Annotated in this window: 46 protein-coding genes, 1 tRNA gene and 2 pseudogenes (1 of these 49 running past the window's edge); 21 read left to right on the plus strand and 28 right to left on the minus strand. The window is 45.7% G+C overall.

The features are described 5' to 3' along the window. Positions 1-273 precede the first annotated feature (273 nt). Complete coding sequence (locus tag ACEW9J_RS09895; protein ID WP_373545063.1) at positions 274-684, minus strand: hypothetical protein; 411 nt, start codon at positions 682-684, stop codon at positions 274-276. Positions 685-790: 106 nt separating this feature from the next. Here ACEW9J_RS09895 and ACEW9J_RS09900 point away from each other — a divergent pair, with 106 nt between their 5' ends. The 3 genes from ACEW9J_RS09900 to ACEW9J_RS09910 all read left to right on the plus strand — a co-directional run bounded on the left by ACEW9J_RS09900 (position 791) and on the right by ACEW9J_RS09910 (position 5,234). Then, the gene (locus ACEW9J_RS09900; RefSeq protein ID WP_373545064.1) at positions 791-1,993 is read left to right on the plus strand and encodes a class I SAM-dependent methyltransferase; all 1,203 of its coding nucleotides are present in this window, start codon (positions 791-793) and stop codon (positions 1,991-1,993) included. Between the two features lie 67 nt (positions 1,994-2,060). Continuing rightward, entirely contained in the window at positions 2,061-2,303 is a 243-nt protein-coding gene (locus ACEW9J_RS09905) for a 2Fe-2S iron-sulfur cluster-binding protein (protein ID WP_373544958.1), read from the plus strand. Between the two features lie 375 nt (positions 2,304-2,678). Continuing rightward, positions 2,679-5,234 (plus strand): sigma 54-interacting transcriptional regulator, encoded by a 2,556-nt coding sequence (locus ACEW9J_RS09910; RefSeq protein ID WP_373544959.1) that lies wholly within the window; start codon positions 2,679-2,681, stop codon positions 5,232-5,234. 59 nt (positions 5,235-5,293) lie between these two features. On the opposite strand, the pseudogene ACEW9J_RS09915 reads toward ACEW9J_RS09910, so the two are convergent. The 5 genes and pseudogenes from ACEW9J_RS09915 to ACEW9J_RS09935 form a co-directional block, all read right to left on the minus strand. Further along, positions 5,294-5,434 (minus strand): annotated as a pseudogene (locus ACEW9J_RS09915) (guanylyltransferase); the annotation flags it as partial. After that, positions 5,424-5,873: an AAA family ATPase gene (locus tag ACEW9J_RS09920; RefSeq protein ID WP_373544960.1), complete on the minus strand. Its 450-nt coding sequence runs from the start codon at positions 5,871-5,873 to the stop codon at positions 5,424-5,426. The gene ACEW9J_RS09920 and the pseudogene ACEW9J_RS09915, both read right to left, overlap by 11 nt. A 12-nt stretch (positions 5,874-5,885) precedes the next feature. Further along, a complete protein-coding gene (locus tag ACEW9J_RS09925) occupies positions 5,886-6,137 on the minus strand; it encodes a succinoglycan biosynthesis protein exoi (protein ID WP_373544961.1) in 252 nt (83 codons plus the stop codon). Between the two features lie 125 nt (positions 6,138-6,262). After that, on the minus strand, positions 6,263-8,575 hold the full coding sequence (gene glgB, locus ACEW9J_RS09930; RefSeq protein WP_373544962.1) for a 1,4-alpha-glucan branching enzyme: 2,313 nt from the start codon (positions 8,573-8,575) through the stop codon (positions 6,263-6,265). Between the two features lie 203 nt (positions 8,576-8,778). After that, complete coding sequence (locus ACEW9J_RS09935; RefSeq protein ID WP_373544963.1) at positions 8,779-9,369, minus strand: Npun_F5749 family FMN-dependent PPOX-type flavoprotein; 591 nt, start codon at positions 9,367-9,369, stop codon at positions 8,779-8,781. 241 nt (positions 9,370-9,610) lie between these two features. Between ACEW9J_RS09935 and nrdJ the strand changes: the two genes are divergently transcribed. The 3 genes from nrdJ (at position 9,611) to ACEW9J_RS09950 (ending at position 16,799) form a co-directional block, all read left to right on the plus strand. Further along, positions 9,611-13,063 carry a ribonucleoside-triphosphate reductase, adenosylcobalamin-dependent gene (gene nrdJ / locus ACEW9J_RS09940; RefSeq protein WP_373544964.1) on the plus strand — a complete coding sequence of 1,151 codons (3,453 nt, stop codon included), beginning with the start codon at positions 9,611-9,613 and terminating at the stop codon, positions 13,061-13,063. Between the two features lie 386 nt (positions 13,064-13,449). Next, positions 13,450-13,932 (plus strand): DUF1499 domain-containing protein, encoded by a 483-nt coding sequence (locus ACEW9J_RS09945; protein WP_373544965.1) that lies wholly within the window; start codon positions 13,450-13,452, stop codon positions 13,930-13,932. A 44-nt stretch (positions 13,933-13,976) separates the two neighbouring features. Then, the gene (locus tag ACEW9J_RS09950; RefSeq protein ID WP_373544966.1) at positions 13,977-16,799 is read left to right on the plus strand and encodes a M16 family metallopeptidase; all 2,823 of its coding nucleotides are present in this window, start codon (positions 13,977-13,979) and stop codon (positions 16,797-16,799) included. A gap of 152 nt (positions 16,800-16,951) precedes the next feature. On the opposite strand, the gene ACEW9J_RS09955 is transcribed toward ACEW9J_RS09950, so the two are convergent. The 4 genes from ACEW9J_RS09955 to ACEW9J_RS09970 all read right to left on the minus strand — a co-directional run bounded on the left by ACEW9J_RS09955 (position 16,952) and on the right by ACEW9J_RS09970 (position 20,927). Further along, positions 16,952-17,911 (minus strand): YegS/Rv2252/BmrU family lipid kinase, encoded by a 960-nt coding sequence (locus ACEW9J_RS09955; RefSeq protein WP_373544967.1) that lies wholly within the window; start codon positions 17,909-17,911, stop codon positions 16,952-16,954. Further along, positions 17,895-18,605, minus strand: a complete 711-nt coding sequence (locus ACEW9J_RS09960; RefSeq protein ID WP_373544968.1) for a DUF1003 domain-containing protein — start codon at positions 18,603-18,605, stop codon at positions 17,895-17,897. The genes ACEW9J_RS09955 and ACEW9J_RS09960 overlap by 17 nt, the downstream gene beginning before the upstream one ends. 74 nt (positions 18,606-18,679) lie before the next feature. Next, entirely contained in the window at positions 18,680-19,228 is a 549-nt protein-coding gene (locus tag ACEW9J_RS09965; protein WP_373544969.1) for a DUF1003 domain-containing protein, read from the minus strand. Between the two features lie 223 nt (positions 19,229-19,451). Beyond that, on the minus strand, positions 19,452-20,927 hold the full coding sequence (locus tag ACEW9J_RS09970) for an alpha-amylase (RefSeq protein ID WP_373544970.1): 1,476 nt from the start codon (positions 20,925-20,927) through the stop codon (positions 19,452-19,454). 408 nt (positions 20,928-21,335) lie between these two features. Here ACEW9J_RS09970 and ACEW9J_RS09975 point away from each other — a divergent pair, with 408 nt between their 5' ends. Beyond that, entirely contained in the window at positions 21,336-23,186 is a 1,851-nt protein-coding gene (locus ACEW9J_RS09975; protein ID WP_373544971.1) for a DUF4114 domain-containing protein, read from the plus strand. A gap of 310 nt (positions 23,187-23,496) precedes the next feature. After that, on the plus strand, positions 23,497-23,769 hold the full coding sequence (locus ACEW9J_RS09980; RefSeq protein WP_373544972.1) for a hypothetical protein: 273 nt from the start codon (positions 23,497-23,499) through the stop codon (positions 23,767-23,769). A 373-nt stretch (positions 23,770-24,142) separates the two neighbouring features. Here the strand turns inward: ACEW9J_RS09980 and ACEW9J_RS09985 are convergent. The 3 genes and pseudogenes from ACEW9J_RS09985 to ACEW9J_RS09995 form a co-directional block, all read right to left on the minus strand. Beyond that, a pseudogene (locus ACEW9J_RS09985) lies at positions 24,143-25,212 on the minus strand (ISKra4 family transposase). A 78-nt stretch (positions 25,213-25,290) separates the two neighbouring features. Then, positions 25,291-25,629 carry a transposase gene (locus ACEW9J_RS09990; RefSeq protein WP_373545065.1) on the minus strand — a complete coding sequence of 113 codons (339 nt, stop codon included), beginning with the start codon at positions 25,627-25,629 and terminating at the stop codon, positions 25,291-25,293. After that, entirely contained in the window at positions 25,622-26,311 is a 690-nt protein-coding gene (locus ACEW9J_RS09995; protein ID WP_373544973.1) for a helix-turn-helix domain-containing protein, read from the minus strand. Before ACEW9J_RS09995 ends, ACEW9J_RS09990 begins: the two co-directional genes overlap by 8 nt. A 443-nt stretch (positions 26,312-26,754) precedes the next feature. On the opposite strand from ACEW9J_RS09995, the gene moeB reads away from it, so the two are divergent. From moeB to ACEW9J_RS10010, 3 genes are all read left to right on the plus strand, one after another. After that, positions 26,755-27,927 carry a molybdopterin-synthase adenylyltransferase MoeB gene (moeB, locus tag ACEW9J_RS10000; RefSeq protein ID WP_373544974.1) on the plus strand — a complete coding sequence of 391 codons (1,173 nt, stop codon included), beginning with the start codon at positions 26,755-26,757 and terminating at the stop codon, positions 27,925-27,927. 480 nt (positions 27,928-28,407) lie between these two features. Further along, positions 28,408-28,614, plus strand: coding sequence for a DUF2839 domain-containing protein (locus tag ACEW9J_RS10005; protein WP_373544975.1), 207 nt, complete (start codon positions 28,408-28,410; stop codon positions 28,612-28,614). 121 nt (positions 28,615-28,735) lie between these two features. Next, positions 28,736-29,227, plus strand: a complete 492-nt coding sequence (locus tag ACEW9J_RS10010) for a 2TM domain-containing protein (protein ID WP_373544976.1) — start codon at positions 28,736-28,738, stop codon at positions 29,225-29,227. Between the two features lie 154 nt (positions 29,228-29,381). Here the strand turns inward: ACEW9J_RS10010 and bchI are convergent, their stop codons facing one another. Beyond that, entirely contained in the window at positions 29,382-30,461 is a 1,080-nt protein-coding gene (gene bchI, locus ACEW9J_RS10015) for a magnesium chelatase ATPase subunit I (protein ID WP_373544977.1), read from the minus strand. 306 nt (positions 30,462-30,767) lie between these two features. On the opposite strand from bchI, the gene ACEW9J_RS10020 reads away from it, so the two are divergent. Both ACEW9J_RS10020 and mscL read left to right on the plus strand, forming a co-directional pair. After that, positions 30,768-31,628 (plus strand): hypothetical protein, encoded by an 861-nt coding sequence (locus ACEW9J_RS10020; RefSeq protein WP_373544978.1) that lies wholly within the window; start codon positions 30,768-30,770, stop codon positions 31,626-31,628. A 373-nt stretch (positions 31,629-32,001) separates the two neighbouring features. Then, positions 32,002-32,439 carry a large conductance mechanosensitive channel protein MscL gene (gene mscL, locus ACEW9J_RS10025; RefSeq protein ID WP_373544979.1) on the plus strand — a complete coding sequence of 146 codons (438 nt, stop codon included), beginning with the start codon at positions 32,002-32,004 and terminating at the stop codon, positions 32,437-32,439. A 168-nt stretch (positions 32,440-32,607) separates the two neighbouring features. On the opposite strand, the gene ACEW9J_RS10030 is transcribed toward mscL, so the two are convergent. Continuing rightward, positions 32,608-33,846: an aminotransferase class I/II-fold pyridoxal phosphate-dependent enzyme gene (locus ACEW9J_RS10030; RefSeq protein ID WP_373544980.1), complete on the minus strand. Its 1,239-nt coding sequence runs from the start codon at positions 33,844-33,846 to the stop codon at positions 32,608-32,610. 81 nt (positions 33,847-33,927) lie between these two features. Here ACEW9J_RS10030 and ACEW9J_RS10035 point away from each other — a divergent pair, with 81 nt between their 5' ends. Beyond that, positions 33,928-34,755, plus strand: coding sequence for an acyl-CoA desaturase (locus ACEW9J_RS10035; RefSeq protein WP_373544981.1), 828 nt, complete (start codon positions 33,928-33,930; stop codon positions 34,753-34,755). A gap of 195 nt (positions 34,756-34,950) precedes the next feature. After that, positions 34,951-35,021: transfer RNA gene (locus ACEW9J_RS10040), tRNA-Gly, on the plus strand. Between the two features lie 62 nt (positions 35,022-35,083). On the opposite strand, the gene ACEW9J_RS10045 is transcribed toward ACEW9J_RS10040, so the two are convergent. From ACEW9J_RS10045 to ACEW9J_RS10055, 3 genes are all read right to left on the minus strand, one after another. Further along, positions 35,084-35,917 (minus strand): tetratricopeptide repeat protein, encoded by an 834-nt coding sequence (locus ACEW9J_RS10045; protein ID WP_373544982.1) that lies wholly within the window; start codon positions 35,915-35,917, stop codon positions 35,084-35,086. Positions 35,918-36,020: 103 nt separating this feature from the next. Further along, on the minus strand, positions 36,021-38,114 hold the full coding sequence (locus ACEW9J_RS10050) for a DUF4335 domain-containing protein (protein WP_373544983.1): 2,094 nt from the start codon (positions 38,112-38,114) through the stop codon (positions 36,021-36,023). A gap of 58 nt (positions 38,115-38,172) precedes the next feature. Further along, entirely contained in the window at positions 38,173-38,736 is a 564-nt protein-coding gene (locus tag ACEW9J_RS10055; RefSeq protein WP_373544984.1) for a DUF3038 domain-containing protein, read from the minus strand. A 419-nt stretch (positions 38,737-39,155) separates the two neighbouring features. On the opposite strand from ACEW9J_RS10055, the gene ACEW9J_RS10060 reads away from it, so the two are divergent. The 3 genes from ACEW9J_RS10060 to ACEW9J_RS10070 all read left to right on the plus strand — a co-directional run bounded on the left by ACEW9J_RS10060 (position 39,156) and on the right by ACEW9J_RS10070 (position 43,007). Then, positions 39,156-39,731, plus strand: coding sequence for a carbonic anhydrase (locus tag ACEW9J_RS10060; protein WP_373544985.1), 576 nt, complete (start codon positions 39,156-39,158; stop codon positions 39,729-39,731). Between the two features lie 180 nt (positions 39,732-39,911). Next, positions 39,912-41,759 (plus strand): ATP-dependent zinc metalloprotease FtsH, encoded by a 1,848-nt coding sequence (ftsH, locus tag ACEW9J_RS10065; protein ID WP_373544986.1) that lies wholly within the window; start codon positions 39,912-39,914, stop codon positions 41,757-41,759. A gap of 336 nt (positions 41,760-42,095) precedes the next feature. Continuing rightward, entirely contained in the window at positions 42,096-43,007 is a 912-nt protein-coding gene (locus tag ACEW9J_RS10070) for a hypothetical protein (RefSeq protein WP_373544987.1), read from the plus strand. Between the two features lie 71 nt (positions 43,008-43,078). On the opposite strand, the gene ACEW9J_RS10075 is transcribed toward ACEW9J_RS10070, so the two are convergent. The 9 genes from ACEW9J_RS10075 to lipA all read right to left on the minus strand — a co-directional run bounded on the left by ACEW9J_RS10075 (position 43,079) and on the right by lipA (position 53,169). Continuing rightward, entirely contained in the window at positions 43,079-44,284 is a 1,206-nt protein-coding gene (locus tag ACEW9J_RS10075) for a nucleotidyltransferase family protein (RefSeq protein ID WP_373544988.1), read from the minus strand. A 64-nt stretch (positions 44,285-44,348) separates the two neighbouring features. Continuing rightward, the gene (locus tag ACEW9J_RS10080; RefSeq protein ID WP_373544989.1) at positions 44,349-46,139 is read right to left on the minus strand and encodes an ABC transporter ATP-binding protein; all 1,791 of its coding nucleotides are present in this window, start codon (positions 46,137-46,139) and stop codon (positions 44,349-44,351) included. A 175-nt stretch (positions 46,140-46,314) separates the two neighbouring features. Continuing rightward, positions 46,315-47,481, minus strand: a complete 1,167-nt coding sequence (locus ACEW9J_RS10085; protein ID WP_373544990.1) for a 50S ribosomal protein L11 methyltransferase — start codon at positions 47,479-47,481, stop codon at positions 46,315-46,317. A 39-nt stretch (positions 47,482-47,520) separates the two neighbouring features. Continuing rightward, positions 47,521-48,609: a hypothetical protein gene (locus tag ACEW9J_RS10090; protein WP_373544991.1), complete on the minus strand. Its 1,089-nt coding sequence runs from the start codon at positions 48,607-48,609 to the stop codon at positions 47,521-47,523. Between the two features lie 15 nt (positions 48,610-48,624). Further along, a complete protein-coding gene (locus tag ACEW9J_RS10095; protein ID WP_373544992.1) occupies positions 48,625-48,756 on the minus strand; it encodes a hypothetical protein in 132 nt (43 codons plus the stop codon). 59 nt (positions 48,757-48,815) lie between these two features. Next, positions 48,816-50,678 (minus strand): asparagine synthetase B, encoded by a 1,863-nt coding sequence (locus tag ACEW9J_RS10100; RefSeq protein ID WP_373544993.1) that lies wholly within the window; start codon positions 50,676-50,678, stop codon positions 48,816-48,818. Then, a complete protein-coding gene (locus tag ACEW9J_RS10105; RefSeq protein ID WP_373544994.1) occupies positions 50,675-51,163 on the minus strand; it encodes a lasso peptide biosynthesis B2 protein in 489 nt (162 codons plus the stop codon). The genes ACEW9J_RS10100 and ACEW9J_RS10105 overlap by 4 nt, the downstream gene beginning before the upstream one ends. After that, a complete protein-coding gene (locus tag ACEW9J_RS10110; protein ID WP_373544995.1) occupies positions 51,135-51,416 on the minus strand; it encodes a PqqD family protein in 282 nt (93 codons plus the stop codon). Before ACEW9J_RS10110 ends, ACEW9J_RS10105 begins: the two co-directional genes overlap by 29 nt. Before the next feature lie 847 nt (positions 51,417-52,263). Then, positions 52,264-53,169 carry a lipoyl synthase gene (gene lipA / locus ACEW9J_RS10115; RefSeq protein WP_373544996.1) on the minus strand — a complete coding sequence of 302 codons (906 nt, stop codon included), beginning with the start codon at positions 53,167-53,169 and terminating at the stop codon, positions 52,264-52,266. A gap of 243 nt (positions 53,170-53,412) precedes the next feature. Here lipA and ACEW9J_RS10120 point away from each other — a divergent pair, with 243 nt between their 5' ends. Beyond that, on the plus strand, positions 53,413-54,150 hold the full coding sequence (locus ACEW9J_RS10120) for a response regulator (protein WP_373544997.1): 738 nt from the start codon (positions 53,413-53,415) through the stop codon (positions 54,148-54,150). A gap of 94 nt (positions 54,151-54,244) precedes the next feature. Here ACEW9J_RS10120 and recR read toward each other — a convergent pair whose 3' ends face one another. Beyond that, complete coding sequence (gene recR / locus ACEW9J_RS10125) at positions 54,245-54,844, minus strand: recombination mediator RecR (protein ID WP_373545066.1); 600 nt, start codon at positions 54,842-54,844, stop codon at positions 54,245-54,247. A gap of 346 nt (positions 54,845-55,190) precedes the next feature. Here recR and ACEW9J_RS10130 point away from each other — a divergent pair, with 346 nt between their 5' ends. Continuing rightward, the gene (locus ACEW9J_RS10130; RefSeq protein ID WP_373544998.1) at positions 55,191-56,030 is read left to right on the plus strand and encodes a peptidoglycan-binding protein; all 840 of its coding nucleotides are present in this window, start codon (positions 55,191-55,193) and stop codon (positions 56,028-56,030) included. Positions 56,031-56,192: 162 nt separating this feature from the next. Next, positions 56,193-57,671: the 5' portion of a biosynthetic arginine decarboxylase gene (speA, locus tag ACEW9J_RS10135; RefSeq protein ID WP_373544999.1), read on the plus strand. 534 nt of this gene lie beyond the right edge of the window; the window shows 1,479 of its 2,013 coding nt (coding positions 1-1,479); its start codon is at positions 56,193-56,195; the stop codon falls past the right edge of the window.

Below are 57,671 nucleotides of genomic sequence, written 5' to 3' on the forward strand. Positions count from 1 at the left end.
AAAACTGTGGGCATTCAGAACTCTGAAAAATACAATGAGTAATATTTTGAGCGATCGCTTTACCCACAGTTTTAGTCCGGTCACGCCAGTAGGGTGGGCATTGCCCACCATCTAGATTTCATGTGTCATTAAGATAATAAATAAGTATTTAAGTACAAATAGTTATTAGATCGATATTATCTGAAACCTCTATGGTGGATTGGTCGGGGAACCCGACCAGCCGCAGTGCCCACCCTACTTTCTAAAGCTAAAACCTAAAACCTAAAACCTAACTCAAGGTTTCGGTTTGATTTCACTAATTTTGGTTTCGATATCAATTAAGGTATCTAACACAATTCTTTTCGCATAGAGCTTCCAGCCCCATTTTTGGATGGCGATGGCAGCGGCTGTTCCACCTACCGCAGCAATATAATCCAGAGGCTGATTCAGGGAAATTGCAAATAACAATCCCAATCCCGCAATTCCCCAAAATGGGAGTGCAACAGTTTGGCGTTGAGTTTCGACTAATTTAATGATTCCGCCTGTGGGTAATTCTTGCTCCAGAGTGGCTTTGACTGCTTTCTGCTCCGCCAGATTTACCGACAACCCGATTTTACGGCGCAATTTCTCGATCTTCCGCGCATCACTGCTGTATTGAGTGAGTTCGTCTTCCGCCATCAATACCAGCCGTTCGTACTGTCCCACAGATTTATCTAGCCACACGCATATTCATCGATGATTATAGCTGAAGACATTGGGGATTGAGCTAAAATGACGATCGAGTCAGATATTTCAAGTAGCGATCGAGATGATGGAATCCAGCCCCGCCCAGATTAGTCAAGCCGTTCAAAATCTCTACGATACCTATCCTTTTCCACCAGAACCGCTGCTGGACGAACCGCCCCCAGGTTTTAACTGGCGGTGGCAATGGGATGCGGCTTACAATTTTTGTACCGGACAGATGCCAGCGCGTCGAGATATTCGGATTCTCGATGCTGGGTGCGGTACGGGCGTGAGTACTGACAGTCTGGTGCATCTCAATCCCCAGGCGCAGGTAACGGCGATCGATCTCAGTCCAGGCGCGTTGAAAGTTGCGAAAGAACGGTGTGCGCGATCGGGTGCAACTCGCGTAGAATTTCATCATCTGAGTCTGTTCGATGTTGCCCAGCTACCAGGGGAATATGACCTAATCAACTCGGTGGGCGTGCTGCACCATACTCCCGACCCAATTCGGGGAATTCAAGCCTTGGCGGGCAAATTAGCCCCTGGTGGGTTGATGCACATTTTTGTCTATGGCGAGTTGGGGCGGTGGGAGATCGAATTGATGCAAAAAGCGATCGGGATGTTGCAGGGCGACAAACGTGGTGACTATCAAGATGGTGTCAAAATCGGTCGTTCTCTATTTGCGTCGCTCCCTGCAAATAATCGCCTCGTGAAGCGGGAACAAGAACGCTGGGCGATGGAAAACCACAAGGATGAATGTTTCGCAGATATGTACGTTCATCCCCAGGAAATTGACTATAATATTGAGACATTATTTGAACTAATCGATGCTTCTGGTTTAGAGTTTGTCGGTTTTTCCAATCCTGAATTTTGGAGTCTAGAGCGACTTTTAGGTAAGGCACCTGAAGCACTCGAACGCGCCCAAAAGTTAGATATTCGTCAACAATATCGGCTGATCGAACTACTCGATACTGATATCGCTCACTATGAGTTTTTCCTCGCGAAACCACCACTTCCAACGCCAATCGATTGGTCGCAAGATGAGATCTCGATCGCAGCAATTCCTTATCGTCACCCTTGTATTGAAGGTTGGGAAAGTCAGAATGTATTTAATTGCGATTGGAAATTGGTTAATCTCTCTGATGCTGAGTTCGCTTTTGTGCAAGCTTGCGACAAGAATCAACAGCAGCAATTAACGGTTAGTGAGATTTTGGAAAAAGTCGAACTGTCGATCGAGAATGTTCGATCGCTCTTGGCTGATAAATTGATAATGCTTAAAGTTAAAAACTAGTGTAGTAGATACCAGACTTCCTTGAGAAGTCTGGTATCTAAACAACCCCATCGACTAACAAATAGATATGTCTGTAACCGTTCATTTTTTGCCGGATAAAGTTACTGTTACCGCCGAACCTGGCGAACCATTGCTCAACGTAGCAGAACGGGCGGGAGTAAATATTCCAACTGGTTGTTTGATGGGTTCTTGTTATGCGTGTGAGGTGGAAATAGAAGGGCGAGAAAACCCCGTGCGGGCTTGTTTGGCGAGTATCCCCATCGGTGAATCAGTGCTGATCGTTCACCGTTATGACGATCCGATTTGGTAAACTATTTATATTTGCTTCGTTTTAATACCGCCAACGATTGTGTCTTGAAAAGGTGCTCTACTTGGGCAAAGCCCAAGTAGAGCACTTTCCGCAAATCGTGGCTCATGATGCAAAGTCCGCCTTCGCGGACTAACTAATGAGTCCGCGAAGGCGGACTTTGCATCATGAGCAGAGACTTTAGTCTCTAGGCTCTGCTTAACCCAAACTCACGTTACTTTACGATCGAATCGATCGAATCGATCGAATTAAAAGTCATCTAAGTAGTAGGGTAGGGGCACACGAATTACTTCTACCCTATATTGCGATCGATGTCCGATCGAGTAGCGTCCCCTTTTTTGCTGATAGACTGATGCCTAGTCGATAAGTATCTCCCCAATGTCTACCGAAACATTAGCAAACTGGTTAGAATCATCTACAGAGCTAGGCATGTTACCTCGCGATCTCCTAGAGTCGATCGCGTGTGAATTGGAGGTACTATCTGTACCAGCAGGTTGTCGAGTTACCCTCGAAAATGCCCCAGTCACTAATCTCTACATTTTAGAGTCAGGGCAAGCAGAGCGTTATCATCGCCAACAATCGGGGTTAATGTGGGCGACTAGTTTATTGCCAGGTGCGGTGGTAAATTTATCTGCATTACAACGATCGCAACCGATGGATAGCCGGATTGTAACGCTTTCAGCGTGTCAGTTTCAGACGATTACTACCGATCGATGGCAAGCATTAGTTACCAAGTATCCCCAGATTACGATCGCTTATGCCCAAAGATTGGCAGATAAATTAGCACAACTCGAAGGTGAAATCGCTTACGAGCAAGAGAGACAGACAGCTCTACGCGCTTATCTAGTTCCCCAAGCCAAGCGGGGGATTGTCGGGAGTAGTCGCTATGCTGTCAAATTGCGTCAACAAATTCGCACTGCGGCTGGTGACGATCGATCGGTGTTGATTTCGGGCGAGCCAGGGCTGGAAAAAGATAACATTGCGGCTTTGATTCACTTTTGCTCTCAGCGTCGTCAGCAGCCGATTGTGATGCTCAAAAGTGCCCGAATTACTGCTACTGGTGCGGAATTATTTGGGCGCGTGGGTGGGAAGCCAGGGCTTCTCGAATGGTTGGGTGAAGGGACATTGATTTTAAATGATGTTCAGGAATTGCCGCGTGAATTATTACCGCAGATCGAGCAATTATTAACTACAGGCACATATACCCAAATCGCTCGTGAAGGCGAAACACCCCTACCTCGACGTAGTAATGCTCGGCTGATTTTAGTCTCAGAGGGCACTCAACCTACCTTTAGGAAGGCGATCGAACATCAGATCAAAGTGCCAGGATTGCGGGTGCGGAAAGCCGATTTAGAGGCACAGGTAAATTACTATATCAATATTATTTGTCGCAAAAAGCAGGTTGCTAAACCCCAAGTTACACCGGAGGCAATTCGTCGCTTACAAGCTTATGATTTCCCAGGTAATTTAAGGGAATTACAGGGAATGGTCGATCGAGCATTGGTACAGTTACAGGGTGGTAATCTGTTGACAGAGGAAGTATTCTGGGCACAGTCGCCCAAGAAACAATTATTTCGCCTAAATTTATTAAATGCTTATCCCTGGTTGCGACGGTTTTTAAATACTGATTGGTATCCCGATCGAATTAATTATGGTTTTACTGTCTGGGTATTTCCGATCGTCGTAGCGATTCTATTTCTCGCGCCCCAAGATCGTCAACATAACTTCGCGCTCAATCTATTTTGGGCATGGTGGTGGCCGTTAATTTTATTATTATTCCCAGTAATTGGCAGATTGTGGTGTGCTTTTTGTCCCTTTATGATTTATGGAGAAATCGCGCAGCAGCTTTCACTCAAATTCTTTCCAAGAACGCTCCAAAAGTGGCCGCGTGAGACGGCTCAAAAATGGGGCGGATGGTTTTTGTTTGGTTTATTTGTGCTGATATTTCTTTGGGAAGAACTGTGGAATCTGGAAAATACGGCTTACCTATCTAGTTTGTTGTTACTGCTAATTACGGCTGGAGCAGTAATATTTTCACTAATTTTTGAGCGGCGGTTTTGGTGTCGTTATTTATGTCCGATCGGAGGTATGAATGGATTATTTGCCAAACTGTCGATCGTTGAATTACGCGCCCAGCAGGGCACCTGTGCAGCAGAATGTACGACTTACCACTGTTATAAAGGTGGAGTAGGTTTTGGGGAAGGAGCGACTACCAATGGCTGTCCGATTTATTCCCACCCAGCCCAATTAACAGACAATAAAGATTGTGTATTGTGTATGACTTGTCTCAAAGCTTGTCCCCATCGATCGGTAGAATTAAATCTCCGCCCGCCAGGAATCGAACTTTGGACGACACATATCCCTCATGCTTATGAAGTAGCTCTATTATTTTTACTATTAGGTGGAGTTTATCTCCATCGTTTACCAGAAATTAATTATTTACTGGGATTACAACTAGACTTAACCCAATTCTTCCCACACTTAGGACTCTCGATCGCAGCGATTGTAGTTCCAGCGATCGTGCCCTTATTTGCCTATGGAATTATGCAGGGAATATATCGATTAGGAAAATTAGAGTTTGTCACATTCAAAATTCCTAAGCCGCTACCATTTATCACTCTAGCTTATGGCTATTTACCATTAGTATTAGGTGGCAATTTAGCTCACTATTTTAAGATGGGTTTAGAAGAAGGTGGACAAATTATTCCGATTACCTTTGCTACCTTCGGACAAATTAGCGACAACCTACCTAGCTTTATTGCCGATCCGTCAGTGATTGCTTTTCTTCAAGGCATAACCTTAATTCTGGCATTATTAGTGACAATTTTCCTAACTCAAAAAATTGCTAAACGATCGATTCGGTCGCTTGTTCCGCAACATTTAGCTAGTGTCTGTCTAGTCGTAACATTGTGGATCTCGATCGTTGGCAATTGAACACTTGACAGTTGACAGTTGACAGCGATCTATTTGCCGTTTAGCTACTTATTGTCTCAATCAAATTTAAATACCTCTTTAGTTAGGCGAGTAAAACTGCGCCCATCGACTCTAGCTACCATAAATATTCCTGGTAGAACATAGAGATCGTTGGTGGTTTCAAATACCCGCATTTGCGTATCTAATTCATCAAACTTCATCCGACCATTTCTCCACTGCGAATTGCATTTCTGGTAATAATTTTACGTAATATAGCTCGTCGAAGCCTTCAGCATAATTAGGTAACTCTAGTCTTTTGGCTGTACCGCCAATTCCTTTATCGGGAATCTGTTGAGCTAGCGGACGCTGTTGATTTCTGGCGATCGCATCTCGGATTCGCGATTCAAAATAGTAGCCGATCATCTTAAATTTGTGCTGTTTAGCTGGCTCGATATATCGCTGTCGATCTAGTTTTGTCGGATTGGTATTGTCGATAACTAAAGGCTGTTGAATCTCTAAACACGTCTCAAACATGCGCTGTTCGCGATGTCTAGTTTTGAGCATATCTAAATTTATCCGCACGTGAGTTAGTCCAAATTTGTGATGATAAAAAGTGGATTTGCCACAGGCTTGAATACCGATAAATATTATTGCTTGCATTCTATCTCTAGCTTATTTTGGTGCTTTTTTCCAACCACTAGCAATCGCTTCTGACTCTGTGCAAAACCATCTCTCTCCTGTTCTAGAAATTTTTGTTATTTCATAATCTTCCATCCCTGGAATATGATACAGCTTTTCATTGTTGCTCCAAGATATATTGCCTTTGATATTACAACCTGGCTTAGGGATTATATTTTGTGAAAGAAGACGATTGGAAAATAGGGCAATGCCGCCTACAACTATCATCGGGATTAATGCTTTCATACCATAGTTCGATTATTGGTACTAGTATGCCCAGATCGCGATCGAAAGATACATATCTTCCATAAAAATATGGTAGAGGCAATTCATGGAATGCCTCTACCATAAATATTGATACTTGTCGATAATTATGTACCCTCGATCGATTGATTATCTCTCCACTCATAGGCGGCGGCGGTGCGGTCGCGATCGATCTTGAGGATTAGTACGCCCAGGGGTGGAATACAGATATCTAGCGAATATTTGCGGTTGTGACTCGACCATTCATCAGCCCATTTACCGCCGAGGTTGCCCATATTACTCCCGCCATATTTCCGTGCGTCGCTATTGAATAACTCGCGATAGAAACCGTGTTCGGGTACGCCAACCCGATAGTGAGAATGGGGCTGCGGTGTGAAATTGCAGATGACTATTACACACTCATCGGTGTCTTTGTCGCGGCGGATAAAGGACACCACACTATGACGAGTATCTGTACAGTCGATCCACTCAAATCCAGCCTCCTCAAAGTCTTGAGTATAGAGCGCGGGTTCGTGACGGTAGACATAATTGAGATCCGTCATGAATTGACTCATCTGTTGGTGCGGGGGATGTTGCAATAGTCGCCATTCCAGATCCGACCAGACATTCCACTCGCTCCATTGGGCAAACTCCATCCCCATGAAGAGAGTTTTCTTGCCAGGGTGGCTAAACATATAGGCATAGAGACAGCGCATATTCGCGAGTTTCTGCCATTCATCCCCAGGCATTTTGCCGATGATATTTTTCTTACCGTGGACTACCTCATCGTGAGATAGAGCGAGCATGAAGTTTTCGGTATGGTTGTACCACATACTAAAGGTAAGATTATTCTGGTGAAACTGGCGGAACCAGGGGTCCATCGCAAAATAATCAAGCATATCGTGCATCCAACCCATGTTCCATTTGAGGTTGAAGCCCAAACCACCCAGATATGTGGGTGCAGATACCATCGGCCAAGAAGTGGATTCTTCGGCGATGGATAATGCACCTGGAAAATAGCTGAAAATTAGATGATTGGTTTGACGCAAAAAGTCGGCAGCTTCAATATTTTCCCTGCCGCCGTAATCATTTGTCACCCATTCACCTTCTTCCCGACAATAATCTAGATACAGCATCGAACTGACTGCATCCACCCGAATCCCGTCGATGTGGTATTTATCAAACCAAAATAGGGCATTAGCATAGAGGAAATTTCTGACCTCATTGCGCCCATAATTAAAGATTAAGGTGCCCCACTCCTTGTGTTCGCCTCGGCGCGGATCTTCATGTTCGTAGAGATGAGTACCATCAAAGAAGGGTAAACCATGCCCATCTCTAGGAAAATGTCCAGGTACCCAATCGAGCAGTACGCCGATATTTTCTTGGTGACAGCGATCGATAAAATACATAAAATCTTCTGGGGAACCATGTCGCGATGTCGGCGCATAGTAGCCCGTTACCTGATAGCCCCAAGAACCATCAAATGGATGCTCGGAGATCGGTAATAGTTCGATATGTGTGAACCCTAAATTTTGGACATAGGGAATTAATTTGTCGGCTAATTCTCGATAGGTGAGAAACCGTGCGCCTGGATTGTAGTCAGAAACCGTGACAACGGGCGAGGCGGTGCCGTCGGGTAATTGCGCTGGTTCGCTGGCTGCTGCATGTAACCACGAACCCAGATGACACTCATAGACAGAGATCGGCTGACTCAGTGTATCTGTGTGACGGCGACGATCGATCCATTCATCATCTTGCCATTGATGGATGGTCAGATCGGCGACGATCGAGGCAGTTTTGGGACGTGCTTCTTGATAAAATCCGTAAGGGTCGGTTTTCTCGTAAGGATCGCCAGCTTGATTTTTGATTTCATACTTATAAGATGTGCCAACAGTGAGTTCGGGAATAAATAACTCCCAAATCCCATTCTCCCGCCTTGCCATCTGGTGCTTGCGCCCATCCCAGTTGTTGAAATCCCCAATTACCGAAGTATTCCGCGCATTTGGTGCCCAAACAGCAAAATAGATCCCCTTAATCCCTTCAATCTCGATCGGGTGTGCGCCCAATTTTTCATAGATTCGATGGTGATTCCCTTCGGCAAATAAATGAATATCAAAGTTACTAATGAGGGGAGAAGTAAAGGCATACGGATCGTAAATCACCCGCTCGTGCCCACCTTCAACAATCTTGAGTTGGTAGTTACTCAATTCGGGTAGATCGATCGTGCAGCTAAAAAAGTGTGGATGATGTACCGAGTGCATCGGATATTCTTGCCGTGCTGCGGGCAGCACCACCGCAATCGACTCGGCATTGGGAACGTAGCTACGCACTACCCAAACTTTTCGCCCATTTTCCTCAACTTGATGAGGGCCTAAAATCTCAAAGGGACTGGGATGTTGATTTCCTACAATCTGGTCGATCTGTTCTGAGGCAAGAGTCATGAATATTAACCCAGGTTAAAGCAAAAAAGCTGATTAAATTATTGATAATTACATGAACTGACTACCACTACCAAATGATAGATTTTTATACTGTTATTTTACAGATTTGAGTTCCGAAGTTTTGACCGATCGCTGACTAAACAGCCAATAAACTGCCATCATTGTAGCTTATCGGAGGATAGGGACTAAATAAACTACAGCGTTCAGGGATTAATCGATCGCGTTTGCCATTCCCCATCCAGCAATTCATACAAATAACAACTCTGTGGTTCGCCTCGCAACTCCAAGTGTGTGACAGTGACAGCTTCGAGTAACAATAAACAAAAAGTATCTAACGGCTGATTTGGATCGGGCTGTGGTGGATTAAATGCTGCTGGATCTTCGCTCCTATCCGCCCCAGGAGTCTCCCAAGCAAACTGAACGCGCCCAGCATCAGACATCTGCTGCCACGCCTCTTGACGAGCCTTGTGGTGGCTGGTGATGGTGTCTGCTGCGATTAGTGTCAGTGTTCCACTCAGCCGAAACTGCTCCCGCGTCTTGGGAAAATACCAACATACTTCCGCCCAGGGTGAAGCACCTGCTAATAAATTCATGGCTTTTGTCGATCGAATATCCGTTACGAATTTGAGCTGGCTCAAGGGTTCTAGCCAGCCGCGAAATACCATCGTCCGATTTTCAGGACGGTGACTGGCATCCACTGTCGCCAATTGGACATAGCGGGCATAGGCGAGACTGCGGTTGCGATGCAACGCCCGTGCGATCGGAGATCGCCACGGTGGGAGAGGATGATTCACAATTGGTAGTTAGATTCGATCGGGAGTGAGTATTTAGTCCGAAAATTGGGATTAATTAAGATTAGCTAGGACTTACGTACCTAGCCACTAGGTTTACAAACTTATTTTAATCGTAGATCCGCCATTAGAGGGCGATCGAAACTCTGGAAGTAACGTATATCAATGGTTTTGACAACGTTGATTTATCTTACTTACATGCTTTATATTACTAATTCTGTTCAAAATTAAGCATAGCTCACTCATGGTTAGAGAACTTAACCGAGTTCGTCACGGATCTGGATCGGATGAGGAGAATTCACTCCCAACTCAGCCCCAATTGGACTTTCCAGCCAGCGCACCTACGGCAAATCCTGTCTTCTTCAGAACTTATAGTCGCTTCACCGCTAGCGGACGCGAGACATGGCAACAAGTCTGCACCCGCACCCTCAAAGGTCTGGTCAAGCTGGGTAAATTAACCGACGCAGAGGCTGATATCATCGATCGGATGCAGCGTCAGGTAAAGGCGATGCCCTCTGGACGTTGGTTGTGGGTCGGTGGTAGCGAATGGCTAGAACAACCCCAAAATTTCTCTGGTGCTTACAACTGTACTAGTACCAATGTCTGTGACTGGGCGGCTTTTGCCCTGATGATGGATTTGGCGATGATGGGTTGTGGTACGGGCGCGATCTTGGAACCCGATCTGATTGGCAATTTACCAATTATTAAAAATCAATTAAACGTTGCAATTATCAGTGAAATTGGGAAAATTCCGATCGCGAGTCGTCAGGAATTAAGTACTGTTGAAATTGCTGGGGACAGAGCCACAATTAAGGTGGGCGATAGTCGTCAAGGCTGGGTAAATTCCTACAAGATTTTATTAGAATTATCTAGTGACGATCGCTTCAATGGTGAAGTAGAAGTCAGCATCGATCTGAGCAATGTCCGTCCCGCTGGCGAACCCCTCAAAGGCTTCGGCGGTGTCGCAAATCCTGTCAGACTGCTAGAACTCTACAAACGTTGTGGTGATATTTTAAATAAAGCGATCGGTAGGCAATTAAACTCAGTAGAATGTTGTCTATTGATTGATGAAGCAGCAGTAACTATTGTTGCTGGTAACATCAGAAGGTCAGCCGGAATGCGCCAATTTAATTCAGATGATATATTAGGCGCAACTGCTAAAGATAATCTATGGCAACAGGACGAAAACGGTAACTGGAGGATTGACCCAGAACGCGATGCTTTGCGGATGAGTAACCACACCAGAGTTTTTCATCATAAACCTACTTTAGAAGAGTGTGTTGCCGCAGTTCAGAAGCAATATTATTCAGGCGAAGGTGCAATTCAATGGGCGGGTGAAGCTGTCGCTAGGTCTAACGCAGATTTATTGACAACACCAGTATTAAAAGCTGATTTTCTGAAAGTCTACGAACAAGGAACAGCAAAAGAATGGTTACAAAATAATCATCCAAATTTGGATGAAAAGGAAGTAAATCATCGATTATCTAGGTTTGGTCTGAATCCATGTGTTACAGCAGACACTTGGGTACATACTGATGCGGGTGCCAAGCGAGTCAAAGATCTGATTGGTATTCAGCATGGTACTTACATCAATGGTGAATTATTTAGTACAACTAAAGATGGATTTTTCTATTCTGGTACAAAGCCAGTAGTAAAATTACAGACAAAAGAAGGTTATCAACTCCGGTTGACAGCCAATCACCAAGTCCTAAAAGTCACATCTCAAACTCAAAAAAGTCAATATACTAAATGGGTTGAAGCTGGCTCATTAGAACCTGGCGATCGAGTATTAATTCACAATCATCGCAATCTATTAGCTTGGGATGGTGCAGGTACTGCGGAAACAGGTTGGTTGTTAGGTAGCCTAGTTGGAGATGGTTGCTTCTCTATCTATGAAGCTAATTATTCATCACAAGCTAAACTACGTTTCTGGGGTGACACTCAAGTAGAGATGCAAGAATATGCACTCAATTTAGTTAAATCTAATGTAGTGTGTGCCGATAGCCTGACAGGTATTTATAATCAACACAATAAATACTATGAGGTTAGCTCTGCTGGATTGAGAAAATTGGCAGCAGAGTTTGATATTTGTCACGGGCACAAGACAGTTACACCCAAAGTTGAATCAGCTAGCTATGAATTCTACTGTGGGTTCTTGCGTGGTTTATTTGATGCTGATGGTAGTGTTCAAGGGACACAGCAAAAAGGAATTAGCGTTCGTTTAGCTCAAAGTAACTTGGAGTTACTAGAAGCCGTGCAGCGGATGTTATTAAGACTTGGAATTGCATCTACTATTTACCAAAATCGTCGCGATGCTGGGATGAGAATGTTGCCTGATTCTCATCGAGAATTGGCTGAGTATTACTGCCAAGCTCAACATGAACTGGTAATTGCCAATGATAATTTAGCTACCTTCCAAAGCTTAGTTGGTTTTCAAGAGCCAATGAAAGCTGAACGATTAGATACCTTAATTTCCAATTATCGACGAAATCTCAATCGCGAGCGTTTTACTGCTACTATTTTAGCAATCTTGCCCGATGGCGAAGAAGCTGTCTATGATTGTACAGTTCCTGGGCCATCTCGATTTGATGCGAATGGATTTGTCGCTCATAATTGTGGTGAGATCCTCGGTACTAACTTCCACTGTAATCTGTCTGAAGTACATTTGAATCAATTAGACCCAAATAACCATAAAGAACAAAAAGAAACGTTTATTGCTAGTGCATTATCAGTCGCGGCATTGCTCAATCATCAATTCCAAGAACCACGCTATCAATATAGTCGGGAATTAGACCCGATCGTTGGGGTATCGTTTACTGGTTTGTTTGACTTCTTCGTTCATGCGTTTGGTGCCGAATGGCTCCAATGGTGGGCGGAAGGTCGTCCGGCGACTGCGGCGGGGATTGCTTACAAGCAAAAAGAACATGAATATCTGAACACTTGGCGCGAAATTGTCGAAGCAACCGTATGGGAATATTGCGACAGACATAACATCAAACGTCCCAATCGTTGCACCACAGTCCAACCATCGGGTACCAAATCTCTCCTAACTGGTGCCTCTCCTGGCTGGCACGCCCCTAAAGCGCAACGTTTCATTCGCCGGATCACTTTCCGTAAGGATGACCCTGTAGCCCTAGCCTGTATCGATTATGGGTATAGCGTGATTCCGTCTCAGTCTGACAAGGATGAAAATGGCAATCTGCTCGATGATGCCTTCGATCCGCGCTGTACTGAGTGGTTGATCGAGATTCCGGTGGCTGTCTCTTGGGCGGATATTCCAGGTGCCGATACGATCGAAATCGCTCAATTTAGTGCTTTGTCGCAGATGGACTTCTACATGGGAGTTCAGCAGCATTATGTCCGACATAATACCAGCGCGACGATCGAATTGCGCGAACATGAAGTCGATGCGCTGGGTAAGCGGATTTTTGAGGCAATCAGAGATGATGAGGGTTACATCTCTGCTGCGCTCCTCGCGCGGTTTGACGACCACCAAACTTTCCCTCGGTTGCCCTTTGAACCGATCGACAAGGCTACTTTTGATGAGATGATGATTGGCGTAATCCAGCGTCGCCAAACAGAGGAATTTCATATAGCACTGAGTCGGTACGATCTGGGCAATGCCACTGAAGAGATCGGCCCTGCTGGTTGTGATTCCGACAAGTGTCTATTACCAGAAGCAAAGCCAAATAGTTAGATTAGTTAATAGCTAATAGTTAGCAGGTTGCTAGCTAAGATCGAAGCCCCTCAATTTAAGTTGAGGGGCTTTTTCTATTCGAGATAAGTGTATATCGATCGCATATCTTATTGACCAGGTACCTTTGAGGAAAAAAATGTCACGCTGCTGATGGGTAATCGCAAAGCACTTGATAAAATTGCGGCAAAGCTTGGGGTTAAATAGTTTTAACTCTCTAACAACCCGATCGCATCTACCGTCCTCGCACACCCAATCCCCAAAGATTAGCCCATAAAAAATTTCACCCTCACTCTAGCAGTGAATAGTTTTTGATTAATCCCTCCTGACTCGATCGAGCCTAGGGGGATTTTCGCTCTAATATGGAGAGAGTAGACGTAACCAAAAAGATGACCATAGCCACATCGAAACAAATTAGTAGATATGTCGTCATCGCGATCGGCTTATTACTTGCTTTTTTACTTTGGAGTAACCATATGTTTGCAGGTCAACCACCAACAAATATCGGCATTAATAATGGTAAATTAACTGCTTGTCCTAACACCCCAAATTGTGTAAATAGTCAAGCACCAGTCACAGATAAAGAACATGCAATCGCCTCACTTCCATTGAGTGGAGATCTTTCTAGTGCGATGGCAAATTTGAAGCAGGTGGTTCAAGCAATGCCTCGGACTAAGATAGTTAATGAAACTAACAATTATCTATATGTAGAATTTGCTAGTAAATTAATGGGCTTTGTCGATGATGTTGAGTTTTATCTTGATAATGACACTCAAACTATTCAGGTGCGATCTGCTTCTCGAATAGGTGAATCCGATCTGGGCGTAAATCGCCAACGGATTGAAGATATTCGCACTCAATTAGCTAACTAATCGGCGACTTGCTAGTGCATCAATTGCAAATATTCAGGATAAATATGTTCAAAGTTAGAGATTTTTGGGTGGTGTGGCGACGATATCGGTTTGGGATGTTGTTATTTAGTGTGTGCTTGAGCGCGGTATTAGCATCCCCACAGACAGCGATGTCTACTCAGCCAGCGGTGGTGACAGCCATCAGCTCAGAGATTGCCCAAACGCCTGCACAGCCTAGCAAAACCCCGACAGTACTTGCGGCTCCAGCCACGTTAACGGCAAATGTCAAAAAGACAGTTTTAGAAAATGGTTTGACCATTTTAACTAAAGAAGTCCGGAGTGCACCTGTGGTGACAGTCCAGGTATGGTACAAAATTGGTTCGCGAGATGAAGCTCCTGGAGTGAATGGCATCGCTCACCAATTGGAGCATATGTTATTCAAAGGTACTAAAGATCGTCCCGTCCAATTTGGGCGATTGTTCTCAGCTTTAGGTAGTAGTTTTAATGCCTTTACTAGTTACGATCAGACAGCTTATTTTGGGACGGTTGAGAAAAACAAACTTAGCAGTCTGTTGACATTAGAAGCCGATCGAATGCAGAATTCGACGATCGATACTGAGAAACTTACTGGCGAAAAACGGGTCGTGATTTCCGAACTCCAAGGCTATGAAAATAGCCCTAGTTATCGACTCGATCGAGCTGTAAAACGCGCCGCTTTTCCGAATACTCCCTACGGTTTGACTGTCGGCGGTACCAAAGCAGATGTCGAAAAATTTACAGTCGAGCAAGTCAGGTCTTATTATGATTCTTACTATGCACCAAATAACGCCACATTAGTAGTTGTGGGTGATTTTGATACAGCTAGTCTGATGTCTAAAGTTCAGCAGACATTTGGGAAAGTACCGCGTCGGGAACTCAAAGTCGTTCAACCTGCAACTACGGCTGCAACTGCACCGACTCGTCGGATTACGCTCAAAGAGCCAGGTAGTACCCAAATCGCGAGCGAGGTTTATCCCTTACCTCAAGCTACCGATCCCGACGTACCCGCGATCGATGTGATGAATTATATCCTCACTGAAGGGCGCAGTTCGCGGATGTATCAATCGATCGTCGAAACAGGGATCGCGACTAGTATCGATGGTGGTGCAGCCAACCTTGCCGCAGGTGGTTGGTACGAGATTTCGTCAATCGTCGAAGTCGGCAAATCCGTCCCCAAACTAGAAGCCGCCATCGCGACAGAGATTAAATTGCTCCAAACAAAAGGAGTCACATCCGGCGAGATTTCCCGCGCCAAAGCTCAACTCAAAGCTGGCTATCTCCTGGGCAATCGCGATATCAATAGTCAAGCCAGACAACTAGGGAACGATCAAACCACTACTGGAGATTATCAATTTACCGATAAATATCTGGCGGGAGTCGAACGTGTCACCGCCGCAGATGTCCAACGGGTAGCCAAAAAATATCTTCAAGCAGATCTCAAAACTGTCGGCAACTTTCAACCTACCCAAATCACCGGAAAATCTGCACCAGCAGCTAAAGACGGCAAAACAGCCGAGAATTTCAGCACAGGTGCCCCAGTAGACCCTGCTGAACTCGCAAAATATCTCCCCCCACTAGATCCAGATACCACCAGTCAAACTCAAGCTCTGCCCCAAGAGGTGAAGCTCAAGAATGGATTGCGGGTATTTTTGCTGCCCGATACCAGTACGCCGACAGTAACATTGACTGGGAGTATCCAAGCCGGAACAGAATTCGACAATCCTCAAAAAGCTGGATTGGCAACTCTGACAGCCGCAAACATCATGAGTGGGACAAAAACTCAGACAGCTCTAGCAATCGCCAAAACACTCGAAAGTCGTGGTGCTGGGCTAGGTTTTGGTGCGAGTCGGGAAGGTGTCAGCCTCGGTGGTAATGCGCTGTCTAAAGATTTGCCCATCCTCCTCCAAACCTTGGGTGATGTAGTCCAAAATGCTAACTTCCCTCAAGACAAATTTGCCCTCAGCCGTCAACGCTCTTTGACTAGCCTGAAACTAGAATTGGATAGCCCCAATAGTGTGGCGCGGCGCAAGTTCCAGCAGACGATTTATCCCAAAGGGCACCCCTTCACCGTCTTTCCTACAGCCGAAACGCTGACAGGATTGAAAGCGGCGGATCTGCAAGCTTTTTATCGTCAACACTATCTACCGAGCAACACGATTTTAGCGATCGTCGGTGACTTTAAGGTAGCAGATGTCCAACGCTTACTAGAAACTAACTTGGGCAAATGGTCAACTACCGCCCAGACAGTTAAACTCAACTATCCAGTAGTCGAACTACCTGCCAAACAGATCCTACTTAGTCCCTCACTCCCAGGGAAAACCCAAGCAATTACCCTACTGGGCAATAAGGCGATCGATCGCAAAGATCCGCGCTATTATTCAGCCTTAGTTTTAAATCAAATCCTCGGTGGCGATACCCTTTCCAGCCGTCTCGGTACCGAAATTCGCGACAGACAGGGTTTAACCTACGGGATCTACAGTAGCTTTGCTGCTGGTAAACGCCAGGGCACATTTATCATCTCGATGCAGACTTCACCAGAAGATGCTCCCAAAGCCACTCAAAGCACGATCGCGTTGTTGAAAGACTTGCAAGCCAAAGGCGTAACTGCCGCCGAAGTTGCCAACTCCAAGCGCAGCATTTCCAGTAACTACACCGTCGAACTCGCCTCTCCTGACGAAATCGCCGGAGCTACCCTCGGTAATGCTGTCTACGGTTTAAATCCTAATGAAATTAGCGAATTTCCCAAGAAAATTCAAGCTGTGACATTAGAACAAGTCAACCAAGTTGCCAAAGAATTGATTCAACCCGATCGATTAGTGGTAATTACCGCCGGGCCACCCAAAAAGTAATCGGCTAAAAGTAGGGGCAATTCATCAGTTGTCCCTACTTTTTTTTGATTTTGATGCTGTCACCCTCAACCGTTCTTCGATCTCCGTAACATTGTGAAAGCCAACCGCGATCGCGATACCATCTTCAACAAAAACGGGGCGATCGAGATTCCCTAATCTTTCATCTCAACTTTGAGATTTGGCAAGCCCTCCAACTTTTCCAGCGGCTGCACCTCCTCCACTTGGGGCGCAAATACAGTCAAACCACCAGGAATACACTCGACTTCCACAGGGGTATTACCAATTACCTCACCATCCAATACCACCTTCTGGGGCGGGTTGGTCGTTACTTTAAATCGCTTCGCTCGCAAGAAACCGACATCCTCTCGATCGGAGGCTTCACCGCGTAGTGTGGAACTGAGCAAATCGAAGGCAGTAGCGATCGCGATTAGAGGTGTAGCAGGTGCGACGATCGTCAGATCGAGCATTCCATCATCAAATACTACTCCCGCCGACCCTTGAGCCAAAATTGACGTAGCTGGAGCAGCATTGGCAATGGTGATCGCCGCTGCAGAGACCGCGACAATTTTGTCTTCCAGCTCGATTTCGACCTCAAACTGGTTAAACTTGCCCACTTGCTTGAGTCCAGCGAGGACATAAGCCAGCATCCCCAGCCGATTTTTGGCATCCCGATCGGCTAAATTCACCGTTTCAGCTTCAAACCCAATTCCAGCCAACAACACCATCGGCAAACCATTACACCAAGCCATATCGACTACCTTGGTATTACCTGCCAAGATAGCTTCACAAGCCTCAGGAATCGTGGTGGGTAGATCCAGGGCATTGGCAAAAGCATTGGCAGTACCGCGTGAAATGATGCCCAGTGGGATCTTAGAACTCATCAGAGCAGCCGCCACAGCGGAGAGCGTACCATCACCCCCAGAGGCAATAATCGCCTCAGCACCGCGATCGATCGCCGCTTTCGCTAGTTCTCCAGGTTCGCAGTCGGCTGTAGTGATGACTACATCTAGGTCGATTTCTGGACTGAGTAGAGATTCGATCGTGGCGAGATCTGCTTCGGGATTACCTTGTCCGGCAACAGGGTTAAAAATTAGACTAATTTTGCGTTTCATCGAGTAGATCCTCCAGCGGTGAAATGGGTGATGGTTCGGAAATTTTTTGAATTACTTCCAAAATTACTTGGGGGTCAGTTGCTTGTTTCATCAATTCGGCCTCAACATCGTTACGATTTTTGACATTGGGCAAATCGGTACGCAGTTCTTCTACTAATGAAATCAACTTAGCGATCTTTTGTTCCGTAATTAGATTAAGTTGGAGCACCAGATGCGATCGCTCTTCGTTGACCTTTTCCTGGCGATTTTCGGATACCAAGACTCCCGTCGATATAAATAATGCAGCCAAATCCAACCACTCTGCGCGCAGATCGATCTGCGGAAAACTAGCTGGCAATATACCGAGATCGACTAAATGACCGCAGATTTCCCAAATCGTGAAAAATAAGATTTGGAAATACAGAAATTGCGGTTTACCAAATACACTGACAACTTTGTCGAGTATGCGTTGCGAGATCGGTACATTTTGCTCAGAGCGTTCTAAATAGTTAGTAATTGTTTCGATATTTCTGAGTACTTGTTCGGGCACAGCCGCGTCGGATTCGACTGACTCTTCAAGCAATTCGGTGACAACAGCTTGCTGAACTTTCACTCCTAAAATATCGCGACTGACTGAATCTTGGTGCATTTTTGCGGTCATTGTGGCTGGTGGCGATCGAAGATTAACTAATTCACAATAAATATCTAGATTCAAGTGCTAACTATTTTTGTTTCTAGCTCCGAGTCAGGAGATTGTTCGGAAACATGTTGGATCACCTCCAAAATTGTTTAGGGGTCACTGGCTTGTTGCATCACTTGGGCCTCCACATCATAGCGATTTTTGACATTGGGTAAATCGATACGCAGTTCTTCGAGCAAGGCGATCGATTTGGCGATCTTTTGCTCAGTGACGAGGTTGAGCTGCAACATCAGATGCGATCGCTCTTCAGCCACTTTTTCCTGATGAGCTTGGGCGATCAGTACCTCAGTGGTGATGAGTAAAGACGCCACTTCTAGCCCATGCAGATGCAAATCGAACAGCGGGAAATTCTTGGCAATTAGATTTCGCTCCGCTAGATTGGTGCAGCCGATCCACACAGCAAAAAATCCGATTTGTAAGTAGAGAAATCCAGGACGAGCTAGAAAAGCCGCAATTTTGTTTAAGATCCGGTGGTCGGCGGCGATCTTTTGCTGATTTTGAGTGTGATACTTATCGATCGTTTCTACATTTTTGATGATATGTTCGGGGCGAACTTCGGATTCGATCGGCATATTTCGCTGCTGTTGTCGATCGGCTGTGCCCAAACTAGTATCTAGATTATTTGGATTGGTTTTCATTTATATTAATTTTATATAAGTAGTTAGACATAATTAATTACACAAGATTTTGCTTGAACATCTTCTAAGTAAAAGATTTGAGAATTGCCAGTGTGTAATTAATTCTGTACAGGTACTTAGTTATTTAACTAGCGATCGTGCTGAGTGTGACATCGTAGCCAGATGCCAAGTCCCGCTCCAGATCGGAGCAGGACTTAACTGTCAATTGACACTCGATTTGGGTCTATTGTTGTTTTACCCAAACTGATACCGATCCGCCGTTACAGCGAAATTCTGCCCACCCATCATCATTGGTGGTGACTGACTCTTTGACGTGCTCGGTGATATCGATATAAGTGCAATTGGGATGTCCGATTGCCATCCATTTAGTGCCCCATTCACCGTTACTGAGCACCACAGCTACACCGCCAGGATGCTCTTCATCGCCCAATCTCGTCCACCCGATCGTATTTGGATGGTCGAAATAGTCATGCTGCTCGCCATAGGCAGATTTTTTACGAGCATCTAGGAACTTGTCAATTAAGAACTGATGAGAGTCCATCCAGATTTCATAGTCAGTACCGTCTTTATTGTCTTTGTAGTGTGCGCCATAATAGTCGCCATAAAAGATGCAGGGATATCCAGCTTCCCGCAATAAAATCAACGCATAAGCTAGAGGTTTGAACCACGACTCGACGATCGATTCGAGTGACTGGAGCGGCTGAGAGTCATGATTTTCGACCAGTGTGACAGCTAATGCTGGCTGTTGCTGCACCAATGTATTATCAAAAATTTTGGTCAGATCGTAATTCTCACCTTCTTGACTAGCAACGTGGAAGTTATAGTGGAGCGGTGCATCAAACAAACTAACTTTCCCTTCAGTAGTTTCGATAAAATGGTGCAGCGCATCTACTTCATAAGACCAATACTCACCGACTGCAAATAGATCGCGTTTGGCATAGTGGCGAACGTGTTGCACCCAATCCTGAAAGAACTCTGCTGATACGTGTTTGACAGCATCAAATCTAAAGCCATCGACATTGGTAGTATCCTGATTCCATTCGCCCCAATGCTTGAGTTCGCCGACTACTTCGGGATTCTGCATATCGAGATCGCAACCCATCAGGTAATCAAAGTTACCCTTTTCTAAGTCAACATTTTCATCGAAAGATTTGCCCTTGAGCAGATAGACTGCTGATTCTCCCTCGTTTTTGGCATTGTAATCGATCGCGTCGAAATGCCACCAATGCCATTCCATGCTGGAGTATTTGCCGTCCCTTCCAGGAAATGTAAAATGCGTCCAGGCTTCAATCTTCTGATATTCACCAATTGGCTGATTGCGATTTTCCAGATCGAATGGAGTCGCTTCTACCTCTTCTGCTTTGTCTGCACCCATTTTGTGGTTGAAGACGATATCGGCATAGATTTGGATGCCAGCTTGTTGGGCGGTTTTGATGGCTTTGACATATTCGGCTTTGGTGCCGTATTTAGTCCGCACCGAGCCTTTTTGATCGAACTCGCCGAGATCGAAGATGTCATACACTCCATAGCCGACATCCATGCCACCTCCTGTCCCTTTGTACGCAGGTGGTAGCCATAGTGCGGTAATGCCTGCTGCTGCCAACTCACTAGCTTTTTCGGCGACCTGATTCCAGAGACTACCATCATCTGGATTGTACCAGTGAAAATACTGCATCATTACACCGTTAGGGTCGGACATGACTTTATTTGTTTTTTTAGAGGTTAATATTTGGATAAAGGTAAGAACCGTATCATCATTAATTCTCTATGGATTCATACCGCTTTGTCTATCGGGCATTTGGGGCATTTGTGAAGCTTGGTAACGGCACTGAGTCTCTATCTGTTGACCGAATAATTAGCCGCCAAAAGTCTATCTAAAGACAGAGCATTCCGAGATCGGTAACTAATGCAACCGCTCGGCAATTTGGCAATCGATCGCCAAGTAGTCAGCTCAGAAAGAAAGTTTGTAAACTCGGCTTTTTCAGATATACTTGCCGTGTACCGCGTATTTAGTAGTACACGCCAAGTAGATCTAAGCGATCGACCTTGGCGAGCGACTAGATTGCAATTTTGAGTCCAACACCCGATTGTCTCTGAGAAGATTAAAATGACGATAAAGAATGGAACTGCTGGCAGAGATATCTTATTTATCGATAGCGGTCGCACTGGTGATACCCTAAATGGTCTAGGTGGCGGCGATGATTTGGTGGCTTTTTACGGAGCTGGTGGCAATACTTTAAATGGTGGCGATGGTGATGACGCGCTCTATGGCTATCAAAATGACACCCTGACTGGGGGAGCTGACTTTGACTTGTTTGAGCTGTCAGGAATCAAACTCCCCAACGCACCCAATATCATCACTGACTTCAATCCAGATGAAGATGCGATCCAAGTCGATGTGGTAACTGGTACTAAAGTTAGTGATGTCCCCGCCCAGCAAGTTGGTAACGATACAATTGTCTACTTTGGTACCACCCCACTGGCAATTGTCAAGAACACCCTGGTAAATGATGTCACTAGAGACAATAACTTGAGAGTTGTATCTAATTTCACCATTCCTGTACCACCTGCACCCGTCAATCTCGCACCGACAGGAATTGTCTTTAGCAATACAGTGGCTAGCCTGGTTAACAACACTAGTACCGCTAGCCGGATTAAAATTGCTGACTTTGCTGTTACCGATGATGGTATCGGTACCAATAACCTTAGCCTAGCTGGAACTGATGCCAATAGCTTTGAAATCGTTGGTAATACTCTATCTCTCAAGGCTGGGACAGTACTAAACTCATCCACCAAAACTAGCTTTAGTGCTGTTGTAAATGTAGACGATCCGACTGTCGGTAGCAATCCTGACGCGACTCAAAGCTTCACTCTTACTACTACGGCTCCTCCAGTTGTACCGCCAGTTATAGAACCGACACCCGCTCCGCTCCTGGGAGTCAGCCTCACCAAAAACCTATTTGTAACTGGTACCACGGTTAAAGGTTTTGGCATCAATGCTGTCATCCAAAAACCAACCAATAAAGTTAGCGAAATCGGGATCTTTGCTGTCGATGATACGAGTGGCAGTATTGGTGGGATCGCCCCTGGTGCCGCAGGTTATCTTAAAGCGGTAACTGACTCAGCTCGATCGATCTTCTCAACCTTGGGTGGTACTTTCTTCAGTACAGGTAAACGAGAACTTGCCCTAGATCCCAACAAGACATATCAACTATTTGAAGTCCAGGATGGATCGATCGCAGATTTGCAACAACAGATCGCTGGGGGTAAGACACCAACTAATGTCTTATTCTCATCGCCCGATACCAATGGCAATAGTCCATTCAAAATCACAGCCAAAGGACAAAATGCTGGCTACCTAATATCAGTCAATAATGACGAACTGGTATTGAATATGGCAAACACTGACGGTCTTACCCCCAATACTCCCCCTGGAGCCAAATCTCAAGGGTTAGCACAAGGACGGATCTTCGATCTGACGGGTTCTGCTGGTGCGTTCAAAGTCGATATTACTACTACCAGCGATGCCGCCTATAACAATTCGATCGGCTTCTATGCTGTTGAAGATACCAACGGTACTATCAAAACTGCCAATGGTACCTTCAAGCCTGGTGATGCCAACTATGCGATCGAAGCTGTCAAAAGTGCGCTGCTACAAACAGGTAAAACTGATAGCAAACTCAACCAAGATATCGATGGTGGCAAGATCTATGCGCCTGTAGTCATCGCTCAAGGTACATTTAATGATTTTACGACCAAGAATCCTACCAATGGTGGCGACGGTACTGTAGTTCATGCTTACTTCAACTATCTCGGTGCCAACCCTGACAAACTCGATCACTTCCGCTTGTTGGGTAACAATACCTTTGGCTTCGAGGATATGTATGGTGGTGGCGATCGCGATTTCAATGACGTAGTTATCAATGTTGCTTTCAAACAGCAAACGGTTGTTGCTTGATAATTGACAACTGAATTTTTATCGATTCCAGATGGCATCAGCATCGATCGAACTTTGCTGATGCCATCTAACTATCAACTATTAGTATTAAGAATTTAGTCAAGATATTGTAACCTTAACTGACTTCAGCATATCCTGATAATGTCCTATCGACGATCGAGTCATAATACTTAAATCGATAGTTTTATTTATCTGACGATTTAAGATAAATAAATTTTAGATCGTGCTAACTAATCTCCTACAATTCGATCGTATGAATCTAATCGCCACTATCAAATCCTATTGCAAACAAGCGATATCCGTACTGTTTATGATGGGTATCATCTGGCAGGGTATGGCTTTCGGTATTGCACCTGCGATCGCCGCTCCTAACATTGTCGATAATAATTCTAGCTCGATCGAGCAAGTTGATAACAAACAAAATCAAGAAATAGATCGGGTAAAATCAGCCATAAAAGATGATAGTCAATCTACTAAAAATAGTTTAGAAAAGGCTAAAGTTACTGCTGATAACAACGTCAAGGCTGTCGAAAAGTCTGCAAAAGATATCACTAAAAAGACTAAAAACTTCTTTGGCTTTTAGTTAGTGAGATTTACATCGACTCTGGTGTGTTACCCTATCGTGATAACAAACCCTACGGTAAGAAGCTCGTAGGATGTGTTAGCCCGCAGGGTAACGCACCGAAGAATAAATCTCATGAATCATTTAGGACTGCTAAGCTGTTTTACATCTAAATTTTTTGACTGAATCCCTTACGTTAAGGTTTCTAGAGGATACAAAGAGTGTTTTAAATGTTTGACAGCTTATATAGCGATCCTAATTGAGTTCCTGAGAAAAATGGTACCGATCGATCTTGGAAAAATCAAATTTTGAACAGTCATAGAACAACTCAAACAGCTTTTTAATAGCCCAAAAGTGTTTACATAAATACCAGTGGGAGCATCCCACTTTTTAATTAGCGATCGCTAATTAATCTGTTAATGTAGGCACAGCGATGGGCTAGCACTTGAGGAACATTTTCAAATTTCCACTGCGCCCCAGATATTTTAGTGCGACGGTCAATCTGTTTAATTGTAGATTAGATCGCGCCAGAGCCAATCGAACAAATTTGTTCCGCTTGAAAATAGTCATAATTAATTATGCGGTGACGATGTTTCTCTAAATAAGCACAAAAATTTTCAGCTTGTTTGAGAGTACAGTCACTAAATAATTCAATAGTTTCATTAACTTTTCCTCGCCATAATAGACTTCTAGCTGTGAATAATCTTTGATTAGAGCCTCCAATCTTATGAAGATTTTCCATTAAATGGAACCAATCAAGAATCTCTCTTCTTTCACGATCGGGTGCAAGTTCTTTAATAATATTCCAAACTCCATCATGTCCATCCCCTAAGCAAGTAATGATTGGTGCTAAATTTTGATTGTTTATCCAATTAATTATGCTCTCGTTTTCCTGAAATGAGCTGGCAATTGCTTGTCGATCGTGTAAGACTGCGGCCTTGTATCCTTTCCAGCTACACGGTTCTCCTTTTAGTGTTCGGACTCGAACATTTCCCCCATCTACACTCACTTCTGAGACTGGTGCTTCAGCAGATGGCAATTCAAATTTTTGTCTGTGAATCAATCTTTGTTGCACACTTTTTGATATTTTCATACCTGTGAGGTATTCTACTTCTTCTGCTGTCCTTTCATAAGAAATTGATGCGCTTATTCTTAAACAACATGCTTCTAAGTATGGACTAATTTGTGAGTGACTTTTTAAATCCAACTTTTCCGCTTGCTTGCTAGTAATTACTAGTTCCCCAATTATGCTTTTGATTTGTCTTTTGTATCCACTACTTTCTCTAGTGACACTTTTGATAAAAAAAATCCCACTCCTGGCATCACATGTTCTTGCATGGCATCTCGTACCACTTCTTCTATTTTTCCCAAGCTAGTTAGTTGCTCTACTGCTGTATTTCTATACAAAATTTCAGCAATAGCTTGACTGTGTGCTTCAATTGCTTGTTGTTCTTCTGGGGTCATCACATTACCTTAAATTTACTTGCTCTAATTATCTCAACATTACGATCGATTTACTCGATCCAGAGGTAAATTTATTAGTTACCTCACTAGTACAAAAGGTTTATCTGTCTCGATCGAATAAAAAGTGGGATGCTCCCAATACCAGTGTTTTCTCAAGAAGTTTTTCCCTTGTAGCCAAATGTCCTCAACCGGATTTTGTTGGGGTGCATTTGGAGCAAACAAAATACAAGTAACTTCTAGGTCGTCTGGTAACTTATCCTGATTTACCTGGGCTAAATATTCTCTAAATTCGCCAAATCTGTGGTAGCTAGCTCCATCCCAAATTAACACGATTTTTTTGTGCTGATATCTGCGTTGTAAATTCTTGACAAATTTAACTGTTGATTCACCATTACCTGCTGGGTAAGCTTCAATGATAAACTATGAGAGTTTGATAGTTAAGTGCTCCAAAATAAGTTTGTCGATCTTTTTCATTTTTGATAGGAACTTCTATCCTGGCATTAGTTTCTCCCCATACATACCCACAAACATCTCCACCGAGCAAGTGACACTCATCTATAAAGACTACTACCATCTTTCCTAATTCAATCTCTGTCTTGTGTTTAGCTAGAAAATTATTAATCTCTGTTCTCTTTTTTTTTACGAGATCCTCATCAAATTTGGGGTTAACTTTTTGAGATCTTTTCCAACTAACTCTCCCCTGCTCAAATAGATCGTAATAACTCTGCTTTGACTTGTACACAACATCATATTTATCTTCTAAATGGTTCATTAATTCATCTAAATGCCAGTAGTCTTTGTTTTTTAACCACTCAATTATTTCGATTCTCTGCTCGCTCGTTAATTTTCCTTTTGCCCCTTGATATCCTAGCTTGATTCCTGCTATTCCCTCAGCTTTGAAAGCTTTCTTCCAATCTCTGATAAAACTTTTACTTACGCCTAATATTTGTGTTATTATTTCATCTGATTGTCTCTCTATCGACATTTTAATAGCCAATGCCCTCTTTAATTCTCTCGGATCTGGATTGCTCTTAATCAAATTCACCAGATCGGTTATTCTGTTGTATTCTTCTTGCTGTTTTATTAGTGGATTATCCATTACTTAAATATTGTCGATCGAGAGTTAAATAATATTGTACTATAAAACAATCTTCTCAAATAGGATTGCTATATGTACTTATTTGATTGATTATAAACAAACATAACTTTTTACTTCAAATTGTATGTAGTTACGTTCCCGACTACACTTATTTTCACATAGCAATCTTAGACAAAAAGCTAGGTTAATGTAGGGTGTGTTAGGCGCAAGCCGTAACTCACCAATGCTCTGAGGTAGGGCTTTGACCAGATCGATCCTACTGTGAAGATGCTCCGCAAACAATGTAGAATGATAGCTATCAGTTTGGTAGACAGTGTTCAAATCTAAATCCTTGTACCTGTAGACCAGTCGGCGACGGTCAGAGTGCTAGTTAGTTTCTAGATACCAAACCTCTTGGCGATCGCTGTTGAAATCACCAATCATCAGCTTTAATTAAACTAGCTATGCTCAATCCGAACCTGGATGAAATCCAGTTATTACCTGAAGAATATGCCCGCTACTCGCGGCATCTCATCCTCCCCGAAGTCGGTCTAGAAGGTCAAAAACGCCTCAAAGCTGCTAGCGTCCTCTGTGTCGGGACGGGGGGACTCGGTTCGCCATTATTACTCTATCTTGCTGCTGCTGGCGTTGGTCGGCTGGGGATTGTAGATTTTGATGTGGTTGACCATTCCAATCTCCAGCGTCAAGTCATTCATGGCACTTCTTGGGTGGGTAAACCCAAAATCGAATCGGCGAAAGATCGGATTCATGAAATCAATCCTTACTGTCAAGTCGATCTCTACAACACAGCGTTGAGTTCGGCTAATGCCTTAGATATCATTCGTCCTTACGATATCGTCGTGGATGGGACAGATAATTTCCCCACGCGTTATCTAGTCAATGATGCTTGTGTCTTGCTAGACAAACCCAACGTTTACGGCTCGATCTTCCGGTTTGAAGGACAGGCGACAGTCTTTAACTATCAGGGTGGGCCAAACTATCGCGATTTATATCCAGAGCCACCACCACCAGGGATGGTACCTTCATGTGCAGAAGGTGGTGTTTTAGGCATTCTACCTGGGATTATTGGGGTGATTCAGGCGACGGAAACGGTCAAAATTATCCTCGGTCAGGGGACTACTCTCAGCGGTCGGTTGGTACTATACAATGCCCTAGAGATGAAGTTCCGCGAGTTAAAACTTCGCCCCAATCCCGTCCGTCCGGTAATTGAGAAATTAATCGATTATGAACAGTTCTGTGGAATTCCTCAAGCTCAGGCGGCTGAAGCCGAACAACAGAGTATGTTAGCAGAGATGACTGTGACGGAACTCAAGCAGCTTATCGACAGTGGTGCTGATGATTTTGTCTTAATTGATGTTCGCAATCCTAATGAGTACGATATTGCCAAAATTCCTGGTTCGGTGTTGATTCCGCTACCGGATATCGAAGATGGTAAAGGGATCGAAGCAGTACTAGCCGCTCTTAATGGTCATCGCCTCATCGCTCATTGTAAGATGGGTGGTCGATCGGCGAAAGCTCTGACCATCCTCAAGGAAGCTGGAATTGAAGGAACCAATGTTAAAGGTGGCATTCAGGCTTGGAGTCGGGAAGTAGATCCTTCAGTACTGGAGTATTAAATTCAGTTGACTCACATCTTGCACCAGTCTAAATCTACTAGTGCTTAGTACAGATCCAGGGTACCCACAAGGGGCACCCCTACACAATTCACCTGTAGGGGTGCCCCGTCTTGCCGTTTTTTTATTCGGCGTCGTTTTCGCCGCTTGTGGGTACCCTTAGATCTACGCCCAGGCTAACGCCAACAGTGCAAGTAGTTGATAATCGCAATACCGCCTCGACTTCTACTCCCTTCCCGCCAGAAGAATATAGATCTCACCACGATTCGATTACTCATCCAGAGATTTAGTTTTGAACCGCAGAGGCACAAAGAGCGCAGAGGATAAAGCACAGAGCCTAATCTATAGTCTTAGAGCGGGAAGGGAGTAGCTAGAAGTCGGGGCGGTATTTGGTAAAATTAATTAAAATAAGTTGCGGCTCCTTGACAATTAACATAAATAGTATCTAGATTCAGTGAGTGTAGAGTAAATTGAGGGATAGTTATGGGTGACGCAAAGCGACGGAAAGAAACTGGAATACCTGAAGCACAACGGATTGTTGCTTGGCTACCACTGACGGTAACTCAATCAACAGAATTTGTGAGAGTCAGTACCAAAGGCGCTTGGATTGGGATTGGGTTATTGGTATTCGGCTGGCTGATGGTACGCCTGATTGGGCCGACTTTCGGCTGGTGGAAAAATGTGGGTTAGACTAGTGCTGAGTACGGTAATTAGGGTAGCGATCGCTACCTATGTCACTGGTTATTAGATGTCATAATAAATGTAGATATTTATTTATTCACCTACTTAATAATTGGTTCGATCGATCGATATGAACTCTTCAGAAGAACGATCCTTGACTCGCTCCTATAGCCAGGAAGATGTCCAACAGATCCTAAACATCGCGCTGGCTCAGTATCCTAGTACAGATGCAGAGTTGTCCTACGCACAGATATTAGAAATTGCTGATGAATTACGGATTGCGCCAGAGACGCTCAAGCTAGCCGAAACTAAGTGGCTGACGCAACAGAGTGCGAGCGAGAAGTTTAAAGAATTTGATACTTATCGTAAATTGCGATTTCAAGCTAAATTAGGCAGATATACGATTACTAATACTTGTTTGGTCGCCTTAAACTTTCTGACTGGATTCGGCGTACCTTGGTCTTTATATATATTGATTTTCTGGGGGATGGGTTTTGGGTTAGATGCCTGGAAGTTATTTTATCAAAGTCAGGGTCAAGGATACAATCGTGCATTTCAAAATTGGGAACGCAAACAAAAGATCCAAAAATCGATTACTGGACTGATTGATAAATTCGTTTGATATGCTGTCAGCAAAGAACGGGGCTGGGTACGCATTATTATTTTAGTTTCATGCTATTTGCCCCGATCTGCCGATCGAAGATATCAGTACCTAAAAATCCGGCTGTTAATAGCAGCCGGATTTTTCGATCGTCGAGCGGCACTATTCCCGATGATTATTTTGCAGCCAATTCTACTCCAAATACTTGGGCAAAGACTTTATTTACCTTGTAGCCAGAATCGATCGACTCCAGCGGATCTTTGCGGAGTCGGTGACGTAGACACAGAGCAATGATCCGACTGATATCGTCCAGAGTCACCTCTGTGCGCCCTTCAAAGGCAGCTAAAGCTTTGGCAGCGCGGTTAGTAACGATATCGCCTCTGAGTCCGTCTACATCGCATTCGGAGCAGACTTGAGAGATCTTCACCCGCAGATCGTAATCGAGGGTGACACTTGCCAGTCTGGTTTGAGCATCGACGATCTGCTGTTGGAGCGATACTTGTTCGGATTGATATTCAGTCGTGAATTTGTTGGGATTCTGGTCGAAATCCGATCGCTGTTCGACAATTTGTACCCGCAGTGCTGGCTCTTTGACAGTGCGAATCTCAGCGTGCATCCCAAATCTGTCGAGCAATTGCGGGCGTAATTCGCCTTCTTCGGGATTTCCCGAACCGACGAGGACAAATCGGGCGGGATGACGGATCGAGATCCCTTCCCGTTCGACAGTATTCCAGCCAGAAGCTGCCGAATCCAGCAAGACATCTACCAGGTGATCGTCAAGGAGGTTTACCTCATCTACATACAAGATGCCGCGATTGGCTTTGGCGAGTAATCCAGGTTCAAAAGCCTTCACACCTTCGGCAAGAGCTTTTTCAATATCGATCGTACCACAGACGCGATCTTCTGTCGCACCTAAGGGTAAGTCTACCATCGGCACTTTTTTGGAGGCGACGGGGAAAGTTACCTGAGTTGTCAAAAATTCTTGACGGAGTTCCTCACTCATCAGATCTGGATCGCTCGGATGACTATTGAAAGCGTCGCCAGCTACCACATCAATTTCTGGCAGCAGATCTGCCAATGCCCGAATCGTGGTAGATTTCCCCGTACCTCGATCGCCCATGATCATTACTCCCCCAATGAAGGGGTCAATCACATTCAATAGCAGAGCCAATTTCATTTCCGCTTGCCCCACAATAGCCGTAAATGGAAATACAACTCGACGTGCTGTAGCGGGCGATTGGACAGTAGCAGTCACAATGATTACCTATTTTTAATAATTTTGATTATCGACTTTTATTATAAGGGTTAGCGGTACGAGAACACAGTAGCCTAAGCAGAGCGACTCCGCCACCGCAGATCGAAATTCAGCATAAAGTCTATTTAGAACCGCTAAGTCAACAGTTATAATATCAAACAAGATAATAGAATTGTGGCATACCAAAACAACTGTAGCAATCGTAGACAGGCATCAAACACTGCCCCTACAGGTCTATGAGATCTGTAGGAACTCAAGTACGATCGCTACAGTGGATGATTCCCAACCAATTACGAGGTATGCTACTTGCTTAATTCAACTGCCGATTTTGGCGATCCCTTCGAGCATCAAAATGGCTCAGACGATCGACATGTTGATGTCAAAGCCGAACTTGATGCGCTGTTAATTTCCTTAGAAGTTGTGACTTCAGACCAGCCAAATCCCAACGATATCGAGCAGACGCCAATTAATACCGCGTCCTTAGGACATTCCACAGGGGAGCCGATCGTCCAACAACAGGCTGTGTACGAATCTTTGCAGATAATTCAAGCGCAAGTAGCCACACAGAGCGAGGAATCAGCCCAAAAATTACGTCAATATCAAGAGTCAATCCAGAGCCTTTCACAAACCATCGCTTCAGATCGGCTCCAGATGGCGAGGATGAGCGGCGAGATGAGCGTAAAACTCAACAATTTTCACGCTCTCAATGCCCAATTTACCACTATGCACGCGCAGATGGTCGAAACATCCCAAATGCTGCAATCGAAAGTCACCCAAATCGATCGATTGTTCGCAGCATCCCAATCCATGCGAGTGGGACAGGAGCAATTTGCCGCACTCACAGCAGAGACGATTGCCACAGCCGATTCGATCCAATCGCAACTGGCAGAGATAGTTCAACAGATCGGTGACGATCGTCAATCGATCGCTGCTCTCAAAGCTGAAGTCGAATCGCTCCGTAAAACTGTCCGACAAGAGGCTCAACAAAAATTAATTAACTTCGATTTGCGCGATCGCGAACTGATTTCGCTTTACACTAATTTGCAAGCTCGTCAAAAGATTCAGATGGCTACTGTAAAGAAATTTTCGATCTGGTTGTCGATTTTATCCGGTGTGGTTGGGGCTACTCTTCTACTGTTGATTCGGGTTTGGATCGGTATGAAATAAGCAGCGATTTTCAGTACCGCTGAATTTAAGCAGAGGCGATCTGGTCTTGCTAATTTAGTCTTTATCTACATAGATAGCATTTGAATACTATCTTAAATAATTCGATCGCCACGCGAGGAATTAAGTCTCGATACGGACGTCACCATCGAGAGCCTAAGTTGATATTTAATCTGCTTCAGAAGGTGTTTGAAATTAATCAATTTTTTGACCGATTGGGATATAATGTTTTCTCAATCGGTCGTTCGCGATCCTACACGAGCAGCCTAAACCCAAACGGGAATGAAGCTAAGTAATCCTCCGAGTTAACTTTACTCAGATGAACTCCAGTAGGATGACGATAGTTACCAACACAAAGATAGGCATAATCTCAACTATGACGATCGGATCTTCTAGAGCGGCGGCAACAGGATTTATCAGAGACTTTCAAGATTTCGTGATCAAGGGTAATATCTTTGACCTAGCGATCGCGGTAGTCATGGGTGGAGCTTTTGGTAAAGTGGTTGATTCCTTGGTTAAGGATGTCATCACCCCAGCAATTCTCGAACCATCGATCAAAGCCAGCGGTGCAAAGGATTTGGAAGGATGGGTGGTGGGCGCAGCTAAACTGGGCTTATTTTTATCAAATATTATTTCCTTTGTCGTCATCGCATTTGTCATCTTCTTGATGGTTAGAGCGATGGCAAAATTTAAGCGCAAAGAAGAAAAAATCGAAGCTTCAGATACCAAGGAGTGTCCATATTGCCTATCTACGATTCCGATCGCTGCTAGCAAATGCAGTCATTGTACTTCGGACTTGCCTCCAACGATGTAGGCTTTAGGCTTTAGGCTTTAGGAGTTAGGTTTTAGATGTAGGGTGTATTAGGCGTAAGCCGTAACGCACCAGGAGAGAAGTGCCTCAATCAAAAAGCCAGCTCACCATGTACTAATTCATGATGAGCTGGCTTTTTGAAGATCGCTAATTACATTGCAACTGCGGGAACTAGTGCAAATCGATCGCGTTAATAGCGTCAATTGCGGCTTCGAGCGCGATCGAAATATGCGTCCAATGCGTACCACCCTGACAAAAAGCGGTGTAAGGTTCGCGCAGGGGGCCATCTGCTGAAAACTCGGAGGTACTGCCATCGATAAATGTGCCGCCAGCCATAATCAGCTCGCTCTCATAGCCGTGTAGTTTACCTGGAACCGGATCGACGTAGGCATCGATCGGCGAATTTTGTTGGATCGATCGACAAAAAGCAATTAATTTCTCCCTGGAACCTAGTTTAATTGCTTGGATCACATCGCGACGCGGTGCCAACGGTAAAGGATTGACTTGGTAGCCTAATTTATCGAAGACATAGGCTGTCAAATGATTGCCCTTCATCGCTTCCCCCACCATTTGGGGGGCGAGAAATAAACCTTGAAATAACAGCCGATTTTGATCGTAAGTAGCACCACCTGACGAACCGATGCCTGGTGCCGTCAGCCGACAAGCTGCCGCTTCGACTAGATCCGCTCTCCCCGCCACATAGCCGCCGCCTGTGGCGATGGTTCCGCCAGGATTTTTGATCAGCGATCCGGCAATCAGATCGGCACCTACCGCTGGCGGTTCGCGATCCTCGACAAATTCACCATAGCAGTTGTCTACAAAGCAAATAGTCTGGGGATTTTGACCTTTGACAATCTGGATAATCCGCTCAATGTCGGCGATCGATAAAGACGATCGCCAAGCATAACCACAGGAACGCTGAATTAAGACCATCCGCGTGCGATCGTGGATCGAATGGCTCAGAGTATCCCAATCGATCCCCCCGTCGCTCTCAAGGGCTAATTCGCGATAGCTGATGCCAAATTCCTGGAGCGATCCCTGTCCCGTACCTCTAGTACCGATTACTTCTTCTAAAGTATCGTAGGGAGCACCTACCACTGATAGTAGCTCATCCCCTGGGCGCAGTACGCCAAATAGAGCACAAGCGATCGCGTGAGTGCCCGAAACAAATTGGACTCGTACTGCTGCGGCTTCGGCTCCCATAATTTCTGCAAAAACTTTATCTAGAGTTTCGCGCCCCAAATCGTCGTGTCCGTAGCCGCTGACACTGCAAAAATGTCGGACACCTACTCGATGACGACAATAAATTTCCAAAACTCGACGGATATTCCCCTTGACTTGACTGTCAATACCATTAAAAATCAGTGATAGTGCCTTTTCTGCTGCTGGAATGAGTAATGCGCTGTTCATGATTCGATCGGGTAAAGTGTTTGCCTGTTGGATCTGCACGCAGACTGGGCATATTATTAAAACTCTTCATAGGTTATCTCAATGACTGTTGCCGCATCAACAAAACTTCGTCTCGATTGGACGATGATTATCGCGCTCGTAATTTTTCACATCGGCGCGATCTGTGCTTTTTTGCCAGGACTATTTAGCTGGCAAGCTGTCGGGGTGGCAGTACTACTTCACTGGATTACAGGTGGATTAGGGATTACATTAGGTTGGCACCGCTTGCTGTCTCACCGCAGCTTCCAGGTGCCCAAGTGGTTGGAATATTTCTTTGCTTTTTGCGGCACGTTAGCATTACAAGGTGGGATTATTTGGTGGGTAGGTTTGCACCGTCACCATCATTTACACTCGGATGAAGATGTCGATCACCATGATTCCAAAAAAGGTATTTTGTGGAGTCATGTCCGCTGGATGTGTTTTGAGGTTCCGGCTGAAAGCGATATTCCCCGCTTTACCAAAGATCTTGTTAACGACCCATTCTATCAATTTTTGAATAATTATTTTTTCCCACTTCAAGTAGTATTGGGAGTAGTATTGTATGCGATCGGTGGTTGGCCATTTGTATTCTGGGGTGTATTTGCCAGATTGGTCATCGTCTATCACTGCACTTGGTTAGTCAATAGCGCGACGCACAAATTTGGCTATCGCAACTTTGACACCACTGACAACTCTACCAATTGCTGGTGGGTAGCCCTCACTACCTACGGTGAAGGCTGGCACAACAATCACCATGCTTATCAATACTCCGCTCGTCACGGGATGAAATGGTGGGAAATCGACATCACTTGGATGACGATTCAGGTGCTGCAATTTCTCGGTTTAGCTACCAAAGTCAAATTAGTAGAAGCAGCCACGGCAAAAGAGTAGTAGGGTGGGTAGGGGAATTGAGTTGCGATGAATATTTACTCAAATGAGCCTTTCTAGTGCGTTCGCACAGTGTAGGCAAAGCCTAATCGTTCGCGCACAGAATTGGCGATTTCAAGTTGCCCCTATTCCACACCTATTGCAAATCAATAGAGATGTGCTAATATGTTTAAGCGGTAAATTAATCCCGCTTAAAGTGCGAGTGTAGTTTAGTGGTAAAACTATAGCCTTCCAAGCTATTGATGTGGGTTCGATTCCCACCACTCGCTTAGATTAACAAGAAAAGTCGGGGCGATTCATGAGTTGCCCCGACTTTTCTTGTTAATGTAGACTATTTCACAGCTTGAGGTTTAGCTGTAGGCTGAGTGGGTGCCTTCAGCGGTGCGGCAGCAGGTGCTGGAGTACTTAGATTTGGGGCTAGTGTTACCTTTGGCGGTTGAGTAGTTTGAGCCAATTGTTCGATCTGATCTTTGTACTCAGCCGGAGCTAGAGCTACCGCAGCAGTCATCAGCGATTGGGCTTCTGTGAGATTGCCCATCTGTTTGAATACTAGAGCTTTAGCCAAGACTGGACGGAAATCTGCTTTATTAGTTTCGATCGCGGCATCATAAATCCCGAGTGCGTCAGCATTGCGCTGTTGGGTGAGATAAATTTGCGCCAAAAGTAGTTTGAGTGCAGTGGCATCGGTATTGGCTGTGGCAGTCTTTAGAGCTGCCTCTACCGCGCCCGTTGCTGCTTCAGGACGTTTTGCATCAAGGAGTAGGCTAACTAGTCCCTGAAGGGCGTTGATGTTTTGGGGACTAGTTGCCAATACAGTCCGATAACTGGCTGTCGCACCCTCTCGATCGCCCAAATATTGCTTGGTTTGAGCTAGCAGGACGGTATAATCGGGAGTCTGAGGGTTGAGTGCAGCGATTTTTTCGAGCGGTAGTAAGCTAGCTCTGATATCTCCTAGTTGCAGCCTAGCATCGAGCAAGCCCTTGAGCGCGACTTGGTTGTCTGGCTCTTTTTGCAAGACTTGGGTATAACCTTGTGCTTGAGCTTGAATTTGACTAGCTTGCGCGGTGGAAAGGCTGTTTGGTTCGGTGGCGACTGCGGCACCACCGTCTAGAACTAGATTGAAAATCGGAAATAATGAAAATCCAGTCAGGGCCAGCAGAGACACAGCTACAACTAGATTGATGACCCAGCGATGACGATATAACACAAACTGCTCTCAATTATGGATGATTGGTCTTGTCGATCTTAATACAAACTTGCACCATATATTATGGTTCGGTGAAAGTATCGACATTGCCATCAGGCTGGAGTAAAACCCGAATTTTGCGATCGCTACTACCCGCTGCTGCTGGAGAAATCAGCTTTTGCCCAGGTTTGACAAATTTAGTTTGCTGGAGATAGGCTGTTGCTGCTTCACCTTGTGGCGATACATTCTGCACAATTCCACTTTTACCACTCACTTGGACTACATATTGAAGTGAATTGGTTTGGGTGGGTGTGGCTTTCCATTTACCTTGGAAGTAACGTTTGGTTTCTTGGAGTGAGGCTGCATCGGCTGCTTCAGCGTTAGCAGCACCAGCATTAGATTGCAAGGGCTTGTCGGGAACGACGATCGGCGGAGCTTGAGACTCGGCTGGATCGGGATCGTTTTGGTTGGGGTTGATAAGATTGGGATTTCTGGGTATTGGTGCAAATGGCTCAAAGCTTGGTGTACTGACTGGAGCGATCGATTTGGCTGGTTTGGGCTTGGTTTTGCTGGCGATTGGAGTCGGCTGGACTTTTTGGGTGGTAGTTTTGGTAGTTTTGGGGAGCCGTTCGCTGGGTTCGAGTACTGGTGGATTGAAGGGAACTGGGGCGGCAATCGACGGACTGACGACAATCGGCGACAGATTTGGTGATGGGATTAACATCGGTCTTTTTGAAACCGATAGCTTGCCAGGAGCCGCCGGATTTTTAGTCATCGTGGTAGCTGGGCTGGGGACAACTGATGATGGTGTGGCTACCCGATCGGGTTTGGCTCTGGGCGTAGTTTTCCGTTCGATGGTGCTGTCGATCTTCTCAATTGCTGGTGGCTGAGTTGAATTGGGTGGATTGGCGGCGATGCCTGACAGCACGTTTTCCCCGCTGGCGGTTGTGGTTGGTGCGGTGGCTGGTTTGTTGGCGATCGCATCTGGTAATAAAGCAGTTCCCAGTATCGAGGGATTTTGAGGCGTGTTGATGCTTGCTGGCGGTTTCTGAATGACTTGAGGTGGTTGAACTGGCTGTGCTTGCCATGGTGTCGGCGTAGCCGTGGGCACAGTAGGATCGAGGTTGATTGGGGTGCTTGGGAGTGTGGCTGCGGGTTTTTTCGCTGTGGCTAGGTCGGGTTTTTTAGTGGGATTGAATATTTTGACCTTACTAACTGCGTCTTTGAGCGGATTGGGATTGGGATCGAGGATTAATAATGGTACCCCAACAGCTAGAGCTGCTGCTACCGCCCAAGGGATCGCCGACATAAACGATGACTGGGAACGTCGAGTCCGATAATAGACTGGATCGATTGCTGGTTCCCCAGGGATATTTGGTAAATTTGGCAATCGAGATGGTGGTGTAGAGATCGGGTTGAACTCGGCGACACGATCTCCATGGGCTGGAATATCTGCTCGGCTGAATGTCGCGGTACGATCTCGATCGTCACTAAGGATTTGATGCTCGGCGACATATTCATCTAATACGGTGGCGAGATCGAATAGTTGGATGGCTGATAGGGTTAGTACTTCTCCCGAGCCTACTGTCCCTAAGTTGCCTAGATAGAGTTGGTGATCGAGAGCGCGATCGCTACTCCCAGTGAAATATGGCGCGGTGGCTGCCTCTGAACGTGGGGTGGAGCGATCCCGATTTGGGCGCACTTGCTGGCGATCGTCAGACTTATCACCGAGTAATTTGGAGATACTCGGTTTGGCATCATTCGGGATTTTGCTGGCTGGCGTTAATTTTACCAAACTATTTCGCAATCCAGGCAAATTTTTGAGGATGCCGAATCTGGAGGATCGATCGCCCGAATTCGGCTCTGGCTCACTACTCACAGCAGTCTCATCTGAGTCGAGTCGGTCTAGATCGGCTGGTGCGGGCGCACTCCGATCTGGATTTGAGATCGGGAATTTGGCGACGAGCGCGGCGATATACTGGCTCACGAGCTGGTGTAGATAGTCCAACTGCTGAGGTTGTCCGTTTAAAGTAATATCGTCTAGTTTGTCGCGATCGGAGCAATCTAAATGAAGGATAAAATCGATCGGCTGGGGCGGCTGTCGCTCGCCCGATCGCGGCTGTTTACTCGATACAATCAGCGTGCAGGTGGGAGCGGTATAAGTGCGTGTTGTCAAGTTATTCTCCATGATTATGCCTAAAAATAATTAGTTTAAATTGAATCGGGGAGAGTGACTACTCAGATCGCTGTAATAATGCTCCCCAAAAGCGTTGATGTCCGGTGGCTCCACCATAGAATAATAGCTCGACGAGTAATGTCAGAGCTGCTGCTGAGAGTACCTCTATCGACTGACTAGCCTCACGCCCAAGCTGAACTTGATAAATAGTAATAAAATTACTTAGATAGTCTGCTAATGGGGGAGATTGCAGTGGCAATCGATCGGATTGGACAGTCTGCTGCCAATAATCGATCGTCTGACGGACTAAGGTGTGATGGTTTTGGGCTATACGACTGAGCATCAATACTACCGATCGGATCTGATCGAGATCGAGCTGTCTGGACGATCTAAATCGAGCTGAGGACCATTGGTCTATCCACTCCGAGACGATCGACTCTACCTGCAAATCTTGGGCGACTTGCCGCATTTCCAGCCTCTCGATCCGAGTCAGTGCGGCGATCGCGATTGCGACCAAATCCAGCTCTGTAGCGATCTGGTTGAGTTGGGATGAGTCGAGCGATTTAAGTAATAAATCATCCAGCTTGGGGTTTGATGCAGGCATCATGTGGATAGACAACATAGGATTGAGGGAGCGATCGCACCAATTCGCCGCAGGGCTGGTAGGCTAGCAAAGACGACGGATTGCGGAAGTACCAAATACTCATACTGAAGCGGTTGAGACGATAAATGTTGCGACGACAGCCATGATGTTGCTGATGGTGAGTTCGACTAGCTTGAGACAGTATTAAGGTTCGTTAAACTTCATCGGCGATCTCGGCAATTGTATCATAATGTCGTCCTCATGCACGATCGGTCTGAGTCGCGATCGTCCAAGCTGTCAACTGTCAACTGTCAACTGTTTAGGTATCGTTTGTATTTACAAATCTGCCGTGAGGACGCTAGCTTTTGATAGAATATAGAAGCAAACTGTCCACCACCAACCAAATCGTACCGCCAGCAACAGCAATACCTGAGTCTTCTAAATTAGAGTAAATTAACATGCAGGATAGTTGTCAGTGTTTTCAGCACGATTGTGTAGCGTCGTCTACGACCAGTCGCCGTCAATTTCTCCGCCATCTCGTTGGTGCGGGAGTGCTGACTACAGCTTTGACGATCGCTCCTGCTAGTGCCAGAGCCGAAAAAAAAGTTCCCAAAGCTCTAGTGCTCAGTTGTATCGATTATCGAATTTTAGAAGCAGAACGTTACTTTCTATCGCTCCAAAATCTGGGCGGACAGTATGACTTTACGGCTCTAGCGGGGGCGTCTCTGGCTCTAAGTGGGATGCCACATCAATACGATGCTGAAGCATTCTGGGATCAATTGGATATCTCCTATCGACTCCACCAGATCAAAAAGGTGCTAATTCTCGATCATCAAGATTGTGCTGTGTATAAATACAAAATCGACCCCAGTCTGGCAGATAATCCCGAATTGGAACTGTCTACCCATACCGAATACCTCAGTCGAGCGTATTGGGCGATCCGCGAACGCTACCCAGATCTAAATATCGAACTCTACTTTGTCAATCTCAATACTGATGTCAAGCAAATTTCTCCATTAGCAAAAGTAGCATAGTAAATTGCTCGACGTGGTGAATCTACTCATGGATAATGTTAATTCCTCACGCAAATATGGCAATAATAAAACTGAAGCTACACTAGAAGATATAAGCCTCGATGGTAAGTGGCTTGCGAATTAACTACTACATACAGACACTCAGCATCAGGTGCAGGTATAAGGACAAACATTAAATATATGCGTAATAGTTCCCAACTCAAATCGAAGCGATTTTCTAAGTCATTCTGGCGATTAGCGGCTAGCTTGCCGATCGCTTTGGGAGTTGTCTGGGGTAGCCCAGTGTTGGCAAAAGGCGACCCCAACATCCTGACCTATGGAGAACTTTTCAAGGAAGTCGATCGAGGGGTAGTCTCAAAGGTAGAACTCGATCCCGTCACTAAAATCGCTAAGGTGACGCTCAAGGATACAGCCGCCAATAGCAAACTCCAGATCAAAGAGGTCGTCTTGCTAGATGACAATGCGGAGTTGTATAACAAACTCAATAATAAAGGCGTCGAGTTTGGCGTGCAGAAGTCAACTGACAAAAATGCCATCTTCGGACTACTCGGCAACGTACTGCTGCTGGTGTTTGTAATAACAGTGCTATCGGCGATCGTCCGCCGCTCTGGAAGTGCAGGCGGACAAGCGATGAGTTTTGGCAAATCTCGCGCGCGGTTTCAAATGCAGGCGAAAACGGGCGTAATGTTTGACGATGTGGCGGGCATCGAAGAAGCCAAAGAAGAACTCCAAGAAATCGTGACTTTCTTGCAGGAACCAGAACGGTTTACCTCCGTCGGTGCCAAAATTCCCAAAGGTGTATTACTCGTCGGATCGCCAGGAACGGGTAAGACTCTGATGGCTAAGGCGATCGCGGGTGAGGCCGGCGTACCATTTTTTAGTATCTCCGGTTCGGAATTTGTGGAAATGTTCGTCGGAGTCGGTGCCTCCCGCGTCCGCGATTTATTCAAAAAAGCGAAAGAGAATGCTCCCTGCTTGGTCTTCATCGATGAAATCGACGCAGTGGGTCGTCAGCGCGGCGTAGGTATGGGTGGGGGCAACGACGAACGCGAACAGACCCTCAACCAACTACTGACCGAAATGGACGGATTTGAGGGCAATAATGGGGTAATTATTATCGCGGCTACCAACCGCCCCGATGTCCTCGATACCGCACTATTGCGTCCTGGGCGGTTCGATCGTCAGGTGCAAGTCGATCCGCCCGACTACAAAGGTCGGCTGGCGATTTTGAAGGTGCATATTCGCGACAAAAAGATCGATCCCGAACTATCACTGGAAGCTGTAGCCCGCCGGACGACTGGATTTACAGGTGCAGATCTCGCCAATTTGTTGAATGAAGCGGCAATTTTTACGGCACGCCGCCACAAAGAAGCAATTACGATGCTGGAGATTAACGACGCGCTCGATCGAGTCGTCGCGGGGATGGAAGGTCGTTCCTTGTCGGATAGTAAAGGTCGTCGGTTGATCGCCTATCATGAGATCGGTCACGCCCTCGTCGGTGCGATCCTCAATTACAATCCGCTTCAAAAAGTGACGATCCTCCCACGCGGTCGATCGAAGGGTTCGACTTGGTACTTGCCCAATGAAGAACAGGGTCTAGTCTCTCGTTCGGAATTTTTAGCCGATATCGCGGTGACAATGGGCGGACGAGCGGCAGAAGAGGTGATCTTTGGCTCTGCGGAGGTGACTTCTGGTGCCAGTGGTGATATCGAGTCGGTGACTCAGACTGCGCGTAATATGGTGACTCGATATGGGATGTCGAGTCTGGGACAATTTTCTCTCGACTCAGATGGCGACTATTCCGAGGAAGTTGCCGCGAAAGTCGATTATGAAATTCGCGAACTAATCGAGGCTGGACATCGGAAGGCGGTAGAAATTCTCAGTAACAATCGGGAACTGGTCGATATCCTCACCGATTTATTATTAGATCGGGAAACAATCGATGGAGACGAGTTCCGCCGAATTGTCGAGCGAGAAACTGGTCGAAATGAGGCGAGTCAGCCTAAGCCTGCTTTAGCTGGATCGTAGGCACATATCCAATTAGCAAGCCACCTTACTGTATCAGTAGGGTGGTTTTTTGCAACAGGAGCGGCGATTTGGCACCGATACGCGATCGATTACCTCTACTGCCAGAGCCACTAGGAATAATTGTCATTTTTATGAGCTAATCTCCGACTTTTGTCGGATACGAACTGCTCGATCGCGCGGGTATGATTGATTCAAATGACGATCGTTTGATTAGCAACATCGCTAATTTTAGCTGTGGGGTTTATTCCCTGATAGTTGACTACTGACTAATCTAACTAGCTAACGTCAGTTTGGGATAAGACCTAATCCCTAACACCTAACACCTAACACCTAATTATGATGAGCCAATCGAGCGTATTCAATGTTTTTGAGCTAGATGATGACAAACTGATCGAGCAATTTGTCCAAGGTGGCGATCGACTATTAGCTAGTGCTAATCTCCGGATCGAAGTCCATGGTGGATTGTCTCAATTACTGGCTCGAAATGGCGATCCGATCGCGATTATGTATTTACAGAATAAGCCTTGCAACGTTATTGTCAAGCAGAGTTCACCATTTTTAAAACTAATCGATCGACTGCTGATCGATCGAGATTTTGTGATGTTTGGTAATGCTAGTAGTCGTGCTGGTTTTATTGAATATAAATATTATGCTACACCTGCCGGATATAGAATTTGGTATACTGAACCAGCGATCTTATGGAAAAAATGGTGGCCGACCGAAAAATTTCAAGATAAACAGCGGTTTAATATGGAGATCTTGGTAAACTTCAAGCAGAATTGGTATCCCGTCCAAAATATCATTGTCAATGCTGGGATCTTTACTATTAAAACAATCGCTGGGCAACTCGAACTAAAACGTGAGCAGCAAGTCCTCTGGCTAGCTCAAATCATGTCAGAAAATACAGGTGTCATGGCAAATATTCAGCCACCTGTCTCTACTACAAACGTAGGAAAAATACCTGCAATAATCGGAAGTAGTGTTGCAACTCCAGTAGATTTAGCTGAAAAAATTCACCAAAAGCAGTTAGAAATTAATCCAGATCGAGCCTGGGAAATTATTAAAAAATTGGAACAAAGGCTCCAAGCTCAAATCGGATTGAATACTGAAATGGAAGCTAAAGTCGATCGACTAGAAAATCGGGCGGTAATGGTAGAGCAAAGATTGCAGGTTGTCTATAAATATCTCCAAGAAATCGGCGTCGATCCTCGCGATGTTTACAATGGCAAGAAAAACACCGATAATTAATAAAGCTCAAAGGTGTAAATCCCCATCCTAAAAACCTCGCTGTTAACTGTCAACTGTTAACTGTCAACTATTTAAACATCGATCCGAAACAGATGTTTTAAAATTAGTCTGACTAGTCTAACGAGATAATAAAGTGGGAACAGTGGTCGAGGTAGCGTGACGATCTGCCACTCTAAAGGAGTCGGTGGCAAAATTGTATCTACCAAATACCAGAGGCGATCTCTCAGAGATGTTATCGTGCGACGATAGATCGCATAATCTTTCCATGTCCAGCTCGAATCATCACTATTAGCTGGAATTTGAAATAGCCGCTCGTGAATTTCGATAGATAAGATCGGTATTGTCGGATCGGACTCTATTTCGGTTAATACAGATAATGGTAATACTGCGCCGAGCAATTGATGGGCTAAATAAAGTCCCAGAAACAGCATTCTTTTTGTCCCAAATCTACCTGCTAAACTATGAATACTTGCCCAGTCTAGATCTGGATGAGTTCGCAGTAGTTCTGCAATATCGCAGATCCAGTACAATCTCCACCAATTATGTTTAGCACCATGAGCGCACAAAAATAATAGCAAATGTTCTGGGATCAGAGTATCGATCGACTGCGAACCAAACTCCACTTTTTCGGTTTTGCTCCACAGCAATTGTGGATCTGGTGTAAAGGAAAAATGCTTTGGTAAAATAGACCAATGTAGATCGACACACACCTGTTTTTCTTCATGCCAAAACCAATGTTCGTTTCGTAGCCCTGCATAGAGTATTTGTTGGCTTTCTGTCAGTGCAAATTGTGACTGATAACCTCGATCTACCAACAACTGATTGGCGCGAACTACGTCAGCTTCGGGGACTAAAATATCGATGTCGAGGAATTGTCTCAGTGCTAAGTTTCCATAGGCGATCTGCGCGAGGATTGGCCCTTTGAAGGAGAGCATAGGGATCTGATGAGTCTTAAATAGTTGGCTCAGTTTTAATAATTCTGCTGTGAGGTGAAGATTGCGCTGGAAATTTCCATCGAAATTGGCGTGAATCTGTGCTAACACTTCTGAGGGAATCGAATCAGAGTCGATCTGTTGTAATTGTCGATCGACTAATGGGAGGATATTGTGATGCGTTGCTCTCTCGACTAGATAAGTCCAATCCAGTGGCTGTCTGACTAAAGCTTGAATGCGTGTAAGTTGATGTGGCTCTGGATGAGTATGGCTACAACAAAGTAACAGTTCGATCTCAGCTTGCCCTGAGCTTTGGGCGGGAATGGTTGCAGATGCTAATGTCATATTTGGATGCTGATGGGGAATGGGAAGCAAAAGTAGAGAAATTATTCCCTAAATCGGTAACATCTCAGAGTTGGTAATGCTGTGCTTGGGTGGTAAATAGTTGTGCATACAAACCTTGCTGCTGCATCAATTCTGCGTGAGAGCCAGATTCGGCTAGCTGTCCATCTGATAATACCAAGATTCGATCGACCATTTTAATCGTAGATAGTCGATGGCTAATGATAATCGCCGTGCGACCTCGGACGAGTTGGCGAAATCTTGCAAATACCTCGGCTTCAGCTTGGGGATCGAGAGCACTGGTTGGTTCGTCCAAAATCACTAATCGAGCATCGCGCAGAAATGTCCGCGCCAACGCAATTTTTTGCCATTGTCCGATACTCAACTCTTCACCCTGCTCGAACCAATTACCCAGACGGGTATCGAATCCATGTGGAAGTCGATCGATCGTCGGATTGGCACCAGCTTTGTGTGCTGCTGCCCAAATCAGCTCGGAGTTAGGTTCCACTTCTATATCTCCCAACCAAATATTTTCTTTGACAGTGAGTTGGTAGTGGATATAATCCTGAAATAACACACTAATCTGACGACGTAGCTCGGTAATCGAATAATCACCCAAATCTACCCCATCAAGAGTAATAGTACCCATTGTTGGCTGATAAAGGCGACACAGCAGTTTGATCAGTGTGGTTTTACCAGCACCATTGGCTCCGACGATGGCTACGACTTCACCAGGCTCGATCGTGAGGTTAATATTTTTGAGTACCGAACGTTGACTGTGAGCATAGTTAAAGCTGACATTCTCCAAGCGAATACCAGTTTCCCAGCCTGGGGATAGAGGTTTGGGATCTTTGGGTTCGACGATGGTAGGTTTGAGGTCGAGAAATTGATAAAAATCTTGGAGAAAGAGGCTATTTTCATACAGCCCAATCAGATTACTGAGGAGTTCTCGTAAAAAACCTTGACCGCGCCCGAAAGCTTGATAATACATCACAAATCCACCTAAAGTAATCGCACCTTGGATAGTTTGATAAGCAGTAATACCACAAGCGACGCAAACAGCCACAGTCGCACTACCATTCGTAATCAGGTCAATCCTCGATTGTTGAGTAGCCAGGTGGATTTTCTCTCGCCGAATCTTGGTTCTGAGCGTTTGAAACCACTGACTAAATAGATATCCTAGATTGAATAAGCGAATTTCTTTGGCATGTGGTTCAGTGGTGAGCAGGGTATGGAAGTAGTCAGATTGACGTTCGCTCTCCGTCCAAGAGCTGACTCGTCCGTAGGCTTTGCCTGTGTACCTGACCCGCATCAAAATCCCTGGAATAGTAGCGATCGACAGCAGTAGCGGCACCGCCCAATTTAGTGAGGTCAGTAAGGCGAGGATGCCCAGGAGAGAGAGTCCACTCTGCCCGACTTGGAGGAGACTAGCCAAGACCATTTGCGGGCGGTAGGTGGCTTGCTCTTGGGCACGATGCAATGTGTTGTAATAGTCCGTGTTTTCGTAATATTGCAGATCGACCTGAATCGATTTAGTATGGAGTAAACTATGGACTCGATCGCTAACGGCTTCAGTTTGGACGGTCTGAGTGAGCTTACTCAGGGCACTACAGGCATCTCCGAGCAACGAAACTAAGCCAATTAGCCCAATCCACAGCAGCGCGGCTTGAAGGGTTTCGGGGGTGGCTCCACTCACACCGAGAGTCAGGGTGTCGATCAGCCGTTTCATTACATAAAGTTGTCCCAACGGTAGGATACCCTGAATCAACAACAATCCCAACCCAACTACCGTCCATCGGGGAGAACTCTGCCAAACTAGGTAAATAGCCCGCTGAAGATTAGCGATCGAAGATTTCAAGATGATTATTTAGGGTTGAGCAATGGGGAAGTTTTGGGCGATTTTAACAAAGAAAATGGATTTCAACCCCACTGGGCAGTCCCTTCGGTGCGTTACGCTTCGCGATAACACACCCTACAATATTCTTACAAATCAAATAGGACTGCTATATTTTAATTATCAATTATCAATTAATTCAACTATACTTTTGAGTCAGACCTACTGCATAACTCAACGCTTTGGCAACGGTGGCAAAGCGGTGCGGAAATTGTTGAGTCAAAGCTTGGGAGATATCACCCAAAGATTTACCTGCTGTCATCGAGTTGAGAATAGTCAGCGCGACTTTGCCGGATTCATTGATGGTTGGAACATAACTATCGGATTGCTGTTGTAAGGATTGGGGCGATCGCGGCTCGCCAAAAAAAGTAGACTGTTTAAAATCAGCTTTAACGTGTTGAGGATCGGCTCCAGCGGTGACTTGAGTTTGCCAAGACCACAAATAGTCTTCACCGATCAGATTGGCTTGGAGCGTTACAGATACTCGATCGCCAGGAGCTAGATCTACTGGCTCAGTCAGCGGCATCCAGGCATTTCCATAAATACATTCTGGTCGATCTGGGGCATTGGAAAAGCCAATCCCTTCAGCTAGAAGCGCATCAAACCACATGCCGATGCCATGTACGGTACCAGATCGATCGATCGTCCATGTTCTGGTCGCTTTGACGTTGGGTTCGAGGTCAGTAGTATAGTCGAGGGTAGTCCAGACTTGCGGCTCGACTAATAATTGCGCTGGTTCGATCCGATGTCTGTGCCAAATATTGGTCACAAACTGACGATTAGCGGTCAAAATACAGCCGTGGGGAGCATCTGCCCAGGGTGAAAGATATTTTTTGTGGTAGTATTCTGGATCGCAGACTAGAGCGGCCCAGATCGTGTCTTGGAGCGGGATCTGTACGCCACCTGGTTTGAGAAATCGCTGGCGGGCATCGGTAATGGCGGCTAGATGATATTGATGGAGCGGGATGACGCCGCGTAGATCGGAAATAATTACATCTACTTGCTCTGGTAAATCGATCTGCGTCGATAGAGCTTGGATAAATTCAATTTTATCAGCACAGTGATTGTCGATCGCTACCTGTTTGGCGATACTAATTGCATCATCAGGTTCGATCGCGTAGACTTTCCGCGCTCCAAATTGACAGGCAAGCACAGCAAAAAAACCAGTCCCTGTGCCGATATCCAATACTACCGCACCAGGTTTAATGGCTGCTTTGAGGGCTTGAATATAAGGATCGATCCGGTAGCGATCGGTAATCATATCACCATAGCCAAAAATGCTATAACCTTGGATCGAAGTACTCATCGAAGTTTGTGGGGTAGGGGACGGGGGGACTGGGATAAACTATACCTTATCTCGTTCGTGCCGAAAATCATTGATGACTAGTTCGATCGTCTCAACTAACCGTTCGATGTCCGTATGTGGAGTAAGTTGGCGAACGGGGATATTTTTGACGACTCGACTCAGAAATTCAAACTCTTGGGCGCGGAGTTGTTTGTCGAGTAGATAGTTAGTATAGGTATTCGTCACTAAGGTGATAACTTGTGCCTGAGTAGTCATCGGGACGATCTGCGGATAGGCGGGATTGTCATCCCGATCGTTGATGTAGTAGATCGCTGCTAGCGGTAATGGTTCTGACTGAAACTGATATCCAGTCTGATTCAAATCCAGATACCGTTTATCCCAAGTCGGATGGGTCGGTACCAATCGCGGTAAAGCCTCGGCAGCACCATACAACGCCCGCACGGAGGAATCCCACAACCGGATGCGCGGATAGGCAGGTTGAACCAGGAAGGTATCACCTCGATCGCTCAGTGGTACCACATCATCGGACAGCACTGGATAACCTTGACGAGCAAATGCCGCTGCTGTGGTAGATTTACCCGCTCCAGCGGCTCCGACTAATACTACAACTCGATCGTCGATCGCGATCGCATTGGCATGGAGACAAACCGTACCCCGCAGTCTAAGTACAAAACCCAAAATTGGGCCTAAAAGATAAGTAGCCATATCTTCGACAGTCAGATCGTCCGGCCAGATTGCCCAAATCTGGGTACCTAACCGACTCACCACAAAAGTAGTTCGATCGTCATATCGGCAGTAAAAATACTCGTCGCGGGACGGGATCGATCGATCTCGATCTGTTTTGGATCTTTGTGGATCGCTGAGGCTACCGCTAGACGCAGCCACCAAGGGAGCGTCAATCTTCCACACTTCGAGGATGGGATCGGATGTCGCTCCGTCTAGTCCTGACTCTTCCATCCGAGTATGCCAATTTGGAGTTCCTGATGGAATCTGACTCAGCCAGCTTGGCAACTTACCCAAGACAACATCGACAGCAGGAAGATCGCCTGCCAGGTTAGCTATGGCAATAAGTCCTGGCAAAGCGATATTAACGGTCAAATTCAGACCATAAATCCGATAATATTTCATGAACTAATGAAATTCCTAGGAGGTCTTCCGTCTACTACCAGTTCCACCATCTGATGTTGCGGCGGTCTTCGATCCCATCGCTTGGGTCATCACACTGATATTTCCATACATCCGAAATTCGGGCTTGTGGTAATCTTGCTTGTTCATAGTTTTAATTTGGGGTAATTTTAAGTACACAACCGACAGATACTAACTCAGTCAGATGACTAAGATGTGTCGTGTCGGCTAGTTGATGGGATTAAATGAGTATCCTTGGGCGTGAGATGAAGATGTCGATCGAACCAATATGCGAAACTGATGGGGATAAAGTCTTCCCACTTCAAATGCTGCGCTAACAATAAGTCATCGCCACCGTGGATATAGCCATCTACAGCTCGCAACATGTTCGAGATTGACACTCGCTCCTCTGGCTGCAAAACTTTTCCGGTCAATGGGTCTCCGGCTAGGGGGGTTTTAGGTCGCAACCTAATTTCTGCTGGTAAGCTCTCGATATTTGCCATCCTCAATAACGTCTTATTTGTACACCAAGGTGTAGATGGCAATGCCAATAAATAATCTACCAATCGCAAATCGATGAATGGAAGTCTAACTTCGACTGGAACTCCCGAATGTCCAGGATCGTTTGTCTCAAACAAAGCTGCCCACAGGATCGAATTAACTTTGTGATAGGCTGGCGATCGCGGCGAATCCACTAATGGCTCGGGCTGGTTGACGATTTGCGACCATCGCTGTTCGAGGTCGAGCGATCGCGCAAAATCTGGATTTAGCCATTGAGGATAGGCAGGAGCTGGCTGGGAATTTTGGCCCCGTCGCAGTCTACCGAGTAAACCAGACCCCCAATGCGGTCGGACACCAAAACCAAAATAAGCACGGCTCAAATCCGATCCTACATCAAATAGTGGCATTGTTTTGAGCATTTCGATCGCTGAACTGGGAGTCAGCGATTCATCGCCACCATCACCACAAAACACTACGCGACTATGGGCAGCAACCCGCCGCGATCGCTCCCAATTGACGCTCTCTAGTGGATTGTTGTATGGTGCTGGCATCAGCAATTCTGAACTGTGCCCTTGATACAGAGTGTAGTCATCGGCTACTTGATAATCGATCGGGATGCCCAAACTAGCGGCAGCAAGTCCAGCATAATAACGTTCGCGATCGGGTATGAGCGTATCATACACAACTGTAAAAGCCTTCAAGTCTAGCGAATGATTGCGTTGTCTGGCGACCGCCAGTGCTGTAGCAGCGATCGTCGTCGAATCCAGTCCCCCACTAAGAAAGCTGGCAACTCGATCTGTACGGAGGCGATCTCCGACTGCTTGACTCATCAATTCTTGAAACCGATCGAGATAGTCTTGAGAATTCTTGTACCTAATTATTTCTGGTACTGGCATCGTCCAATACTGGCGCGTCTGCAATCCCCGCTCCAAAGACCAAGTGAGCGTATGTGCTGGGGGCAATCTTTGAATATCGGCAAAGACTGTTGTGGTGGGATGGTGATTGAGATCGAATAGGAGCAAATCGCCGATCGTTCGATCGTTCAGTCCGCTTGATACCTGAGGATGTTGGCGCAGACAAGCGATCGTATTGCTAAATAGTAAACAATTACTTACCTGACTATAATAAAACAGCTTGACACCCATCTGGTCGCCCGCACAAAACAACCGTCCAGTCCGATCGTCCCAAATCCCGAACGCAAAATCTCCTAATAAATGCTGGACACAATCATCGCCCCAATGGAGATATGCCCGTAAAATTAGCTCGATATCCGTCAATATTTGCTCGCCATTAGCTCTGTGCGTGAGTCCTAATTTCTCAGTCAAGGTTTGGCGATCGTCGATCCGCGCGTCGGCAACAATCCATACCTGTCGATCGAGTGTAAATGGTTGAGACTCGGCTGCTGATTCCCAAGTTGTCTGCAACAGCGTATGTCCAAAGCCGACAAAACCTTGCGACCAGACCGTTTGAGCATCTGGCCCCCGAAAGGTCATCACCTCAGTCATCCGGCGTAAGCAGCTCGGATCGATAGGTGCCCTATTGGTATGAATCAGCCCGACAATTCCGCTCACAGTTTTTTCTGAATAGGTTGTTCAAACGAACGATCGAAAGCTTGAAACCGCTGATGTACATCATCAGTATCATTTAAAATAATACCCTGATACTCTACCCAAGCATGAGCCGAAAATTTGGTCGATCGCTGGATGCCGATGCGTAACTCACTTATAATTCCCTGAGATCGCAGCAAAATCCACAGTACCAAAGACTGTTTCAAACAATTTGTCCACAGGTAATTGTAGCCGATCGCCACTCGAACTAGCCGCACCGTTGTCCAGACTTGGATTTCTACCGCATCGAGCGGGGGCGGATTGGTGCTGGAGTATTTTGGTAATGGCAGTTGCAATAGTATCGATCGAGTCACCCGTAGTCCCTTAGTCTGGACCAGAATTGCGACTAAAGGTAGTAGCCACAAAGCTTGGAATAGTAACGATTTCTCGTGCTTGGATAGTCCAGAGATGGTGGTGTATTTACGCTGGAGTAATTTCAACCAATTCATGTTCGACAAATTGGGCAACCAAATTTAGGAAATCTTGCTTTAATTCTTCGGGATTGACATCATAGCGATCGAGCAGTCGATCGTAGGCAGTTTGCAATGAGTCAGCTTCTTTGAGGCAGGACCACATCGCATTACCGACATCATCGAGTCCGAAGTATTCTTCACTCTCTAAGTTGAGTAGGACGAGTTCGCCGCCCATATCTTGAACTAGAATATCTTTTTTGACAGCAACTTTCTGTGTAAGTATTAGCATTAATCCACAGCACTAGAAAAAGGGGGTATAGACGCGATCGTACACAATGTTATACATTTATGCACACCGGATTTCTTTAGAATATACCATCGATCGGCGAGATCTCACTAGTTATTCGTTTACCGTTTTTTTGTATCATTATGTATACTACTAATGTAATTCTAGTTTGGGTTAAGCCTCATGTTTAAATGCTTGTGAAAAGCTAATCGGTATACGATATATACTGGCAAGTTGCGATTTTCCTAGTGTAGGCAGAACCCGGATCTGGGGGTTCCGACCCCCAGACCCCCCGTTGAGGAGCGGAACGCTGTCTTGTCTCGCTAAACCCTCGGCAGAGCCGAGAGCGCGAGCCGCCGCCCTCTCAAACTCCCCTGCGTATGGATGGCTGGTGTGCTAACTTGGAGCGGCTTTCACTCCACTCTAGATTGTAGTTGGAGGTTATACCAAATTAAATTGAATAAATGATAGATTAGCTCCTCCCCTGCTTGGTGCGCTAACACTGTCAACTGGACGGGTCTCCCGCCCAGTGCGCGCATCCGCTTTATAAGGGCAGGGCTGATCTATTGGGAAAAGAATAATGCTAAAACCCAATTGTTTCGTTTAACTTCCATCTACATTCGATCGAGACTTAATGACAGAAAAGGGTTAGAGCGGTTTTTCTCTGGTGGATGGATCAGCCCTGCTTTATAAGGGGAGGCTGGGTGGGGTAAAGATCTGTGGTGCTAACTATTTAAATTGGAAGTTACTTGACTAGAATTTAATCTAGAAAAGAGTTTCACTGATATCCTTAACCCAAACGGACTTTAATGTAAGCTGTCCTAATCAGAACGCTGTCAACTGTCAACTATCAACTATCACCCGCATGATACGAACTTCGCACCAACGGCCCCGATCGAACGTGCTTAAAACCTAATTCTCTGGCAATTTCGCCCAATCGATCAAATTCGGCTGGAGTCCAATATTTGACAACGGGCAGATGTTCGAGGGATGGTCGCATGTACTGTCCGAGGGTGAGTCGATCGCAATCGATCGATCTCAGATCTTGTAATGTCTCGATGATTTCGGCTTCGGTTTCGCCATGTCCGAGCATCAACCCTGACTTGGTAGGAATGCTCGAATCGAGGGCTTTGACATGGCTGAGGACATCTAGAGATCGCCTGTATTTTGCCCCACGGCGCACCCGATCTTGGAGTCTGGCTACTGTTTCGACATTATGATTGTAACAAGCAGGTTGGACGCCAACTACAGTGGCGATCCGCGATCGTTGTTGAGCTGCGGCATCCTGACCGCTCCAGAAATCTGGCGTCAGCACCTCCACCTGAGTCTGGGGTTTGACCGCCCGAATTGCGGCGATCGTCGCGACAAACCAACCCGCACCGCCATCATCGAGATCGTCCCGCGCTACCGCTGTCAGTACTACATACCGCAGTCCCAACAGTGCGACCGCCTCCGCTACCTTTTGGGGTTCCTGAGGGTCAAGGGGCATCGGCGCGTGACCTTTATCCACTTGACAAAAACCACAACTCCGCGTGCAGGTAGGCCCCATCAACAGAAAACTAGCGGTCTGCTGAGAGTAGCATTCGCCGCGATTGGGACAGCGACCTTCTTCGCAGATCGTATGGATCTGACGCTGTTTGATAATCTGTTGGACTGTCGAAAGTTCGCTGGCTGTGCCGATCGATCGACGCAACCAAGTGGGAAGAGCTTGAACTTCAGCACGCCAACGTGCTAAATCTGCGGCAGATGAGGGCATAGTAAGAAGTGAGGGTTGAGATTGAGGAACTAAGATTTCGATGAATGGTGAAAGTCAGCTAATTTGTGAGGTGTGGGTCGATCGATGCTACCCTTGAATTTTAGCAATTCTCAACAGAAATCGGAATTTTCTCAAAGTTTTCTCAATTTGCACTGAAACTGGGTCAAATCATCTGAATTATAGGGACAGGAGTAACGACCAGTAACAATACCTAAATTCATCACAGACAATAAGGAGTCAAGTGTGGCAACTAGTAAAATATTGGTAATCGATGATAGTCGCGTGATTCGGAAGACCGTGCGCGATATGCTTCCAGAAGGTGACTTTGAAGTAATTGAAGCAAAAGATGGGCTAGAGGGAATCGGCTTTGTCGAAACGGCACGCCCCGCTCTGATCATGTTGGATTTTATTCTGCCCAAAATGAGCGGCTGGGAAGTATTTCAGCAAATTCAGGCACATCCAGAATTTCAAAAGATTCCCTTAGTTTTGATGTCTGGCAAAAAAGAAGAAGTCACTAGCAAGATTTCCGAGCCATTTGAATATTTTGAATTCATCGAGAAACCATTCGATCGAGTCGTGCTAGCTGAAGCGATTAGAGTGGCAATGACTAAGGCGCGTAAGGCGCGTCCTCGGATGGCTGAACTACCTGGCTCGGTAGTGACTCTCGCCGAACCTCAAGTTAGCAATGATGAGATCGCTCAGTTACAAGCTCAACTGAAAGTTTCGAACGAACATATTGCCCAAATCCAAACAGCTACCACTGCTGAAATCCAAGAGCTACAAGCACAACTGCTAGCAGCAAATCGATCTCAAGTTGTAGCAATTCAAAAGTTGACTGCCAAATTTGACGCTGAACGACAAACTCAGCAAACCGAAAATGATACCACAATTCAAAAGGTAATCAAACTTGAAACTGATGTTGACACATTGAAAAAACAATTAGGTCAGTTAGTTGTTTTGATTAAAAAAAGACTAACGTAATTTAATTAAAAGTTGACAGTTATTATCTTTTAGTGGTGAGTTTAACTTGACATCGAGCTGATGATGTGGACCGACTGGCGAAATGTTACTTCCCTTAATTTATCTCTCGTCTGCCTTCTAGAGCGCGGGCGAGGGTTATTTCGTCTGCATATTCTAGATCGCCGCCCATTGGCAGCCCAAACGCAATTCTAGTGACTTTGGTTAAGGGTGCGATAAGTCTTCCTAGATAGAGAGTTGTGGTTTCACCTTCAACTGTAGGACTCACCGCCACAATCGCTTCTTTGACATCTTGGGCCACGATCCGCCGCAACAAAGATGAGATATTTAATTGTTCTGGCCCGATCCCATCCATCGGTGAAATAACGCCACCTAATACATGATATTGACCGCTAAATTCTCGCGTTCTTTCTAAAGCAATTACATCGCGAGAGTCAGCGACAATACAGATGGTTTGTCGATCGCGTTGGGGATTGCGACAGATATCACAAGTCGGTTCGGCTGATAAATGAAAACAGACCTGACACAAGCCGACTTGCTGTTTAGCCTCGATCAGAGCTTGAGCCAATTGTTCGACTTCTGCGGTCGATCGTTTGAGAATATGTAAAGCTAATCTCTGGGCAGATTTAGGGCCTACTCCAGGCAAATGCTGTAATTGCTCGATTAAATTAGCAAGGGGGCGCGTATAAGCCGTAATCTTAGCTCCTAACGATCGATGAATAATTATTATATGCGATGACGCAACCGATTAAACAGTTGATAGTTGACAGTTGAGAGTTGACAGCGAAGTTGTTATTGGAGATTAAAACGGACTAATAACAACTGCATCAATCCTAAACGATCGACTAGATTGAGGTAGGGTGTGTTAGGCGCAAGCCGTAACGCACCAGTATCCGATCTCATAAAAAGCCCCAACTCACACAAAGGTAAGTCAGGGACGAATAATCAGGGTGCATCTACCACTCCTATATCCACGCTCTCCCCGATACTATCGGGACGAAAATGGATAAGTACCAATTTATTGTTCCCTATCTCCTCACAATATGACCACAGTTAAAGAAGCGATCGAGATGATGATTCAATCCCGCAATGTCGATACAGGACGTGTGAGCGGCTTGAGTCGGCAAATTATTGCCCAAATGAATACCTTACAGACGGGTATTTTAATTAACTTTGAGAATTTACCAGGGATTAGCAGTTCTGGCGAATCACATTTGAATCTTTATCTCCAAGCTGGAGCTAAAGAGAATTTACGGGCTGTGCTGCGGGAAGGAGTAAGCAAGCAACCTAGCCTGAGAATGACGATTAATTCTGCCTATCGGACTGTCGCTCAACAGCATATTCTCTACCAAACGTATCGGAGAGATCCGAAATTAATTCCCCTCGCCGCCAAACCAGGGAACAGCAACCATGAAGATGGCTTAGCGATCGATGTAAGTAACTATAATGCGTGGAAACCTTACCTCCTAGCTCATGGTTGGCAATGGCAAGGTAGCCGCGATCTCGTCCACTTCTTTAATAATAACGGTCGTGATGATGTGAGCAATCTGGGGGTCAAAGCTTTTCAGAGCCTGTGGAATAAATACAATCCCACCGATAAAATGACCGTCGATGGCAACTTTGGCGACCAAACCGCCGCTAAGATGGATCGCTGTCCGATCGGTGGTTTCGCGCTAGTGACGCTGTTTCAGCTCGGTGATACAGGATCTGTGATTACGCGGATTCAGCAGAGCTTGACCAATGTTGGCTTCCCTACCCCGATCGATGGTATTTTTGACCAAAAGACTCAGGCTGCGGTGATTAAGTTTCAAATTAGTAAAGGATTGACAGCCGATGGCGATGTTGGCTCGATGACATTGAAGACGCTGGGAATTAGACTGTGAGATTATCTGTCTTTTGACCCATCAATTTCGATCGATCTCCAGGGTACCTTAGGTACAATAGAGTGCATTAGAACGATCGTGAGATCCTGAAATAATGCGTTAAGATCAAATACGGAGACCCGTCGGATGCGGGACATGGGATAGTCAGTGGCTAAAAAAAATATGGAACTAAAGCTACCCGATGCGATCGTAGCTGCGGAATTGAATGAATTATTGAAAAATACTTTAGATCCTCAGGCTCAAGCTCAAGTGGTTGTAAAACGTCAGCAACCAGAACAGCCGAAAGCACCTTGGACGATCGAAGACAGCGAGAATCTATATCGGATTGATGGTTGGGGCGAACCTTACTTTTCGATTAATGCAGCGGGACATGTCACAGTCGCTCCTCAAGGCGATCGCGGCGGCTCTCTAGACCTCTATGAGCTGGTCACATCCCTGCAACAACGCAATTTGGCTCTGCCACTCCTAATTCGGTTTTCGGACATCTTGGAGCACCGGATCGAGCGGTTAAATGCCTGTTTTGCTAAGGCGATCGCCCGTTATAATTACGACGGTATTTATAAAGGGGTATTCCCCGTCAAGTGCAACCAACAGAAGCACCTGATTGAAGATCTCGTCAAATTTGGCAAACCTTATCAATTTGGATTGGAAGCAGGTTCCAAGCCCGAACTAATGATCGCGATCGCGATGCTCAATAACCCTGGAGCGTTGCTGATCTGCAACGGCTACAAGGATCGCGAATACATCGAGACAGCGATGCTAGCGCAGAAATTAGACCAGACACCGATTATCGTCCTCGAACAGATCGAAGAAGTCGAAATCGCGATCGCGGCGGCTCAATCCTTGGGCATCAAACCCAATCTCGGTGTCCGCGCCAAGCTCAACGCCAAAGGCATCGGTCGCTGGGGCGTATCTAGTGGAGATCGCGCCAAATTTGGGCTGACTGTGCCCGAAATTATTATGGTGGTCGATCGGCTCAGAGAAGTCGATATGTTAGACTGCCTCCAACTGTTGCACTTTCACATCGGATCGCAAATTTCCTCGATCTCCGTAATCAAAGATGCGATCGGTGAAGCCAGCAAAATCTATGTCGAACTCGTCCAACTGGGCGCGAACATGAAATATTTGGATGTCGGCGGTGGTTTGGGCATCGATTACGATGGTTCTCAAACAAATTTCCATGCCTCCAAAAACTACGATCTCCAAAACTACGCCAACGATATCGTCGCCGAAGTCCGCGAGAGTTGTAATGAAAAAAATATCCCCGTTCCTACCCTAATTAGTGAAAGTGGACGTGCGATCGCTTCTCACCAATCCGTGCTGATCTTTGATGTCCTCAGCACCTGTGAAGTCCGCACCGACTTACCCCAACCCGTCTCCACTCCCGAACATCAGATCGTGCGGAACCTGTGGGAAACATACGAAAGCATCACCCCTGAAAATTTTCGGGAAGCCTTCTATGATGCCAACCAGTTTAAAGATGAAGCCCTGAGCCGATTCAAATTTGGTTATCTCACTCTCACCGAGCGTTCTCGCGCCGAACAACTCTACTGGGCTTGCTGCCAAAAAATCCTCGACATCGCCAAGCGCGAGGAGTATATGCCCGAAGATTTGGAAGAACTCGAACAAATCATGGCATCG

Origin of the sequence: Chamaesiphon sp. (assembly GCF_041737865.1) — a bacterium.
Lineage (GTDB): Bacteria > Cyanobacteriota > Cyanobacteriia > Cyanobacteriales > Chamaesiphonaceae > Chamaesiphon.

Bases quoted from the DNA above. Each gene is read 5' to 3' on its own strand.
- ACEW9J_RS09995 (WP_373544973.1), bottom strand. From the start codon at position 26,311: ATGGATAATCCACTAATAAAACAGCAAGAAGAATACAACAGAATAACC.
- nrdJ (WP_373544964.1), top strand. From the start codon at position 9,611: ATGGTTAGAGAACTTAACCGAGTTCGTCACGGATCTGGATCGGATGAG.
- ACEW9J_RS10010 (WP_373544976.1), top strand. From the start codon at position 28,736: ATGAACTCTTCAGAAGAACGATCCTTGACTCGCTCCTATAGCCAGGAA.
- ftsH (WP_373544986.1), top strand. From the start codon at position 39,912: ATGCGTAATAGTTCCCAACTCAAATCGAAGCGATTTTCTAAGTCATTC.
- ACEW9J_RS10070 (WP_373544987.1), top strand. From the start codon at position 42,096: ATGATGAGCCAATCGAGCGTATTCAATGTTTTTGAGCTAGATGATGAC.
- ACEW9J_RS10055 (WP_373544984.1), bottom strand. From the start codon at position 38,736: ATGTTGTCTATCCACATGATGCCTGCATCAAACCCCAAGCTGGATGAT.
- ACEW9J_RS10030 (WP_373544980.1), bottom strand. From the start codon at position 33,846: ATGAACAGCGCATTACTCATTCCAGCAGCAGAAAAGGCACTATCACTG.
- ACEW9J_RS09980 (WP_373544972.1), top strand. From the start codon at position 23,497: ATGATGGGTATCATCTGGCAGGGTATGGCTTTCGGTATTGCACCTGCG.
- moeB (WP_373544974.1), top strand. From the start codon at position 26,755: ATGCTCAATCCGAACCTGGATGAAATCCAGTTATTACCTGAAGAATAT.
- glgB (WP_373544962.1), bottom strand. From the start codon at position 8,575: ATGACTCTTGCCTCAGAACAGATCGACCAGATTGTAGGAAATCAACAT.
- ACEW9J_RS10095 (WP_373544992.1), bottom strand. From the start codon at position 48,756: ATGAACAAGCAAGATTACCACAAGCCCGAATTTCGGATGTATGGAAAT.
- ACEW9J_RS09945 (WP_373544965.1), top strand. From the start codon at position 13,450: ATGACCATAGCCACATCGAAACAAATTAGTAGATATGTCGTCATCGCG.
- ACEW9J_RS09910 (WP_373544959.1), top strand. From the start codon at position 2,679: ATGTCTACCGAAACATTAGCAAACTGGTTAGAATCATCTACAGAGCTA.
- ACEW9J_RS10105 (WP_373544994.1), bottom strand. From the start codon at position 51,163: ATGAATTGGTTGAAATTACTCCAGCGTAAATACACCACCATCTCTGGA.
- ACEW9J_RS09905 (WP_373544958.1), top strand. From the start codon at position 2,061: ATGTCTGTAACCGTTCATTTTTTGCCGGATAAAGTTACTGTTACCGCC.
- lipA (WP_373544996.1), bottom strand. From the start codon at position 53,169: ATGCCCTCATCTGCCGCAGATTTAGCACGTTGGCGTGCTGAAGTTCAA.
- ACEW9J_RS09970 (WP_373544970.1), bottom strand. From the start codon at position 20,927: ATGTCCGACCCTAACGGTGTAATGATGCAGTATTTTCACTGGTACAAT.
- ACEW9J_RS09950 (WP_373544966.1), top strand. From the start codon at position 13,977: ATGTTCAAAGTTAGAGATTTTTGGGTGGTGTGGCGACGATATCGGTTT.
- ACEW9J_RS09955 (WP_373544967.1), bottom strand. From the start codon at position 17,911: ATGAAACGCAAAATTAGTCTAATTTTTAACCCTGTTGCCGGACAAGGT.
- ACEW9J_RS09900 (WP_373545064.1), top strand. From the start codon at position 791: ATGGAATCCAGCCCCGCCCAGATTAGTCAAGCCGTTCAAAATCTCTAC.
- ACEW9J_RS10085 (WP_373544990.1), bottom strand. From the start codon at position 47,481: ATGAGTACTTCGATCCAAGGTTATAGCATTTTTGGCTATGGTGATATG.
- ACEW9J_RS10110 (WP_373544995.1), bottom strand. From the start codon at position 51,416: ATGCTAATACTTACACAGAAAGTTGCTGTCAAAAAAGATATTCTAGTT.
- ACEW9J_RS10090 (WP_373544991.1), bottom strand. From the start codon at position 48,609: ATGAAATATTATCGGATTTATGGTCTGAATTTGACCGTTAATATCGCT.
- ACEW9J_RS09925 (WP_373544961.1), bottom strand. From the start codon at position 6,137: ATGAAAGCATTAATCCCGATGATAGTTGTAGGCGGCATTGCCCTATTT.
- ACEW9J_RS10035 (WP_373544981.1), top strand. From the start codon at position 33,928: ATGACTGTTGCCGCATCAACAAAACTTCGTCTCGATTGGACGATGATT.
- ACEW9J_RS09965 (WP_373544969.1), bottom strand. From the start codon at position 19,228: ATGAAAACCAATCCAAATAATCTAGATACTAGTTTGGGCACAGCCGAT.
- ACEW9J_RS10075 (WP_373544988.1), bottom strand. From the start codon at position 44,284: ATGACATTAGCATCTGCAACCATTCCCGCCCAAAGCTCAGGGCAAGCT.
- ACEW9J_RS10005 (WP_373544975.1), top strand. From the start codon at position 28,408: ATGGGTGACGCAAAGCGACGGAAAGAAACTGGAATACCTGAAGCACAA.
- ACEW9J_RS09975 (WP_373544971.1), top strand. From the start codon at position 21,336: ATGACGATAAAGAATGGAACTGCTGGCAGAGATATCTTATTTATCGAT.
- ACEW9J_RS09920 (WP_373544960.1), bottom strand. From the start codon at position 5,873: ATGCAAGCAATAATATTTATCGGTATTCAAGCCTGTGGCAAATCCACT.
- ACEW9J_RS10060 (WP_373544985.1), top strand. From the start codon at position 39,156: ATGCAGGATAGTTGTCAGTGTTTTCAGCACGATTGTGTAGCGTCGTCT.
- mscL (WP_373544979.1), top strand. From the start codon at position 32,002: ATGACGATCGGATCTTCTAGAGCGGCGGCAACAGGATTTATCAGAGAC.
- ACEW9J_RS10130 (WP_373544998.1), top strand. From the start codon at position 55,191: ATGACCACAGTTAAAGAAGCGATCGAGATGATGATTCAATCCCGCAAT.